This window comes from Cognatundibacterium squillarum (genome assembly GCF_014652435.1).
Lineage (GTDB): Bacteria > Pseudomonadota > Gammaproteobacteria > Burkholderiales > Burkholderiaceae_D > Undibacterium > Undibacterium squillarum.
Genome location: NZ_BMYU01000013.1, coordinates 1 through 57,671 on the forward strand (window position 1 = coordinate 1; position 57,671 = coordinate 57,671).

Sequence of the window (57,671 nt, forward strand, 5' to 3'; positions counted from 1 at the left end):
TGAAACTGATTTCCCCGATCGCTATGGAAGAAGGTCTGCGTTTCGCGATCCGTGAAGGCGGTCGTACCGTTGGTGCGGGCGTTGTAGCGAAAATTATCGAGTAATATCGGTTATAATGTGGCGATCTGTTCTGATCGCCACATCAAGTCAAGTTGTTTCTCAGGTACAGGGGTGTAGCTCAATTGGCAGAGCGACGGTCTCCAAAACCGTAGGCTGGGGGTTCGATTCCCTCCGCCCCTGCCACCGTCTAGCCTGCGGCGCATCGAAAGTTTAAACAGTATGTCTAGTCAATCCGTTGAAACGGTGAGTACCTCCAATGACAAAGTAAAAGTCATTCTGGCGGTTGTTGCTGTTGTAGCTGGTATCGTTGGATTTTATCTGCTGGCAGGTCAGTCTGGCTGGATTCGTGCAGCTGCGCTGGTTGCAGGTCTCATCGTCGGTGGTGGTCTGATCGCGATCTCTGATCTTGGTGCAGGCATCATTGAATTCGGTAAAGAATCTGTACGCGAAACTAAAAAAGTAGTCTGGCCTTCTCGCAAAGAGGCGGGGCAAATTACTGCAGTAGTTTTTGGTTTTGTGTTGATTATGGCAATTTTCCTCTGGGGAACTGATAAGATCCTGGAGATTTTGTTGTATGACGTAATCCTCGGATGGAAAAAATAATGAGCGAAAACATTCAGGAAAACGAACAAGGTGCAGCGCCAGAGGTGTCTGTGCCTAAAAGTGCTAAAAAATGGTATGCAGTGCATGCCTATTCCGGTATGGAAAAAAGTGTTCAGCGTGCCTTGGTAGAGCGCATCGAACGCGCTGAAATGCAGGATAAATTTGGCCGCATTCTTGTTCCTACGGAAGAAGTGATTGAAGTGCGCAACGGGCGTAAGGCTGTGACTGAGCGCCGACTGTTCCCTAGTTATGTTTTCGTCGAAATGGAAATGACCGACGATACATGGCACTTGGTTAAAAACACAAGCAAAGTTACCGGTTTTATCGGTGGTAAAGCGAATAAGCCGTCACCGATTCCTCAGCACGAAGTAGATAAGATTTTGCAGCAAATGCAGGATGGTGTTGAGAAGCCAAGACCAAAAGTGCTGTACGAGGTTGGTGAGATCGTTCGTATCAAAGAAGGTCCATTCACTGATTTCAACGGCATGATTGAAGAAGTGAATTACGAAAAATCAAAAATCCGCGTTACTGTGACGATTTTTGGCCGTGCAACTCCAGTTGAGCTGGAGTTTGCTCAGGTAGAGAAGGTCTGATTCAGGCTTGTCAGTGCCTGGCGTAAGCTGAAACTGACAACAGCGAGGAGCCCGGTTTCAATTGCTGAGAAACAGGGCGTTAATACTCAATTTAACAGGAGCCAACATGGCAAAGAAAATTATTGGCTTTATCAAGCTGCAAGTGCCAGCAGGTAAAGCAAACCCATCCCCTCCAATCGGTCCAGCTCTGGGTCAACGTGGTCTGAACATCATGGAGTTCTGCAAAGCATTCAATGCACAGACTCAAGGTATGGAACCAGGCATGCCGATTCCGGTTGTGATCACCGCATTTGCAGACAAGTCTTTCACTTTCGTGATGAAGACTCCACCTGCAACATACATGATCAAAAAAGCTGCTGGTATTACTAAAGGTTCTCCGAAGCCGCACACTGATAAAGTAGGTAAGATCACTCGTGCGCAAGCTGAAGAAATCGCAAAAGTAAAAGCAAAAGATCTGACTGCAGCTGATATGGAAGCGGCTATCCGTACTATCGCTGGTTCTGCCCGTTCTATGGGTATCACGGTGGAGGGACTGTAATGGCTAAGTTGACTAAAAAAGCAAAAGCGCTGGCAGGTAAAATTGATCGTACAAAATCTTACGGTTTCGACGATGCAATCGCTCTGATCAAAGAATGCGCAACTGCGAAATTCAATGAGTCTATCGATGTTGCAGTTCAACTGGGTGTAGATCCTAAGAAATCTGACCAGGTTGTCCGTGGCGCGGTTGTTCTGCCTGCGGGTACAGGTAAATCTGTACGCGTTGCTGTATTTGCACAAGGTGCAAAAGCTGAAGAAGCGAAAGCAGCTGGTGCAGATATCGTAGGTATGGAAGATCTGGCTGAACGCGTTAAAGCCGGCGACATGCCATTCGACGTTGTGATCGCTGCCCCTGATACAATGCGTATCGTTGGTACTCTGGGTCAGGTTCTGGGTCCACGTGGCCTGATGCCTAATCCAAAAGTTGGTACAGTAACTCCAGACGTTGCTACTGCAGTTAAAAATGCAAAAGCTGGTCAGGTTCAGTACCGTACTGACAAAGCAGGTATCATTCACTCCACTATCGGCCGTAAATCGTTTAACGACGCGGACCTGAAGGCTAACCTGGTTGCTCTGATCGATGCTCTGAACAAAGCAAAACCTGCGTCTTCTAAAGGTGTGTACCTGCGTAAAGTCTCCCTGTCTTCCACGATGGGTGCAGGCGTACGTGTAGATCACGCAAACCTGGCGTAAAAAATTAAGCCCTGGCCGGAATCCGGTCAGGCGAATCTTTGGGCTGAGTGCGATAAGCACTCAGAGTGTCAAAGACCGTTGGGCTGAAAAATCAGTTAATTTTTTGGCGGTATGCAAAAACCCAGCGCAGATGGTGTACCCGAACAAGTTTTGTAGTGATTACTGGTTCGCCAGTGAAACTCCTAACTTCGGACGCCGTGTTCGAAACGATAGGCGAGCGATGCAGCATTCCGCTGCATGGTTCAAATATCATTAATGGAGGTTGACCGTGAGTCTCAATCTGAATGACAAAAAGGCTGTCGTCGCTGAAGTCTCTGCAAAAGTTGCAACTGCACAGACTATCGTCGTAGCTGAATACCGTGGCATCCAGGTCGGTCATTTGACGCAACTGCGTGCTAGCGCACGTGCTCAGGGCGTTTACATGCGCGTGTTGAAAAACACACTCGCACGTCGCGCTGTTGAGGGTACTGCATTCGAAAGCCTCGCTTCTGAAATGACCGGTCCGCTGATCTATGCGATCTCGGATGATGCTGTTGCTGCTGCAAAAGTTGTAAACGACTTTGCAAAAAGCAATGACAAACTGGTTGTTAAAGCAGGTAACTATGCAGGCAAATCGCTGGATAAAGCTGGTGTTGTTGCACTGGCAAGCATCCCAAGCCGCGAAGTACTGTTGGCGCAAGTTGTGGGCATGATGCAGGCACCTGTATCTGCATTCGCACGCGCTCTGGCAGCTGTGGCAGCGAAGAAAGAAGCAGAAGCTGCTTAATTGCAGTTTTTGTTTTCGTCAAATACCGTATCAATGTAATTAATTAATTGGAGTTTCAAATGGCAATTAGCAAAGACGATATCCTGGAAGCCGTAGGCGCGATGTCCGTAATGGATCTGAACGACCTGGTAAAAGCTTTCGAAGAAAAATTCGGCGTTTCCGCAGCAGCAGTTGCAGCTGGTCCTGCAGCAGCTGGTCCTGCAGCAGCAGCTGAAGAACAAACAGAATTCAACGTAATTCTGACCGAAGCTGGCTCCAACAAAGTTGGCGTAATTAAAGCAGTTCGCGAAATCACTGGTCTGGGCTTGAAAGAAGCTAAAGACCTGGTTGACGGCGCACCTAAAGCAGTTAAAGAAGGCATCGCTAAAGCTGACGCTGAAGCTGCTAAGAAAAAACTGGAAGATGCTGGCGCGAAAGCAGAGCTCAAGTAATTCCGTTTTACGGCAGATCTCCGGATCTGCCTGTGTCGAAGCAGGAATCCTCTTGAAAGAGAGGGTTCCTCTTTGGCATCTTTGGCGTTTGTATTGTTTTGTTTGAACCATTAAAATTTTGATAAGCCTGAAGGGCTGAGACTTGAGGTTTTTTGTCGCTGCAAGACACAAGGCGTCAGGAATCCTGAATTCTCCATCCTTCCTTGTCACTCACGGAGTGTCCATGCACTACTCATTTACTGAGAAGAAGCGTATTCGTAAATCGTTTGCGAAACGCGCCAACGTTCACAACGTACCGTTCCTGCTGGCGACTCAAATCGAGTCCTACAAAAACTTCCTGCAAGAAGACAGAGCTTTTGCAGAAAGAAAAAATGAAGGTTTGCAGTCTGCCTTCACATCGATTTTCCCTATCGTTTCTCACAACGGCTTTGCTCGCCTGGAGTTCTTGTCCTATGTTCTGGGTGATCCGGCATTTGACGTTAAAGAATGTCAGTTGCGTGGCCTGACTTTTGCAGCGCCTCTGCGTGCAAAAGTACGTCTGGTTATTCTGGATAAAGAATCGCCGACCAAGCCAGTGATTAAAGAAATGAAAGAGCAGGAAGTCTACATGGGCGAATTGCCTTTGATGACGACCACCGGCTCGTTTGTGATTAACGGTACCGAACGCGTTATTGTTTCCCAGTTACACCGTTCTCCTGGCGTGTTCTTTGAACATGACCGTGGTAAGACACATTCATCAGGAAAGCTGCTGTTCTCGGCACGTATTATTCCCTACCGTGGATCCTGGCTGGATTTCGAGTTTGATCCGAAGGATATTCTGTACTTCCGTATCGACCGTCGTCGTAAGATGCCGGTAACGATTCTGCTTCGTGCTATTGGCATGAATAATGAGCAGATTCTGGCTAACTTCTTTAACTTCGATAATTTCAGTCTGCACAGCGAAGGTGCGGAAATGGAATTCGTCGCTGAGCGTCTGCGCGGTGAAGTTGCCCGTTTCGATATTACTGATAAGTCCGGTAAGGTTATCGTTGCGAAAGACAAGCGTATCAACGCTAAACACGTACGTGAAATTGAGGCAGGTGGAGTTAAGCACATTTCCGTACCGGAAGAGTATCTGCTCGGCCGCGTACTGGCGAAGAACATCGTCGACCCTGATACAGGCGAAGTTGTAGCAAGTGCTAACGATGAGCTGACAGAAGAATTGCTGAGCAGTCTGCGTCGTGCAGGCATTCGCGATATTCAGACACTGTACACAAATGATCTGGATCAGGGTGCATATATCTCCCAGACACTGCGTATGGACGATACAGCCGACCAGATGGCTGCCCGTGTTGCGATTTACCGCATGATGCGCCCAGGCGAACCGCCGACAGAAGAATCTGTTGAAGCGCTGTTCAATGGCTTGTTCTACAGTGAAGACCGTTACGATTTGTCTGCAGTCGGTCGTATGAAGTTCAACCGCCGTATCGGTCGTGATGAACTGACCGGCGCAATGACATTGTCCAACGAAGATATTCTGGCAGTGATCAAGATCCTGGTGGAACTGCGTAATGGTCGCGGCGAAGTCGACGATATCGACCATCTGGGTAACCGTCGTGTGCGTTGCGTTGGTGAGCTGGCTGAGAACCAGTTCCGTGCAGGTCTGGTACGTGTTGAACGTGCAGTGAAAGAGCGTCTGGGTCAGGCTGAATCTGACAATCTGATGCCTCACGATCTGATCAACTCCAAACCAATTTCTGCGGCAATCCGCGAATTCTTTGGTTCTTCGCAGTTGTCGCAGTTTATGGATCAGACTAACCCATTGTCTGAAATTACGCATAAACGTCGTATTTCCGCGCTGGGTCCTGGTGGTCTGACACGTGAACGTGCCGGCTTCGAAGTACGTGACGTTCATCCGACACACTACGGTCGCGTATGTCCGATTGAAACACCAGAAGGTCCGAACATTGGTCTGATCAACTCGCTGGCGTTGTATTCCCGTCTGAATGAGTATGGTTTCCTGGAAACACCATACCGTAAAGTGATCGACAAGAAGATTACCAATCAGATCGAATACCTGTCTGCGATTGAAGAAGGTCGTTATGTGATCGCTCAGGCGAATGCGACGATCGATGCAGAAGGTACGCTGATCGACGAACTGGTTTCTTCCCGTCAGGCTGGTGAAACGATTCTGGTTTCTCCGGAACGTGTTCAGTACATGGACGTTGCGACCGGTCAGGTGGTTTCTGTAGCGGCATCGCTGATTCCGTTCCTTGAACACGATGATGCGAACCGTGCGTTGATGGGTGCCAACATGCAACGTCAGGCAGTTCCTTGTCTGCGTCCTGAAAAAGCATTTGTCGGTACAGGTATCGAACGTACTGTTGCAGTTGACTCCGGTACAACCGTACAGGCATTGCGTGGCGGTAAAGTAGATTACGTTGATGCGGGCCGTATCGTGATTCGTGTTAATGATGAAGAAGCACAGGCTGGTGAAGTCGGTGTGGATATCTACAACCTGATCAAATACACACGTTCCAATCAGAACACCAACATCAACCAGCGTCCTATCGTAAAAGTCGGTGACGTGGTTGCGAAGGGTGACGTTCTGGCTGACGGCGCTTCGACCGATCTGGGCGAGCTGGCGCTGGGTCAGAATATGCTGGTCGCGTTTATGCCATGGAACGGCTACAACTTCGAGGATTCGATCCTGATTTCGGAAAAAGTGGTTTCGGATGACCGTTACACTTCTATCCATATCGAAGAACTGTCCGTTGTTGCACGTGATACTAAGCTGGGCCCTGAAGAAATTACCCGTGATATTTCCAACCTGGCTGAAAATCAGCTGGCACGTCTGGATGAATCCGGTATCGTTTATATCGGTGCAGAAGTTTCCGCCGGCGATACACTGGTTGGTAAAGTAACACCAAAAGGTGAAACTCAGCTGACACCGGAAGAAAAACTGCTGCGTGCAATTTTCGGTGAAAAGGCTTCTGACGTAAAAGATACATCTCTGCGCGTACCATCCGGTATGGTAGGTACTGTAATTGATGTTCAGGTATTCACCCGCGAAGGTATCCAGCGCGACAAACGTGCGCAGCAAATTATCGACGACGAACTGAAACGTTACCGTCTCGATCTGAATGACCAGCTGCGTATTGTGGAAGGCGATGCGTTTGAGCGTCTGGAGCGTATGCTCGAGAGCAAAATTGCTGACGGTGGCCCGAATAAGCTGGCTAAAGGCAGCAAGATCACTCGCGAATACCTGGCAAGCATCGATAAATATCAGTGGTTCGACATCCGTCTGGCGTCAGACGAAGCTGCGAACGCACTGGTTGCAATGAAAGATTCGATTGCTGAGAAGCGTCACCAGTTCGATCTGGCGTTCGAAGAAAAACGTACCAAACTGACACAGGGCGACGAATTGCCGCCGGGCGTACAGAAGATGGTGAAAGTTTACCTCGCGGTAAAACGCCGTCTGCAGCCAGGTGACAAGATGGCGGGTCGTCACGGTAATAAGGGTGTGGTTTCCCGCATCGTTCCGATCGAAGACATGCCATACATGGCTGATGGTACGCCGGCAGATATCGTTCTGAATCCGCTGGGTGTTCCATCCCGTATGAACGTGGGTCAGGTTCTGGAAGTGCATCTGGGCTGGGCGGCAAAAGGTCTGGGTCTGCGTATCGGCGAAATGCTGAAAGCAAAAGCACAGGCTGATGAGCTGCGTGGCTTCCTGGGCAAGATTTATAACGAGTCCGGCAAGAAAGAAGATCTGGAAGGCCTGACTGACGGTGAAGTGCTGGAACTGGCGAACAACCTGAAAAACGGTGTGCCGTTCGCAACACCGGTGTTCGACGGTGCGCATGAATCGGAAATCCGTCGTATGCTGAATCTGGCTTACCCTGATCACATTGCTGCCCATCTGGGTATGAATGAGACCAAAAACCAGGTCACACTGTACGATGGACGTACCGGTGAAGCATTTGAACGTCGCGTAACCGTCGGTTACATGCATGTTCTCAAGCTGCATCACTTAGTTGATGATAAAATGCATGCCCGCTCGACCGGTCCTTACTCTCTGGTCACGCAGCAACCACTCGGCGGTAAAGCGCAGTTTGGTGGTCAGCGTTTCGGTGAGATGGAGGTTTGGGCACTGGAAGCATACGGCGCATCTTATGTATTGCAAGAGATGCTGACCGTGAAGTCAGATGACGTGAACGGCCGTACTAAGGTTTATGAAAACCTGGTAAAAGGTGATCACGTGATCGATGCAGGTATGCCGGAATCGTTCAACGTTCTGGTCAAAGAGATTCGTTCTCTGGGTATCGATATCGATCTGGAACGTGACTGATCAGCGAATTCGCTGTGAGCGCTTGCTTACTGACAAGCGCTCACCAGTCGCTGAAGTAACAGAATTTGCAGTATCTCAGTAATTGACTATGCCCGAACGTGTTTCGGGCTTTAGTCGTTTAATTATCAGCAGTTTGGAAGTGGCTTTTCGTTCCCGGTATCCGCGGAACCCGCGTGCAGCATGCACCCCGGGCTCTCCCGCTGATGCGAACAGGGTCAGCGACGAATGCACACTTGCAGCATCTTCAGCCACCGGGCGCCACAGGCGCTTTAATGGAGTGACATCAATGAAAGCTCTGCTCGATTTATTCAAGCAAGTCCAGCCTAACGAACAGTTCGACGCGATCAAAATTGGTCTGGCGTCACCGGACAAAATCCGTTCCTGGTCGTATGGTGAGGTCAAAAAACCGGAAACCATCAACTACCGTACATTCAAACCGGAGCGTGACGGTCTGTTCTGCGCCAAAATTTTTGGCCCGATCAAAGACTACGAATGCCTGTGCGGTAAGTACAAGCGTCTGAAACACCGTGGTGTGATCTGTGAAAAATGCGGCGTTGAAGTAACGCTGGCAAAAGTACGTCGTGAGCGTATGGGCCATATTGAACTGGCTTCTCCGACTGCACACATCTGGTTCCTGAAATCCCTGCCATCCCGTCTGGGTATGGTTCTGGACATGACACTGCGCGATATCGAGCGCGTTCTGTACTTTGAAGCATATGTTGTGACCGATCCGGGCATGACGCCGCTGAAAAAATGCCAGATCATGTCGGAAGACGATTTCGCTGCAAAATACGAAGAATACGGTGATGAATTCACTGCGTTTATGGGTGCAGAAGGTATCCGTGAACTGCTGCGTTCTATCGACATCGACCGCGAAGTCGAAGCACTGCGTACTGAGCTGAAAGAGTCCAAGTCTGAAGCCAAGATCAAGAAATACGCAAAGCGTCTGAAAGTTCTGGAAGCATTCCAGCGTTCTGGCATCAAGCCTGACTGGATGATTATGGAAGTTCTGCCGGTACTGCCGCCGGAACTGCGTCCGCTGGTTCCGCTGGATGGTGGCCGTTTCGCGACTTCCGATCTGAACGATCTGTACCGCCGCGTGATTAACCGTAATAATCGTCTGAAGCGCCTGATGGAACTGCGCGCTCCGGAAATCATTACCCGCAACGAAAAACGTATGCTGCAGGAAGCGGTTGACTCCCTGCTGGATAACGGCCGTCGTGGTAAGGCGATGACAGGTGCGAACAAGCGTCCGCTGAAATCGCTGGCTGAAATGATCAAAGGTAAAGGCGGTCGTTTCCGTCAGAACTTGCTGGGTAAACGTGTTGACTACTCCGGCCGTTCCGTTATCGTGGTTGGTCCTCAGCTGAAACTGCATCAGTGCGGTCTGCCAAAACTGATGGCGCTGGAACTGTTCAAACCATTCATCTTCAATAAACTGGAACTGATGGGTCTGGCAACGACCATCAAAGCAGCGAAGAAACTGGTTGAACAACAAGAGCCAGTGGTCTGGGATATTCTGGAAGAAGTGATCCGCGAACATCCGATCATGCTGAACCGTGCGCCTACGCTGCACCGTCTGGGTATTCAGGCGTTTGAACCGGTTCTGATCGAAGGTAAAGCGATCCAGCTGCATCCGCTGGTCTGTGCTGCATTCAATGCGGACTTTGACGGTGACCAGATGGCGGTCCACGTTCCTCTGTCTGTCGAAGCACAGATGGAAGCACGTACACTGATGCTGGCATCGAACAACATTCTGTTCCCATCCAACGGCGAACCATCCATCGTTCCTTCTCAGGATATCGTTCTGGGTCTGTACTACGCGACCCGTGAACGTATCGCTGGTAAAGGCGAAGGCATGATGTTCCCTGACGTGTCCGAAGCGATCCGTGCATGGGAAAACAAAGAAGTTGAGCTGACCACACGTATTACTGTGCGTATCACGGAATATCCGAAAGATGCCGCAACCGGTGAATTCGTTAAAACGATCAAACGTTACGAAACCACCGTTGGCCGTGCCATCCTGTCGGAAATTCTGCCGAAAGGTCTGCCATTCAGCGTACTGAACCGTCCGCTGAAGAAAAAAGAAATCTCCCGTCTGATCGACACTTCCTTCCGTAAGTGCGGTCTGCGTGCAACAGTTGTGTTTGCTGACCAGCTGATGCAATCCGGTTTCCGCCTGGCGACCCGTGCAGGTATTTCTATCTGTATCGACGACATGCTGATTCCGCCGCAAAAAGTGGATCTGGTAGCAAAAGCTGAACAGGAAGTGAAACAGATCGAGCAGCAATATGCTTCCGGTCTGGTAACTGCCGGCGAACGCTACAACAAAGTGGTTGATATCTGGGGTAAAACCGGTGACGAAGTCGGTAAAGCGATGATGGAACAGCTGAAAGTTGAGCCAGTCGTGAAACGTGACGGCACCAACTCCACACAGGAATCCTTCAACTCGATTTACATGATGGCCGACTCCGGTGCGCGTGGTTCTGCAGCACAGATTCGTCAGCTGGCAGGTATGCGTGGTCTGATGGCAAAACCTGACGGCTCCATTATTGAAACACCGATTACCGCGAACTTCCGTGAAGGTCTGAACGTTCTGCAGTACTTTATTTCCACTCACGGTGCGCGTAAAGGTCTGGCAGATACGGCGCTGAAAACAGCGAACTCCGGTTACCTGACACGTCGTCTGGTTGACGTTACACAGGATCTGGTTGTTACCGAAGACGATTGCGGCACAAGCAATGGTTCCGCGATGAAAGCCATCGTTGAAGGCGGTGAAGTTAACGTTCCGCTGCGCGAACTGATTCTGGGTCGTGTGACTGCAAACGAAGTCGTGAATCCTGAAACACAGGAAACCCTGTTCCATCCTGGCACACTGCTGGATGAAGCTGCTGTCGAGAAGATCGAAGCACTGGGTATCGACGAAGTGAAAGTCCGCACACCACTGTCCTGCGAAACCCGTTATGGTCTGTGCGCGAAGTGCTACGGCCGTGATCTGGGCCGCGGTTCTCTGGTGAACTCCGGTGAAGCAGTCGGTGTTATCGCTGCGCAGTCGATCGGTGAACCGGGTACACAGCTGACCATGCGTACGTTCCACATTGGTGGTGCGGCGTCCCGTGCAGCGATTGCATCTTCCGTTGAAGCAAAATCCAACGGTACCGTGCGTTTCACAGCAACCATGCGTTATGTGACGAACGGCAAAGGCGATCAGATCGTGATTTCCCGTTCCGGTGAAGTGCTGATCACTGACGATCTGGGCCGTGAGCGTGAACGTCATAAAGTGCCTTACGGTGCGACACTGCTGGTGAAAGACGGTAACGTGATCAAAGCCGGTACACCACTGGCAACATGGGATCCGCTGACACGTCCGATCATCACTGAGTACACCGGTACTGTGAAGTTCGAAAACGTCGAAGAAGGCGTAACCGTTGCGAAACAGGTTGACGAGGTAACAGGTCTGTCCACACTGGTCGTTATCGATCCGAAACGCCGTGGCGCAGCAGGTAAATCTGTACGTCCGCAAGTGAAACTGCTGAACGAATTCGGTCAGGAAGTGAAAATTGCCGGTACAGAACACGCTGTAACGATCGGCTTCCAGGTTGGCGCGCTGATTACCGTGAAAGACGGTCAGCACGTTTCCGTGGGTGAAGTTCTGGCGCGTATCCCGACTGAATCGCAAAAAACCCGTGATATTACCGGTGGTCTCCCACGTGTTGCGGAACTGTTCGAAGCCCGTTCTCCGAAAGATGCCGGTATGCTGGCAGAGGTGACAGGTACGGTTGCGTTTGGTAAAGAAACCAAAGGTAAACAACGTCTGGAAATCACCGACATGGACGGTCAGAAACATGAGTTCCTGATCACCAAAGATAAACAGGTTCTGGTGCATGACGGCCAGGTGGTGAACAAGGGTGAAATGATTGTGGACGGCCCGGCTGATCCGCAAGACATCCTGCGCCTGCTGGGTATCGAAGCGCTGGCACGTTATATCGTTGACGAAGTGCAGGACGTTTACCGCTTGCAGGGCGTTAAGATCAATGACAAACACATCGAAGTGATCGTGCGTCAGATGCTGCGCCGTGTTGTGGTTGTGAACCCTGGCGATACGAACTACATCGTTGGTGAACAGGTTGAACGTTCTGAATTGCTGGATGAAAACGATCGCGTTAACAAGATCGACGGTATTCCTGCAACTTATGAAAACATCCTGCTGGGTATTACCAAAGCGTCTCTGTCGACAGATTCCTTCATCTCCGCAGCGTCGTTCCAGGAAACTACCCGTGTTCTGACCGAAGCAGCGATCATGGGCAAAAAAGACGGTCTGCGTGGTCTGAAAGAAAACGTCATTGTTGGTCGTCTGATCCCTGCAGGTACCGGTCTGGCATTCCACCGCGCCCGCAAGCTGAAAGAAGGCTGGGAAGCGGATGAGCGTCAGGCATTGCTGGAAGCTGAACGCGCATCAGTGGCTGTTGAAACTGCAGAGTTCGCAGCACCTGATATCGCAGAAGGCGGCGAAGCCTGATCTGGCAGTATGCTGATCTGAAAACGGCACCGGAGAATTTTCCGGTGCCGTTTTTTTATGGATTTTTACAAAAGTGAGAAACAGGAATAGCGCGTTTAGTGCGTGTATCGCGATTCACAGCATCTTTGCTGATGCAAACGCTGCGCGTAAGCTGCGGCATTCCTGAATATGATGATGAGCAATACAGGAAATTCGCAATTATTGAATGCACAGGCGATTGCCGGCTGGCGTGATGCCTTCGGCGTGCTGGCTGACGTGGAAGTGGTGCAGGAAACCGGTTCCACCAATACTGATCTGATGCAGCGACTCGCAACGCTGGAGCGCCCGCTGCTGCTGGTGGCAGAACGCCAGACCGCAGGTCGCGGTCGTGCCGGTCGCAGCTGGCTGTCGGTGCCGGGCGGAGTGCTGACTTTTTCGCTGGCGTGGAAACTGCCGCAGTCCGGTGCGCAACTAATGGGCTTGCCGCTGGTGATTGGTCTGGCAGTCGCCGAAACCCTGAAAGGGCTGGCGGTGCCGGTCGGGCTGAAATGGCCGAATGACATCTGGCGCGATGGCAAAAAAATGGGGGGTATCCTCGTCGAGTCCGCACCGGCAGCGGGTGGCGGCACATGGATAGTCGGGGGTATCGGTTTAAATCTGCTGGTGCCGGAAGCACTGGAAGCGACCCTCGGTGTGCAGGTGGCGGATGCGCCATGGCTGGCGCAAATGGACAGAAATCAGTTACTCGGCACCTTGCTGAATGCACTGGCGCGTTTGCTGGAACAGTTTGCGATCAGCGGTTTTGCCCCGTTTGCTGCACGCTGGAATGCCTTGCATGTGTTTGAAGGACAAATGGTGCAGATCCAGGATCAGGGCAAAGTCTTGATGGAAGGGCAGGCGCTGGGCGTCGATGAAGAAGGCTATCTGTTGCTGAACACGCCTGCCGGTGTGCGCAGGGTGGTCAGTGGCGATGTATCATTGCGCCCGGTTAAGGAATAGGAAATCAACATGCTGCTTTTGATTGATGCCGGTAACACCCGCGTGAAATGGGCGCTGCCCGATGAGCAGGCTGCGCCGGAAACGCGCCTGTCGGCATGGCTGCGCATGGAATCGCTGGCGCATGATGCACTCGATAGCGCGCTTGCTGAATGGCAGCATTTGCCGGTCAGCCGCGTGCTGATCTCGAATGTTGCCGGTGACGCTTTGCAGCAAGCGATAGAGCAGCGTCTGGCGCAGGCATTTCCGGCGCTTAAGTCCGTGCGTTTCCGTTCCGCTGCCTGCGTCGCCGGTATGGAAAATCATTACCGGTTTCCAGAGCGGCTGGGATCAGACCGTTTTGCCACCGCAATCGGCGCGCGTGCACTGTTTCCGCAGCAAGAGTTACTGATCGCCACTTGTGGCACTGCCACCACGGTGGATATCGTCAGCAGCGCCGGTCATTTTGAAGGCGGCATGATTTTGCCCGGCCTGAAACTGATGGCGGAATCGCTGGCAAAACAAACCGCGCAATTGCCGCAAGTCGCAGAAAGCATACAAGTCAGCCAGCCATTCGCGGATAATACCGATCAGGCCATTGTCAGCGGCTGCATTCATGCCCAGACCGGTGCGATTCTGCAAGCGCTACAGGCACGCGAACAGCAAACCGGCAAACCGGTGCGCTGCCTGATTTCCGGCGGGGCAGCGCCTTACCTGTTGCCGCATTTGCAGGGTCGCGCCGAAGCGATCCCGTCGCTGGTCTTGACGGGCTTGCGGGTCGTGGCACAATCCCATCCGGAACTCTTTCAACAATAATATTTATGTTGCGATTTTTATTTTGGGTACTGGTAGCAGCAAACGCTGGTCTGGCCGCTTTTCAGATGGGCTGGCTGGGTCACTGGACGCTCGACACCCGCGAGCCTGAGCGCCTGAAACAACAACACCATGTGAACCTGCTGAAACAGGTTGCGGCCAGCGCCGCTACTGCACCGGCTGCCGACGGTGCAGACGCGGATGCTGCTAAAACGGAAGGCGAAGGCGAGAAAAAAGCTGATGCCAAAGCTGATGCTAAATCGGACGCTAAACCGGACGCTAAACCGGACGCGAAGGCAGATGCTAAGCCCGAAGCCAAAGCCGAGAAAAAGCCTGAACCGATCGCCTGTATGGAAATCGGCAATTTTCAGCAAACTGATCTGGCAAAGGTGGAAGAGAAATTACGCACGCTTGGTCTCGGCGATCGCCAGAGCCGTGTGAACATTAATGAAACCGCGACCCACATGGTGTACATCCCGTCGCAGGGCAGCAAAGAAGGTGCGGATAAAAAAGTCGGCGAGCTGAAACGCATCGGCGTTGGCGATTACTTTGTGATTCAGGATCAGAGCGCGCTGAAATGGGGCATTTCGCTTGGCGTATTTAAAACCGAAGAAGCCGCCAAACAGCATTTAGCGCAGCTGAACAACAAAGGCGTGCGCACCGCCCGTATCATGCCGCGCGCCGTCAGCTCCACCCGTTTCGCCTTCCAGTTCCGTCAGGTCACCGCGGATGAACAGGCCAAATGGGAAAGCATCAAAGCCAGCCTGCCTGCCTTTGACACCCGCAGCTGTCAGGACAATAAAACCACCCGTCAGCAGTAAAATTTCAGCCTGATCTGCACGAAAGCCCGTTGCCAGCGCAACGGGCTTTTTTTACGGGCGTTACCAGCCACAGTTTGTATTGCCTGCCGCTGTGCCACCACGGTCTCGCCAGACCTCAGAAAGTGCCTCAAAACCCCTCAAATGCGGTGTTCAGCACAGCACCCCCGCTGTCGTCGGCAGAAAGTCCGGGCTTGCGGAAATGGGGAATGCGGATAACTGCACAGCGCCCGACTGCGGCACTGCCGCGATACCTGCAGTTTACGGACGGGCGGCGGCCGGTTCCTGTTCGTAGCGCCTGTCAAAGATCGCAAAATTTTGCAGCGGAAATACCGGATACGGATGCTGATGTATGTCTGTACGGAGGACTTTTGCGCGACGGAATTCACGGGTGATATGTTTGCCGCTGAGGAAGTTGCGTGAAACTTCGGTTCCCGGTTCAATTTGCTGCTGCGGGCCACACGCCGGTTCACTGGTATCCAGTCCGGTTACCCGCCACTCACCGCGTATCAGCGCAAAGCGGTACACCGACACATACACGCCGCAGGCACTGCGCGCATTCACCTGCAGCGAAAATCGCTGATTTCCGTGGCTTTCCACAATCTCAATATCGGTACGGGCGCTGGGATCAGAAAAATCGAAAGTGGCAGAGCGCAGAATTTCCTGCATACGCCCGTCATCGTGCAAATCCAGCACAAACAGCAGCGCCTGCCGCTCCGCCGGATTCTTACCATGCACAATCCCGGCGATGCGCTGGCGTTGCCTGCCCTCAGGCTGGCTGGCGTAGTGCAGCACGCTGTCCGGCAACAGTTGCGCAGCATAGTTTTGCAGCAGATGACCGGTATCCGCCGCCCCGCTGTGCGCAGCGCAACACCAGAGCAATGCTGACAGGCTTGTGCGCAGCAATGCGCGTTGCAGGAAAGGGAACACGGGCAACCTCACAAAAATCGTCAGAAAGTGAACAGATCAGGGCAGCACTTATCTTAACCGTTCCGCCAGCGCGGCAAGTGTTTCGATTGCTGAGGCAGGAAAAAATCCAACGGCAGCGCGTGCTCCGGATACCAGCTCCACAGATCTGAGGATGGCTCTGAAATCCACCCAAAAACACCTCAAATGCGGTGTTCAGCACAGCACCCCCGCTGTCGTCGGCAGAAAGTCCGGGCTTGCGGAAATGGCGGATGCGGATAGCGGCATAGTTGCGTGTGGGTTGCGCTGCTGCGGACGACAATGCCGGTGAAAACACAGTTGCAGTGCTGAACGAAAAAAAGCCCGGAACCAGTCCGGGCTTTTTTGTCAGGCACACAAAGAATGAAGGCAGGTGCTTATTCTTTGATGCCCCACTGATCCAGCATCCATGCGAAATTGAATGCGGTTTCTTTCAGCGCGTCGTAGCGGCCGGAAGCACCGCCGTGACCGGCGTCCATATTCATTTTCAGCAGCAGCGGATTGTTGTCCGTTTTCAGGGTACGCAGTTTGGCGACATATTTGGCCGGTTCCCAGTACATCACCTGACTATCGTTCAGACCGGTGGTGACCAGCATTGCCGGATAAGCTTTTTTCTCCAGATTGTCGTAAGGCGAATAGCTGCGCATGTAGTCGTACGCGGCTTTTTCGTTCGGATTACCCCATTCCAGATACTCACCTGTGGTCAGCGGCAGGCTGGCGTCCATCATGGTGTTCATCACGTCCACAAACGGTACGGCGGCGTGGACGGCTTTGAACAGATCCGGACGCATATTGGTGACGGCACCCATCAGCAAACCACCGGCGCTGCCGCCTTCAATGATCAGGCGGTCGCGGCTGGTCCAGCCGTTTTTGGTCAGATATTCGGCCACGTCGATGAAGTCATAGAACGTATTTTTCTTTTTCATCAGCATGCCGTCGTCATGCCAGTGTTCACCCATTTCAGTACCGCCACGGATGTGGGCCTGCACATAGATCACGCCGCGATCCAGCAGACTGAGTCTGGCCAGCGAGAACGATGGTTCCATCGAAATGCCGTAGCTGCCATAGGCGTACAGCAGCAGCGGTGCTTTGCCGTTCAGTTCCACGCCTTTTTTCATGACAGCCCAGGCCGGTACACGCACGCCATCGCGCGCTGTCACCCAGATGCGGCGGGCTTCGTAGCGGCTGGCGTCATAGCCACCCAGCACTTCCTGCTGCTTCAGGACTTTGCGCTGACCGCTTGCCAGATCAACTTCCATCACCGTGGATGGTGTGACCGGCGACTGGTAATTGATACGCATGGTGCCGGAGCGGTATTCCGGTGTGCCAGTGTTCATCGCCAGATAGACCTGATCGTCAAACGCGATGGTTTTCCAGCTCTTTTTCGCAAAATCGTAAATGCGGATGCGGTTCAGTGCCTGCGATTTTTCTGCCACAGCCAGATAGTGTTCAAACACTTCATAGCCGGTGATTAAGCCATCGTTCTGATGTTCTGCAATCGTGGTCCAGTGTGCTTCATCCGGTGTGGCAACCGGCGCAGACACCAAGCGGAAATTGCGTGCATTGCGGTTGGTGCGGATCAGGAACTGACCATTGTGCGAATCGGTATCGTAGCGGTGACCGGTTTGACGACCGAGAACGGAGCGCATTGCTGTCGTTGGTTTATCGGCCGGAATCGCCCAGTCTTCGGTGGTATCGGTACTTTGTGCATGCACGATCACAAATGCGCGGTCTTTGGTAGTGCCGACTTCCAGTGCGAATTGTTCTACCGGTTCGTAATACACTTGCTCAGGCTGGCTGCCCAGTTTCAGGCGGAATAAGCGGTCAGAACGTTTGGTGACCGGATCTTCCTGTGTATAAAACAGGGTTTGATTGTCTGCCGCCCAGGCCACGCTGGTCACGCGCTCAACTGAGTCGCTGAGCACTTTGCCACTGCGCAAATCTTTCACCTGCAGACGGAACTGGCGGTAGCCGGTGTAATCCACCCAGTAAGCAATCAGATTCGCATCCGGACTTATCTTCGTACCGCCCATGCCCATGAATTTCTGACCTTCTGCCAGCGCATTACCATCCAGCATAATTTCTTCTTTGGCATTTACATCATCCTGACCATTGGCAGCAGCAGGACGGCGGCAGAAAAACGGATACTGCTTACCGGCTTCAAACCGGTTGTAGTAATAGTAGTTGCCGCGACGTACCGGCACCGATAAGTCGGTTTCTTTCATGCGCGCACGGGTTTCCTGAAACAGCTTATCGGCCAGCGGTTTCACATGGGCAGTCATTGCATCGGTGTAAGCGTTTTCTGCTTTCAGATAGTCGATGACTTTCGGGTCTTCTTTTTTATGCAGCCAGCGGTAAGGATCGGTCACAGTTTCGCCGTGACGGACTTCCTGCCACTGACTGGTTGCAGCGACCGGCGGTTTAATGCTGTCGGTGTTGGAAGCGGCCATACTGACTCCTCCCTGCAGACTCATCAGGCTGACGAATCCTGCGATGGATAAATGTCGGATTTTCATATTTTTCTCGTGGAAAGGATTGGATCGCCGCCAGCGCGGCACTACAATGGACTGCTATTTGTACAACTAGTTCCGGCAATCCTGTGCCCGGAATCATGATCAGGAGAAATAAACATGCAAAAAGCACTGATGCTGCTGGCAGGCTGGCTGTTATCCGCCACTATGGCGCACGCTGACGACAATAAAGCCCAGTGCGATCTCGGCAAAGGCAGTTATATGACCGCCACCGTGATAAAAGGCCCGAAATTCACATCCGGCAAATTTCTGAAAGGCGTTGAACTGTCGCACACCCATCTGAAAGTGAAGCCGGATGGCAGCAACGATATTTACGATGTGGCGATTGATAATGTGTTCGCTCAGGGCTACGAAAAAAACAGTAAGCAAGTGCCGGAATCGCTGGCGCAAATCCGCACCGGCGACAAGCTCGCGCTGTGCGGTCAGCTGTACGACGATGGCAGCAAAGGCATCCACTGGGTACACACCAATTGCGGCGCAACCCCGACACCGCAAAAGCCGAACGGCTTTATCAAAATCATCGAAAGCGATGGCAGCAGCGATAATTTTGAAAACGTCACAACCTATTGCGATTTGTGGGGTAAGCAGCGCAAACGCTGATTTTCTTTTTGCCGGTACGCACTCAGAAAAGCAGGCGCAGGCCTGCTTTTTTATTGCCTTACTGCTGTATGTACATCGCCCGGCTGCGTTGAAAAATTCGGGAAAAATCCTTGTCAATTACCGAATTTCGGGAAAATAAGCTTGTTGCCTGACAGCGGCTTGACTAGCATGTGCTGACTTGTGGTCTTTATGTGATGTGTGATGTCAGATTCTCCTACCGAACGAGCTTTGCAATTGCTGGCCTTACTGGCACGCGCTGCGGAGCCCATGTCTGCCAGGGCGATGGCGGAAGCGCTGGAATTGCCGCTGAGTACGGCTTACCGCCATTTGCAGGTGTTAAAAAAATGGGACTGGGTGCAGGAACATGCACGCACCGGCCTGTATGAACCGGGGCCGATGTCGGTGCAGCTGGCGCATGGCTTTGATCAGCATTCGTGGTTAATGCAGGCAGCGCGGCCGGAGCTGGAAGCCTTGTCTGCGCGTACCGGTGAAAGTGCCGGTCTGCTGTGTTATCTGCACGGGCATATTGTGTGTCTGGATCTGGTTGAAAGTCAGCATGCGCTGCGCTGCAGCTTTGTGAAGGGCGTGGCACGATCCACGGTGCGCGGCGCATCGGCCAAAGCCTTGCTGGCACATTTGCCGGAAGCGCTGGTGCAGCCTTTGCTGGCAGAGGCGCTGGCTGAAAGCGGCAGTCTTGCAGCAGATGACAGCGTTGCGTCATTCATGAACGGTTTACAGCAAATCCGCGAACGCGGTTATGCCGTCAGCGAACATGAAGTGGATCAGGGTGTCTGGGGCGTCAGTGCGCCTGTGCTGCTGCCACGTGCGCAACTGATTGCGACGGTGTCGCTGATGGCGCCTTCGCAGCGCGCCGGTAAGCACATCACAGAATGGATACAACAGACTTGTCTCGCCGCTGACCGCATACGGCAGCGCTTACTTCACCGATAAGGAAACATCATGTCCGAAGTGTTTACTTTCCGCGCCGGAACGGTGCCTTTACTGATTTCCATGCCGCATGTCGGTACACAGATTGCCGCTGAAGTGCAGCAGCAATTATTGCCGGAAGCGACGGTGCTGGCAGATACCGACTGGCATTTGCCGTCGCTGTACAACATGGCAGAAGCGCTGGGTGCATCGCTGCTGGTCGCGCAGCAATCGCGCTATGTGATTGATTTAAACCGCGCACCGGATAATGCGAATCTGTATCCGGGACAAGATACAACAGGTTTGTGTCCGGTTGATACCTTTCATAAGCAAGCCCTGTATGCAGAAGGCAAACAGCCGGACGCGCAGGAAATTGATAGTCGTATCAACACTTACTGGCAACCGTATCATCAGCAACTGCAAAGCGAATTGCAACGTTTAAAACAGCAGTTCGGCACTGTGGTGCTATGGGACGCCCATTCGATTGCCTCCGTTGTGCCACGCTTTTTTGAAGGCAAACTGCCGGATCTGAATTTTGGTACGGCAGACGGAAAATCCTGCGATGCCGGATTATCCGCAGCGCTGTCCGGCGTGCTGCAAACTTCGGTGCACGCACAGCCATATTCGCATGTGTTTAACGGCCGCTTCAAAGGTGGTTATATCACCCGTCAGTATGGTCTGCCGCAGCAGAATATTCATGCGATACAACTGGAAATGGCGCAATGCGTGTATATGAACGAAGCCGCGCCGTTTGCTTATCTGCCGGAAAAAGCTGCGCAGGTACAACCCTTATTGCAGGAGTTGTTGCAGGCTTGTGTGAACTGGGCGCAGGCGCAACAGAAAGGCTGAGCTATGTCTGAAAAAAATACTTTATACGCAAAGCAGGCTTATCTGCTGCAGGGCTGGACGGAGAGCGTACGTTTGCACTGGGATGCAAACGGCACGCTGACGCAGCTGGAAACCGGTGTGGTGCAACAAGCCGGTGAAGCCAGTGCCGAACTGGTGCTGCCGGGTATTACCAATCTGCATTCGCATGCATTTCAGCGCGCGATGGCAGGGCTGACCGAAGTAGCGGGCGACAGCAAAGACAGTTTCTGGACCTGGCGGGAACTGATGTACCGCTATGCGCTGCAATTGCGTCCGGACCAGCTGGAAGCCATTGCTGCGCAACTGTATATGGAGTGCCTGCGTCACGGCTATACCGGTGTATGTGAATTCCACTATTTACATCGTGCACCTTCCGGTGACTGGTATAACAATCCGGCGGAAATGTCGGAACGCTTGCTGGCGGCGGCGGACAGCGCCGGTATCGCGATCACGATGCTGCCGGTGCTGTACAGTTATGCCGATTTTCTGGAGCAGCCTTTGCGCGAGGATCAGCGCCGCTTCCGTACCGACGAAGACAGCATTCTGGAGCTGATTACCCGGCTGGAGCGTTTCCGCTCCGCGCAAGTCGAAGTCGGCGTGGCACCGCATTCGTTGCGTGCCACCACCACTGCGCAGATAGGCCGTGTGCTGGCAGCCATGCCGGCGGATCGGCCGGTGCATATTCATATTGCGGAACAGATGCGCGAAGTGGATGCCTGTATCGCCGCTCACGGCAAGCGTCCGGTGGCTTTGCTGACCGGTGATCTGGCGATTGATAGTCGCTGGTGTCTGGTCCATGCAACGCATCTGGATGCATCAGAAGTGACGGCGATTGCGCAGTCCGGTGCGGTTGCCGGTATTTGCACCACCACGGAAGGTAATCTGGGCGATGGTTTCTTCCCGCTGCCGGAATATCTGGCACAGGGCGGACGCTTCGGTGTTGGTAGCGACAGTCATGTCTCGCAAAGTCCGGTGGAAGAGTTGCGCTGGCTGGAATACGGGCAGCGTCTGCGGTTGCAGGGCCGCAATATTGCGCACAGTGCCGAGCAGAAGCGGGTCGGCGATTTCCTGTGGCAACAGGCGCTGGCCGGTGGCGCACAAGCCAGTGGCCGCCGCACCGGCCAGTTACAGCCCGGTTATCAGGCGGATATCGTAGTGCTGGATACAGAACATCCGAATCTGGCCGATTTGCCGGTGCAGCAAGTGCTGAATACCTGGTTGCTGGCAGGTAATGATAATCTGGTGCGCGATGTGTATGCCGGCGGACACAAAGTGGTATCAGAGGGTCGCCATGTCCGTCAGGAGTTGATTCAGCGCAATTACCGTGATTGTATGCGCGCCTTACGCACTGCCTGAAGCTACCGGAGGGCTTATGCGGTAATCTGCATTCCTGATTACCGGTGCGTGCTGAAACTAAACGATTGTTTAATGGTCTCACAGCCTGTGATGTTGCATCACAGGCTGTTTTTTTGTGTCATAACAGCGAAAAAATGTATGAAGTTACTTTTTTTGCTATATTGCCTGACGCCGCAATCCCGGTGTGGTGTGCAGCAAACACGCTGCAGACTTCAAAATTTTTACAGAAAGAACTGGATACACCATGAAATTGAAACCCGTTTGCTTTGCACTTGCGCTGGCATTCAGCGCCGTTTCTGCAATGCCGGCTCTGGCTGCTGCGCCAAAAGCGTCTGCAGCTGCAGCGGCGACTGCCGCAACTTCCGTGGAAGGGATCACTGAATACCGTCTGGCGAATGGTTTGCGCGTGCTGCTGGCACCGGATGCATCCAAGCCGACTACCACAGTCAACATCACCTATCTCGTCGGTTCCCGCCACGAAAGCTACGGTGAAACCGGTATGGCTCACTTGCTGGAGCACATGGTGTTTAAAGGCACCAAAGCGCGCGGCAACATCATGCAGGAACTGAGCAAACGCGGTATGCAGTTCAACGGTACTACTTTCTACGACCGTACCAACTATTACGAAACTTTCCCGGCTTCTGACGACAATCTGCAATGGGCGCTGGAAATGGAAGCGGACCGTATGGTCAATTCCCGTATCGCCCGCAGCGATCTGGATACCGAGTTTTCCGTTGTGCGTAACGAAATGGAAATCGGTGAAAACAATGCTTTCCGCGTACTGTGGAAACAGCTGGCCGCCGTCACATTTGACTGGCATAACTACGGCCACAACACCATCGGCGCGAAAGCCGACGTGGAAGGTGTGAAGATCGAGAACCTGCAAGCGTTCTATCGCAAATACTATCAGCCGGATAATGCTGTGCTGATGGTGGCAGGTAAGTTCGATGTGAAGAAAACGCTGGAACTGATCGAAAAGAATTTCGGCAAACTGGCAAAACCGACTCGCCAGCTGGAAAAAACCTGGACCCGCGAAGCACCGCGTGACGGCGTACGTGAAGTGACTGTACGCCGCGTGACTGACCAGCAAATGGCAGCGGTGCTGTACCCGACTTCCGCAGGCAGCCATCCGGATGCAGCGGCGATTGCGGCGGTCAGCCATGTGATCGGTAATGCACCGAACGGCCGTCTGCATAAAAAACTGGTCGACAGCAAAATGGCAGTGGGCGTTGGCGAAATGCCGTTCAATCTGGCTGAGCCGGGCTATGCCATGTATCTGGCCGTGCTGAGCAAAGATCAGAGTATGGATCAGGCTAAAAAAGTGCTGATCGAAACGGTGGAAGGTTTTGCGAAACAACCAGTGACTGAAGAAGAACTGAAACTGGCAAAAACCTCGCTGCTGAACGATATTGAAAAAACCATCAATGATCCGCAAAAACTGTGCGTTGCGATGTCTGAATCGATCGCGCTGGGCGACTGGCGTATGTTCTTCATCGAACGTGACCGTATCGAAGCCCTGAAACTGGACGACGTACAACGCGTTGCGCTGAATTACTTTAAAGAAGATAACCGCAGCTTTGGTCAGTACATTCCGGTGGCAAAACCTGAACGCGCTGAAATTCCGGATACACCGGACGTGGCTAAACTGGTGGAAGGCTACAAAGGCCGTGCGGCTGTTGCTGCCGGTGAAACCTTCGATACCAGCACTGCTAACATCGACAAGCGTACTGAAAACACCAAACTGGCAAACGGCGCAAAAGTCAGCCTGCTGAGTAAGAAAAACCGTGGCGAAACCGTCAGCGGCGCAGTGACTCTGCATCTGGGTACTGAGCAAAGTCTGATGAATCAGTCCGTGAATATGGATGTCGCGATTGATATGCTGATGCGCGGTGCGGGCAAATACAGCCGTTCCGAGATCGCCAGCCGTCTGGAAGAACTGAAAGCCAAACTCAGTGTTTCCCACAGCGGTCAGAATGTGAATATTTCGTTTGAGACCGTGCGTGCAAATCTGCCGCAACTGATCGAACTGATGTCCGATGTGCTGCGTCGTCCGACTTTCCCGCAAGCTGAATTCGACACACTGCAAAAAGAAAATCTGGCAGCGATTGAAGCGCAGCGTAACGAGCCGCAAGCCGTTGCGATGAATGCACTGAAACGCCTGAGCAATACCGGTTATCAACCGGGCGATATCCGTTACGATTACTCGCTGGAAGAATCGCTGAAACTGTACAGCGTGGCTAAACTGGAAGATGCGAAAAACTTCTACCAGCAATTCCTCGGTGCAGATAATGCAGAATTCTCCATCGTTGGTGACTTCGATAACGCACAGGTGAAAGAAGCGCTGAACAAAGCCTTCGGCGACTGGAAAGCGAAACAAGCGTATCAGCGCGTTCCGCTGCTGAAAGCACAGGCAAAAGCCAGCAACGAAACTTTTGAAACACCGGATAAAGCGAATGCAATGTACCTGGCAGTGCTGCCACTGGCGATCAGCGACAATACTGCCGAAGTACCGGCACTGAAAGTAGCGAACCAGATCCTGGGTGAAGGCATTAAATCCCGTCTGTTTAACCGTCTGCGTCAGAAAGACGGTATCAGCTACGGCGCAGGCAGCCAGCTGGCAGTTAACTCGCAAGATCCGGCATCGCGCTTACTGGTGTACGCAATGTTTGCACCGCAAAATCTGGACAAGCTGAAAACCGGCGTGAAAGAAGAGCTGGAGCGCTTTGTGAAAGACGGTATCACTGCGGAAGAACTGGATGAAGCGAAAAAAGCGATCCAGCAGGAAACCAAAGTGATTCGTGCACAGGACAAAGTTCTGGCTAACTACCTGCGCAGCAATGCGAATCTGGGTCGTACCATGAAATGGCACGAAGAGCGTGACGGTAAGCTGCAGGCAGTAACACTGGATCAGGTGAATGCTGTGATCCGCAGCATGATCAAGCCTGAACTGCTGTCCCATGTGTACGCCGGTGATTTCGCCGGTGCTGCGAAAAAAGCGGCTGCACCGAAGTAATCTGCTGATGTTTTTGTTTTCAGGTGGCAGTCAGTCTGCCTGAAAACCTGAGGCACGCAGCAAAAGGTATCTTCTGATACCAGCCCAAACCGCCCGCCGGAGCCATCCGCCGGGCGGTTTGTTTTTGTCGTGTGAAACGGTAAATAAGGGGCCTGAGCAGCGTTCGTTATGCAGAGGTCCGCATGTTGGGTTTGCGGAGCCCCGCACTTTCTGCCGACGACCGCCGCATTGCTGTGCTGGAATCCGCAAATAAGCCAATTCAGGCGATATCAGGCCATTTCAGGCGGCATCAGACGATCTCTGGCTTAATCGGGAGGAAGTGGTTTTCAGGGAAGGATGTGCTGACGGAAGGTGTGAGATGCAAACTCACACGCTGTTACGACATCGCCGCCTGCGGCAGCGATGTCAGCGTCGGAATCAGGTACCGGTTTTTGGCTGGTCGTTGTTGTGATCTTCCGGCACGGCGACCGGTGCATCTTCCTCTTTCTTGCTGAAGAATTTACGTACAGCCATGCCCAGACCAATCACACCGGCAATCGCCAGTTTGGCAAATTTGGCGAGGAAGGCGGCGATGATTGCGAAGAAGCCGAGTTTTTTCGCGGCGACACCGGCAATCAGCGCAGCCAGTCCGTATTCCGCCACTTTGTCTGTCGCCGGATTAAAGTCAGCGTAGCGCTTGCCTTCGTTAAACTCCAGATTATTCAGCAAAGTTTGCGCGTAGGCTTTATCTGCGCCGATCTGGCTGGCGGAAGTAATCATATTCACGCTGATATAGCCTTCGCGTCCCAGTGCATAGGTGTTGTAGTTGACGCCCGGATCAGGATCTTCCCCCTGTTTTAATTTCGCAAGAACAGACCAGACCAGACGATGGCTGGCTGCGTCGTAATGCGGTGCTTCGGCCCAGCGATCCACCATAATCGCCGGAATACCCATTTTTTCGCGTTCTTTATTTTGTTCTTCCGTGCCTTCTTTCAGGCTTTTCAGCAAATCGTCGGCATTCCAGTTTTTCGCATCATCGTCTTTGATGTAACCGGATTTTTCCCATTTGGCGACCGCCATCCACTGGCCTTCGCGCGGGAAAATCAAACCCAGTGTGGTCGGGTCATTGTGATTACCCATGGCCTGCATAATGCGGCCGGCTTCCGGCATCGGAATATAAATCTGATTGGCGGGTAATTTCAGATCGGCCTGATCATTCATATGAATGACGGCAGGGCCTTCGGTTTTGACTTTCGACGCAGCATCGTAAGCAGCTTGCAGCGCTGCTGCGCGCGGATCTGCCGGTGCGGAAGACTGTTGTGCTGTTGCCGGTGCAGAAAGGCTGGCGCTGAGCAGCGCGGAAATGCTGAAAATACGCAGATAAGACATGGTTTTCCCTGAAAAAAAGACGCCGGTACATTGCCGGCGTCATGTCAACAATTTATAGGAACTCATTTCATCAATAGCCACGAGTGCGAACGCGGGGTGCCGGGATGCAGTGCGCGGCGTCGTTGCGCAGCACAGGCTGGTGCCTGTGCAAGCGACGCAACAAAGCAATGCGCCCGGCACCTCCGTTCCCGGAGGGTTTGCCTCATAGCGCACGCTGGACAGCGTTGGACGCGTTGTGAATAGCACCGCTATTCACTGCCTTGTCCGCCTTGCCAGCCTGCGCTATGAGTCAAACGCATCTCGCGGGTATTGATGTAATGAGTTCGTACACCATCTTTGTGCAGATTGCATAATATTTGCAATCTTTTTAAGATAAATTGTTGTTTCTTTATCAGGTGAATGTTGCACTGAAAAAGTTCAGGCTTTTTTCGCACTGCGCAGACGTTCTGCGGCGTAGCGCAGCATGGTGACGGTCGTTTCCCAGTCCACGCAGGCATCCGTGACTGAGCAACCGTATTTCAGCTGGCTCAGATCCGCCGGAATCGACTGATTACCGGCTGCCAGATTGGATTCAATCATGACGCCGACAATGTTCTGATTACCGTTCGCGATCTGATTGACCACATCCGCCATCACCAGCGGCTGCAGCTCCGGTTTTTTGTAGCTGTTCGCGTGCGAGCAATCGATCACGATATTCGGCGGCAGTTTGGCTTTCACCAGCGCCTGCTGCGCCATCGCCACGGAAACCGTGTCGTAATTCGGACGGTCACCACCGCCGCGCAACACCACGTGGCCATGCGGATTACCGCTGGTGCGGACGATGGACACACGGCCTTGCGCATTTAAACCGAGGAAAGAATGCGGATGTGATGCCGACAGAATCGCATTGATCGCGATGCCGATGTCACCGTCAGTACCGTTTTTAAAGCCAACCGGCGTGGATAAACCGGACGACATTTCGCGGTGGGTCTGGGATTCGGTAGTACGTGCGCCAATCGCTGTCCATGCAATCAGGTCGCCCAGGTATTGCGGGGAAATCGGGTCCAGCGCTTCCGTTGCCGTTGGCAGACCGAGTTCACAGACATCCAGCAGGAACTGACGTGCTTTTTCCATGCCTTCATCCACGCGGAAAGAATCATCCATATAAGGATCATTGATGAAGCCTTTCCAGCCGGTGGTGGTGCGTGGTTTTTCAAAATACACGCGCATGACCAGCACCATCACATCTTCCAGTTCTGCCTGCAGGGCTTTCAGACGGCGGGCGTAATCCAGACCGGCAACCGGATCATGAATCGAGCAAGGGCCGACCACGACAAACAGACGCGGATCTTTGCGTTCCAGAATGGCACGCAGTGTATTGCGGCTTTGTTCTACTACGCTGCCGGCAGTTTCGCTGAGCGGCAGTTTGGCGTGCAGTTCTTCAGGCGTCGGCATATTGTCGAACGCACTGACGTTAATGTTTTCCAGAATTTGTGTCATGTTAAATACAATCTTTAAAAATAAATGCAGTCAGTCCGGACTGCATATCAGCCGTGACCCGTGTTCGCAGTCAGCGCGGGATACGGATGAAATGAAGTCTGTGACTTCTGCGGTTCATCAGAGCATGTTTGCCGTGTCAGCCATGGATAATGGCTTCTGTGCTGCCTGACCCGGGTTCCGGGCTGCGCAGGGTGGAGCGAGGGGCTGGCCCTTACTGGCAGAGTGGCCGTTCAGTCTGTGGCGGGTAGTCACAGCTTACGGTTCTAATCCACATTATTGCCCGAATTCCTGATGCGGCGCAAAAAGCTGTGTAATCCACAACCCGGCAGCAGAAAGCGGTCACAGCTTTGTTGTAAAACCGTTGTTTACGCGGCGGTTCAGAGGCAACTGCTGCGGCACAAAATCCGCTGATCTGTTTTCCCTGTTTCGCTTTGCCTGTGGAACAATACCAGTTTTTTGCAGGAACTGCAGATGTTGAACCCTACACAGATCGCATTCTTCCGTGAGCATGGCTATCTGGTGCTGCCGGGTCTGGCAGACCAGACATTTTGCCGGCAGCTTATTGCAGATGCACAAGCGGCGCTGGCGGCCCACAGCGGCGAGATCGAATATGAAGCCGATACCCGCTACCCGGGCGCACCGGCATCGCGTGATGCGGAAGGTGGCATGACAGCACGACGTTTGCTGCAAGCGTATGCGCGCAGTCCGCAACTGGCGCAGTGGGCGACAGGGCCGCAGCTGGCAGCACCGCTGATCAGTCTGCTCGGTGAAGGCGCGGCATTGTCGCAGGCGCATCACAATTGCATGATGACCAAGCAGCCGCAGTATTCCACCGCCACCGGCTGGCACCGCGACAGCCGTTACTGGCAGTTTGCGCGCGCGGATCTGGTCTCTGCATGGCTTGCTTTAGGCAACGAAACAGTGGAAAACGGTTGTCTCTGGGTGATACCGGGAACACACAAACTGACGCTGCATGAAGGTCAGCTCGATGATTTGCAGTTTCTGAAAAAAGATCATCCGGACAATCAGGATTTACTGAAACAGGCCGTGGCCGTGCCGTTGCAGCAGGGTGATGTGCTGTTGTTCCACAGCCAGTTATTTCACGCCGCAGGAAATAACCAGACACAGCAAACGAAATTCTCGCTGGTGTTCACGTATCATGCCGCAGATAACCCGCCAGTGCCGGGCAGTCGTTCTGCCCGCCTGCCGGATATTCCGCTGACCCTGAACTGAATCTGTATGCTGCCTGCACGACTTATCTGCCTGCTGAGTTTCACCCTGCTGCATAAGGTGGCTGGCGCAGCATTGCAAACCGTGCCGTTGTGTCAGGGCTTATCGCTGGACATTCTGCCACCGGCGCAGCGTGCGCAGCAGCCGGCACCGGTTGTGCTGGTTGTGCACGGTGGTGGATGGATAGGCGGCAGCCGTCAGGATTATCCGGAATTGCTGCAATGGCTGAGTCAGCAAGGTTATGTTGCAGCGGCCGCCGAATACCGGCTGGCACCGGCTGCACGCTTTCCGGCGCAGATTGAAGATATGAAGTGCGTGCTGGGCTGGTTGCAGCAACATGCGGAGCAATACGGTGGCGATAGCAAACGCATGGCCGGTATCGGAATTTCTGCGGGAGCGCACTTGCTGGCCTTGTCGCAAACCACGCCCGGTCAGTGGGAAGCGCAAAAGAACGCTCCCTTGCGTTGCGCAGCATTGCACGGCGCGCCGCTGGATTTGCCCGCCTGGTGGCAAAGCGCTGATCCGGACAGGCAGGACTTAATGTCACCGCGTGTGATGCTGAAAGCGCTGACAGGTGCAGCGTACCCGCAGGCTGCATCCTTGTACCGGCAAGCCAGTCCGCAATGGCAGCTGGAACAAAGACGCGCTGCAGCGTCGCAAAACGCGAGGCTGCCTGCGCTGTTACTGATACACGGCGAGCAAGATCAGACCGTACCACTTCTGCAATCACAACGCTACGCCGCACGCTATCAGCAAGCCGGCGGGCGCGCAGAGCTCTATGCTTTGCCCGATACCGGACACATAGGATTCGGTACGCACGGGCGCAGCGTCGCAGAAAAGCTACGACAATTCCTGCAAAGCTGCACGAAATAAGCGCAGATATCCGTCATTCAGCCGATTTACGCACACTCTGTGACAGAATCAGTGCATTCTTTTTGCATCTGATTCCTATGCGTGCTGCGTTTTTGCGAAATTTGCAAGCTATACCCTTTGTGCGGTTTTTGGCCTTTATAAGCTTGCTTTGTATGGCATTTCCGACAGCAGCACTGGAATATCAGGTTTTCACGCAAGAAATGCCTAACGGTCGCTGTGCAGGTCCGATGCCCTCAGATAAGACCAGTAATTTGCTGGATTTCATCAGCTTAGCTGAACAAATTCAGTTGAAACGGGTGTGCGTGCCCTGGCCACGTGCGTTAAAGATGCTTGAGCAGGGAGAGGGCTTGATTTTCGGCATCAGTAAAAACAAAGAGCGTGAGAAAACCCTGCATTACTCACAACCCGTTGTGATGCGGTATATCTTTGTGGTGACCCGCGCAGATGCCCAGTTTCCGGCCAAGAATTTGCAGGACTTAAAAGGCAAGGTGATTGGTGTGCCACGCGGCGTCCAGTTCAGCGACGAATTCGAAATGATGCGTGATAAAGTATTTAAGCTGGAAAATGATCATCCCCAGCCTTTATCAAGAATTTATAAGTTGTTATTTAAAAGGATGGATGCGGCACTGTTTGCTAGTCCGGTTGCAAATCCTGTGTGGATCGAGCGTCGTTTGCAGGCGATACGTGATCAGCAGCCCGTTGATGCCGGTGGACTGGATGATGTCAAACTGGTCGCGTCGCCGGAACCACTGATGGCCGATACCCTGCATTTTGCGATTCGCGCTGATAAAGATCAGGGCATTATTGATCAGATTAATCACGGCTTAATGCGTGCCCGCAAAGCCGGCATTCTGGATGAGCCGCCGGGGAAATGAGTTATCGCCGGATACAAAAAAGCACGCTTTTCAGCGTGCTTTTTTAATTACGCATGGAATGCTGATCGGTATTTCAAAATATCAATAAAAATATTGATAATTAAAAATCAGATGCCGGTTTCCAGGGCGATCAATTCCTGTATTGTCTGGCGACGGCGTATCAGTTTTACCTGATCCTGCTCTACCAGAATTTCCGGCAGCAGCGGCCGCGAATTGTAATTTGAAGACATGCTGGCACCGTAAGCACCGGCATCGTGGAACACCAGTAGATCACCGATTTCTGCTGCCGGCAGATTTTGTGTCGTCACCACGCCGCCGTCTTCCTGCGTGAAGACGTCGCCGGATTCGCACAGCGGACCAGCCACCACGGTTGGTTGCAATGCGCCTGTGCGTTCCTGCCCGTCGCGGGTGCAGACGCTGATGCGATGATAACTGCCGTACATCGCCGGACGCGCCAGATCATTAAAGCCTGCATCCACCAGCGCGAAGAAATTATTGCCCGCCTGCTTTTGCGCACGCAATTCCGCCACCAGCAAACCGGATTCGGCCACCAGAAAACGGCCCGGTTCAATTTCCATACTGACCGCATGACCAAGATGCGCTTCGATTTCACGGCGGGCTGCCTGCCAGACCGTAAAATAGTGATCGGTATCGACTTCCGCTTCACCATCGCGGTAAGGAATCGACAAACCGCCACCGACGGAAATCGCTTTCAGATCTCGTCCCAGCGATTTAACTTGTGCCACCATCGCATCACCCACGGTTTGCAAATGGCTGTAATCCACGCCGGAACCTATGTGCATATGCAGGCCCTGCAGTTGCAAGCCATACTGATCAATAATTGCCAGTGCCTGATCCAGATGACTGTGCCAGATGCCGTGTTTGCTTTGCTCACCACCGGTATTGGTTTTACGGCTGTGGCCATGACCAAAACCGGGGTTAATACGCAGCCACACCGGATGGCCGGGTCTGGCTTTGCCGAGTTGTTCCAGCATTTGCGGGCTGCCGCAGTTAACCGGAATATTCAGTTCTGTCACGCGCTGTATCGCTGCCTGATCCAGCACGTCGGCGGTGAACACAATCGGTGCATGATCTGCTGATGCCAGCGGATCAAAACCCGCTGCCAGCGCACGCTCCACTTCGCCCAGCGACACGGAATCGACCAGTACGCCTTCTTCGCGCATTAATTGCAGAATGTGAATATTGCTGCAGGCTTTCTGCGCGAAGCGAATCACATCAAACGCACGCAGGCGTGCAATCTGTGCGCGGATCACGCTCGCGTCATATACCCAGTACGGTGTCTGATACTGATCGGCAAGGCTGGCCAGCTGGCTGGCGGAGAGGCGGGCTTTCATGGTTTTCCTTGAAATTCGAAGCAAGTGTTGTACGCTACTCTAACAATTTGCACCCGATGCTTGAATAGGATTTCATAAGTGATCAGGCTCTGATAATGTGTACTCATCGGGAAAAACGGTGATTTGCTTATGAATTCCAAAATCGATCAGTTTGATCAGAAAATTTTGTCTTTATTGCAGCAAGATGCCCGTATGTCACATGCGGAAATCGGGCGGCAGGTGCATCTGAGTCAGCCCGCCGTGTCAGAGCGCATACGCAGGCTGGAATCCAGTGGCGTGATTCGCGGTTACCGTGCAGAAGTCGATCCGAAAGCCTTCGGCTATCAGATGACGGCGATGATCCGGATTTCGACGCAGCAGGGCAGACCGTACACGCAATACGTGACGCAAAGTCCGGAAATTATTGATTGCTACACCGTGACCGGCGAAGATGGTTGTGTGATGAAAGTGCTGGCAACGGATGTGGAACATTTGCAGCGCCTGATCAATCAGCTGAATGCGTTTGGCTCGACATCGACCGCGATTGTGCTGACCACGCATGTGAACGGCAAAGTGATTACACCGCCTTCCGTTTAGGAGTTTTGATGAAACCAACTGCCCATGTCTTAGCATTCTGTCTGCTGAGTTGTATCAGTCTGGTTTCTTATGCAGACGAAGAAAAAGACGATGGTGTCACGCCTTACCGGCCTTCGGTATCGAATACCGCATTTTTACCGCAAACCGGACAGCTGGAACTGGAAACCGGTTTCACGCGCAGCCGCAGCGAAGGCTTGTACCGCGACAGTCTGCCGTATCTGCTGAAACTGGCATTCAACCCGCGCTGGGGCGTGCTGCTTGGTGGCGACGCGCATATTCGTCAGCAGAATGATGATGGCAGTACGCAACGCGGCATCGGCGATACCAGCATTACACTGAAATATGCGTATGCGCTGGATGACAAACGCGCGCTGGGTCTGGAATTCGGCAATAAACTCCCTACCGCAAAATTCGGACTGGGCAGCGGCAAAACCGATGTTGTGCTGAACGGTATCTGGAGTTACGACGATGGCAGCCGCGCGCTGGATATCAATCTGAATACCAGCCGTCTCGGCTTCGCAGAACCGGGCAGTTCGGCATGGCAAACCGGCTTGTCCGCGGCGGCATCATGGACTGTGATGGAGAAAACCGATCTGACCGCTGAACTCAGCACCGCCTACCGGCGCGGCACCGCCAGCCAGCATCAGTTGCTGATGGCGTTGTCGTACAGCCCGACTCCGAAAATGACGCTGGATATCGGCTTCACCCGCGGTCTGGCGGCTGGCAGTCCGGACTGGAGCGTATTTACCGGTATCGTGATACCGCTGGGGAAATTGTTCTGAGCTGCATCACGCCGGCCGGCGAAGCACAGCACAGTTTTCCGTAACACGGGTACAATGCGCTTGCCACATTGTCAGGATTATGGATCATGCTGAAGTCTCTGAATGCCCGTCATTTTCGCTTGTTTATCGTGTTTATTGCGCTCGCAGCCGGTGCCTTGCTGTGGGCACTGAATGTTGCACGTAATGCGCAACCGGTGATGCCACCAGTCAGTTTCACCAATCTGCAGGGTCAGAAAATCAGCAGCGAACAATTGCGTGGCAAGGTTGTGATGGTGAATTTCTGGGCCACCTCCTGCTCCACCTGCGTCGCGGAAATGCCGGACATGGTGCGCACCTATCAGAAATACCATGATAAAGGTCTGGAATTTATTGCGGTGGCAATGCAGTACGATCCGCCGAACTATGTACTGAATTTCACCGAAACCCGCCAGTTACCGTTTCAGGTCGCGCTGGATGTGGATGGCGGACTGGCCAAAGCCTTCGACGGTGTGCGCATGACACCCACCACTTTCGTGATCGACAAAAAAGGCAAAATCCTCAAGCGCTATATGGGGCAGCCATCGATGGAAGAGTTGCATAAAATTCTGGAAACCGCGCTGAAAGCCTGATCGCAGAGCATCCTTACAAAATGAACGAACGGAGCTTGTACGGCTCCGTTTTGTTTTTCAAACGTCGCTTCCTGCTTGCCTTGCTGAACTTGCCGGCCGTTGAACACATGGACGCGATCGCCGTTTTTCCTGCACTGGTGTCGGCTCAGAAAACCCAGCAAAAACGCGCCGGAAACATAGCTGCCGTCGCCGGATCGCCTGCACTTCGCAGAGCGGCTTATGCAGAACCCCGCATTAGCAATTTCCGGAAAGCCAGACTTTCTGCCGACGACCGCCACAGAGCTGTGCGAAAGTCCGCATTTCGGGCATTTTCAGGCGACTTCAGGCGATTTCGGGCAGGACGGAGGCGACAGTGACGCAGCTGCTTGAGTGTGGGAAGTGCGATGGTGATTACGTGACATCCGTGCTGAGCGAAGCTGGCAAATAAAAACCGCGCCGTAGCGCGGTTGAATCAGCCCTGCGTCATACAGCCGGGCTGCAGGATCTATCCTTGCAAGCGCCGCCATCAGCACTGGCCGACAGCAGCGCTGACGCCGATCAGTATTGCGTTGTGACTTTCACGCCGGAGAATCCGCTGGTGGCGTACAGACTGACGAATACATAACCAGCTGGCGGATTGTTGATCACAACCGATTCAGCATTGCCGGTTTTGTAGGAACCGTAGTTGTAGTAATCACGGGTTGCCCAGGTGCCCAGTGTGCTGACATACAGATCTGCATTGCCAGTACCGCCGGATGTCGTGATGGTCAGCTTCGGTGTGCCTGCAGGTACGTTGATGTACATGTAGACATAGTTACCGGCTGTGGCACTCAGATTGCTGCGGGTGCAGTTCTTGCCCAGTGCTTCAGCGCTGCCGGAACACTCTGGCAGGCTGCCGCCACCGGAAGTGACAGCCACGGATTTAGACACAGTTGCAGATGCACCGGCATTGTCTTTCACTGTCAGTGTCACGGTGTAGGTTCCTGCTGCCGCGTAGGTTTTGCTCGGATTCACTTCGGCAGAGGTCGTACCGTCACCGAAATTCCACAGACGTGAAGCGATTGTGCCATCGGCATCTGTAGACGCATCGGTGAATTTGTATGTCAGCCCGTTCGACGTCATGCTGAATGCAGCAACCGGTGGCTTGTTGGCGGTATCGTTTTTCACCGTCACAGTTTTGCTGACCGTGGTGGCTGCACCTGCATTGTCTGTGACTGTCAGTGTCACCGTATACGTACCTGCTGCAGCGTAGGTTTTGCTCGGGTTTGCTGCGGCGGACGTTGTGCCATCGCCAAAGTTCCAGCTGCGGGATGCGATGCTGCCGTCTGCATCGGTGGACGCATCAGTGAAGTTCACTGTCAGGCCGCTGGCTGTGCTGTTGAATGCAGCAACCGGTGGTTTGTTGGTCTGATCAGTACTGACACTCAGCGATTTTGTGACGCTGGCAACTGCACCGGCGTTATCGGTTACTTTCAGTGTGACCGTGTACGTACCGGCTTTGGTATAGGTTTTGGACGGATTAACAGCGGTAGACGTCGTGCCGTCACCAAAGTCCCACAGATACGAGGTAATCGAGCCATCACTGTCGGTAGATGCGTTGCTGAAGTTCGCTGTCAGTCCGCTGGCGCTGGCAGAGAAAGCAGTCACCGGTGGATTGTTGACTGGTGGCGTGCCACCGCATTGCGGCAGAGCCGGATTGTTCACGCATGGCAGCCAGTTAGCGAAGTCCGCATCTAAAGACGTACCGATGCTGTTCATATAACTGCTGTAGCTACTGAAATTTCCGGGACGGAAATAACCGAGCATAGACGAAACTTTGTCACGCTGTTTTTCAAACATATAGCGTGCTGCCAGATAACCCCAGTTGTAGATACGCGTCGAGTCGGGGCTATACACATTGGCGAAAATTTCACTCAGACGGTAGGTTTTCAGATCTGCCTGTTTTTTCGCATCCGCATAATCCAGTTTGCGGTAAGAGTAAGACATATACTCTGCGAAACCTTCTATCCACCAGATCGTTTTCGGTACCGACGTGGCAGCGTTGAAATCGCCATACAGATTGAAGCGCCCATCCAGATAGTGGATGTATTCATGCGTCAGATTCCAGATTTCAAATTTCGGCAGCATCCAGGTTGCCTGATATGCAATAAAGCGTGGCTGATTATTCGGATCTGCCGGATCGCCTTCCAGATACATACCACCATTATTATCTGTTCTGATACCGAACATCGAACCGGCATAACTCTGGTAGCTGTCGCGGTCTTTGTAAATCACCATTTCCAGCTGAGTGTTCTGGTCATTGGCTACCGGTGTATTGTTAGATTTAACGACCTTGTGGAAATAAGACTCTTCACCAGCAACAATATTACATGCTTCCTGTAACTGCGTCTGCGTCAGCGCCTGTGCCCGCAGTCGCAGGGTTGGTGAGCAGTTGTATTTGATCGGCAGAATCGCGGCATCCATTTTGCTCTGGAAATCGCAGAGGTTGTAGTAACTGCAATTCGCTTTATCGTAGTAATCGATCATTTCACCCAGACCGAGCCAGACCGGTGTTGTGATACCGCTGTTGGTGGTGCGGTCTAACATGGTTTTGACGCGGGTTTTGGTCAGATTTTTCAGTGCAGAGCCATCCGGATACTGGAGGAAACGTGCCATTTCCCGTCCGGTATTCGATACCAGATAACTGTTATCAGTGCCCAGTACGCTCCAGTTGGTATTCATGAAGTTGTACAGGGTGTCAATGATGGAGGTGTCAGACTGAACTAAAGTCTTGAAGTCATTGTTGTAGTGGCCACGGAACAGGACAGTGAGGGAATTATTGACTGCGGTACGCATCCAGCGATAGTTCAGGAAACTGCTGTTCAGTGTCAGCATGCGTTTTACCACACTGTTTAAATAACGCGCATTCAGACCGGCGCTGTCGACCAGCGTGACAAATTCACTCAGCACTTCGCCGTGGACATCGTTAATCAGTCCGAAATTTGCATTGGCGATATAAGCGTCCATTGCTGACTGAACAGCAGAGCGCAGATTGGCACCATACGTGCCAACGGCGGTTTCCGAGTATTGCACGTAGTAACCGGCACGCAGAAACAGAACCAGTTGCAGAATGCTGGAAGTATTGGTGCCATCGTAAGATGCAGCTGCATTGCGGAAGGCATTCGCGACCGTCACCATCTGACTCTCATTGAAAATCGATGCAGCCTGCGCACCCTTCACATTAAATAAACTATTAATACAAGTGGTCGCTGATGAGGTGATCTGGCTGACCAGTGCACTGCCACTGGCGGCCGCAAATGCGGCAGCGTCACATCCGGCCGCAGCAGCTGTATTCAATCCTTTGGCTGCAGCAGCTTTTTCTGCCTTCGACTGATTTGCTTTCAGCGCAGACGGACGGAAAAGACTGGCAGCCTGTTTATTGTTGTAGTCGAATTTCTCATTTGTTGATGGGCTGGACTGAACCGGTAGACGCTCAGCCGGACTGAGTTTTTTGTGCTGAATATGCGACCCGAAAGTCATGTTTTCTGCAGAGTCAGATTTGTAGATTTTCAGCATATCTTTGCTGTGTGTTTCATGCGCGAAGGCATCGGTACCACACAAGCTGAATACAGAAAATACCGCGGCTGACATGGTGAGCAGACGGGCTTCAGAAAAATTTTTGATGTTCAAAATTGTCTCCCTGAAATTGAACAGGCTTCAGTTGATTATGTTTATTGATAAGTAAATGTGTCAGGCAGTACATCTGTCCGGATGTCTTGCTTGCACATTTGTATATTAAAAATATTTTTTTAGTATATTTTCATTGCTTGTTACGGAATGTAACTAAGCGCTATGGGATTCATAGTGAATAAATTGAAACAATCTGAAACAACGTTTCTGAGTGGAAATCATTTGATGTGATCTTTGCAATAGTTCGTCATGGCAGCGTATTGGCCGAAAAATCGGGACATTGATTGCCGTCGTTTTCAGGTAAACGAATTTTTTATCTGGCCGGATGAAGTAAAGACTGTTGTCATTGTGCAGAACTCCGCATTAGCAATTTCCGGAAAGCCAGACTTTCTGCCGACGACCGCCACAGAGCTGTGCGAAAGTCCGCATTTGAGGGGTTTTCGGGCAGGTTTTTATGCTTCAGCAGCGATCACGCGACGTGCTTGTCAGGATCGGGGCGGGCGGGATGACGTGGCTGGTTGCGGCTGTGCCGCGCAGTGTGGAGTAGATATGAAGAAAAAACAGGCAGCCGCTGTGTTTTGTACAAGGGCTGCCTGCTTATATTGTCCGCCGCTGATTGCGACGGACAAACTGTGCGTGATGATCAGTGCTGCATCAGATCAGTATTGCGTCGATACTTTCACGCCGGAGAATTTACTGCTGCCATACAGGCTGACAAACACATAGCCTTCAGGCGGGTTGTTGATGGTGACAGAAGACGATGCTGCCAGATTTTTCTGCGGCAGATTGTCGGATGTCGGCCATGTACCATTGGTACTGATCAGCAGGTCGGCCGTTCCTTTGCCGCCGGACTTGGTGATCACCAGTTTCGGTGTGCCAGCCGGGACATACAGATACATGTACACAAACTCACCTTTTTTCGCGCTGAGGTTGCTGCGTGCACAGTTCTTGCCCAGCTGTTCTGCCGCGCCTGCACATTCCGGCAAGTCGGTCGTGCCGCCCTGATCGGTTACCGTGACGGATTTTGTAATGACGGAAGTTGCACCGCCATCGTCAGTCACGGTCAGCTTCACGGTGTACACGCCGGCTTTCGCATATTTCTTGGCCGGATTGACTGCTGTCGAGCTGGTGTTGTCACCGAAGTCCCAGACGCGTGAAACAATCTTGCCGTCCGCATCGCTGGAAGTGTCGGTAAATACTGCAATCAAACCATTCGCACTGCTGCTGAAACCGGCAACCGGTGCCTGATTACCGCCGTTATCCTTGCTGACTTTAAACGATTGTGCGGCACTGGTGGTGCTTGCACCTTTGTCGTCAGTCACTGTCAGGGTCACTTTATAAGTGCCTGCTGCGCTGTATGTTTTGCTCGGATTGATTTCGGCAGAACTGGTGTTGTCACCGAAGTCCCATTTACGCGTAACCACTTTACCGTCAGCGTCGCTGGATTTATCCGTGAATTTGACGGTCAGCCCGCTGACTGCGCCGCCAAAGTCGGCGACCGGTGCTTTGTTGGCTGCCTGCGTTACTGTGACGGTTTTGCTGATGCTGGTGGTCGCGTCTGCGTTGTCAGTCACTTTCACGGTCACGGTGTAAGTGCCTTCTTTCGCAAAGGTTTTGACCGGATTGGCATCGGTGGAATTGCTTCCGTCGCCAAAGCTCCAGCTGCGGGATTTAATACTGCCGTCCGGATCGCTGGATTTATCGGTGAATGTTACTTTCAGGCCGTCTGCAGCAAAGCTGAAGTCAGCAACCGGCGGTTTATTCGCGGTGGTCGATTTGACCGTGACATCCTGACTGATATTGCTGGTCGCATTCTTATCATCTGTCACTGTCAGTACCACTTTGTACGTACCGTCTTTTGTGTACGATTTCAGCGGACTGGTTTCCGTGGATACCGGTGTGTTGTCACCGAAATTCCACTGACGCGATTTTACGGTGCCATCAGCATCGGTGGATTTATCGGCGAACTGAACACTCAGGCCATTCACTTTGGCATCGAAAGCGGCTTTCGGCGGCAGGTTGCTATTATCGACAACCGGGCATTGCGGCAATGAAGGGTTATTGACACATGGCAGCCAGTTCGAGAAATCGCTGTCCAGCGAAGTGCCGATGCTGTTCATGTAGCTGTTGAAGCCTTTGTAATCGCCGGAGCGCAGCTGACCAAGAATACTGCTGACCCGGCCGCGCTGTTTCTCAAACATATAGCGTGCAGCCAGATAGCCCCAGTTGTAGACGCGGGTCTGACCGGAGTTATAGTCATTGGCGAAAACTTCACTCAGACGGAAAGATTTTAATCCGGCTTCTTTTTTCGCATCAGCGTAGTCGAGTTTGCGGTAAGAGTAGGACATGTACTCAGCGAAACCTTCAATCCACCAGATGGTTTTCGGCACGGAGATCGCATCATTGAAATCACCGAACATATTGAAGCGCCCGTCCAGATAGTGGATGTATTCGTGCGTCAGATTCCAGATTTCAAATTTCGGCAACATCCACTCTGCCTGATAGGCGATAAAGCGCGCCTGATTATTCACATCCGACGGATCACCTTCCAGATACATACCGCCGTTGTTGGTATCAATGCCGAACAGCGATCCTGCATAGGTGCCGTAATCTTTGCTGCTCTTGAAGATCACCATTTCCAGCTGTTTATTATTGTCTTTTGCCACCGGTACGTTGCCCGATTGCACTTGCTGGTGGAAATAACCTTCTTCACCACCGACGATACGGCAGGCTTCTTCCAGTTGTGCTTGTGTCAGTGCCTGTGCGCGCAGACGCAGGGTCGGTGAGCAACTGTGTTTGATCGGCAGAACCACGGTGTCCAGCTTGGTCTGGTAATCGCACATGTTGTAGTAGCTGCAGTTTTTCTTGTCGTAGAACTCGATCATCTCGCCCAGACCGACCCAGACGGACGCGGTTTTATCGCCGACATTACTGCGGTCCACCATCGCCTTGACGCGGCCTTTTGCCAGATTTTTGATCGCGCTGCCATCGGTGTATTGCAGGAAACGTCCGAGTTCCCGCGCGGCATTGGAGACCAGGAAATCATTGTCGGTACCGAGGACACTCCAGTTGGTATTCATGAAGTTATACAAGGTGTCGATGATCGATGTATCCGATTGCACCAGTTGTTTAAAGTCGTCATTCTGGTGGCCGCGGAATAACACGGTGAATGCATTGTTAACCGCGCTGCGCATCCACCATGAATTCATGAAGCTGTTGTTCAGTGTCAGCATACGTTTCACGACACTGTTCAGATAACGGGCATTCTGATTGGAGCTGTCTACCAGTGTAACCACTTCGGACAGAATCTCGCCGTGCGCATCGTTAATCGTGCCGAAATTCGCATTGTTAACAAAGGCATCCAGTGCACCCTGAATGGCGCTGACCAGATTCGCGCCGTAATTGCCAACGGCTTTATCGTAGAACTGCACATAGTAACCAGCACGCAGGAACAGCACCATTTGCGCAATATTGCTGCTGTTGGTGCCGTTGTATGAGGATGCTGCATTACGGAAAGCATTCGCGACCGTTACCATCTGGCTTTCTTTGAAGATCGCATTCGCCTGACTGCCGGAAACGCTGAATAAATCATTGATACAGTTAATATCCGAGCTTTTGATCAGGCTGACCAGTGCAGATCCCGATGCTGCTGCAAATTCACTGACATTACAGGCAGCGGCCATCGCTTTTTTATCTGTGGTTGCAGACGTGGCTTTCGCGATAGCGGAAGGACGCATCAGTGTGCGCGCCTGACTTTTGCTGTAATCGAATTTAGCAGTCACGGAAGAAGGTGCCTGCTTAGGAAGACGCTCCGCCGGACTCAGTTTGTGATGCTGGTGGTGCTGACCGAAAATCATTGATTCCGCTGAAGACGATTTGCGGATACTGTTTTTTTCAACTGCGTGATGTTCACCGGCAAAAGCGGAAGTGCTGCAGGCGGCGAATGCGGATGCCACAGCAAGAGAAATGCTGAGCATGCGCGTTTCAGGGAAGAAGCTTTTCGTAGGATTCAAAATTGTCTCACTAATCAATATTTAGTTATGAAAAAATGCAAATCGCTGTCGACCCTGAAAACAAGAGCCGGGTATTTCGCGAATGGCCTAAATATATTAGTGATGTTTTTGGTATGAATTTTTTGTGTTTGTAATGAGTTGTAATTTATTTAATGATCACTGTGAGTGAAAATTCCGAAAAAATGAGAATTTGAAACAACTTTCCGCGTGGAAATCTTGCCGAAAAGAATCGAATTTGTGCACGTTTTTGCCCGACCGGATTGATGGTCGCATCAACAATACGCGCCCGGTTGTGCCGCGTATTGCGTGCTGTTGTTATGCGGTTTTCGGCAATTCAGTTTTCCTGATCGCCAGACTTTCTGCCGACGACCGCCAGGGTGCTGTGCAAAAGTCCGCATTTGAGGGATTTTCGGGCTGTTTTAACCGTTCAGATGTCGTGTGCCGGATCCGCCGCAGGAGGGACTTTGCCGTCCAGAGCCGGCGTGCAGAAAACGTCTTTTGCAGACAAAAAACAAAACCGCGCCGTAGCGCGGTTTTTTTCTGGCCGGTGCAATATCAGCCGGCGATGTGGTTTGCGTGATTCAGCGGCGTGAAGCCGCGTTGTGAATCAGCGCTTGCGCACCACAACGCAGCCGATCGAGTAACCGGCACCGAACGAGCAGATCACGCCTTGCTGGCCGCTTTGCAGATCGTCCTGATATCTGTGGAAAGCGATAATCGAACCGGCGGAAGATGTGTTCGCGTATTCGTTCAGAATGGTCGGCGATTCTTCCGGTGTCGCGTCGCGACCCAGAATCAGGCGGGCGATCAGCAGGTTCATGTTCAGGTTCGCCTGATGCAGCCAGAAACGGCTGATATCGTTCACCGCCAGACCGGCTTGCTGCACGGTAGAGGTGATCACCTCCGCCGCCATCGGGCACACATCTTTAAACACTTTGCGGCCTTGCTGACGGAACAGTTTGTCCGGCTGACCAACACCGCTTTCATCGGCGCGGTTTAAGAAGCCGAAGTTATTGCGGATATTGTTGGAGAACTGGGTTTTCAGTTTCAGACCAACGATTTCGAATTGGTGCGCAGACGTTGCCAGATCAGCGCGTTCAATCAGGATGGCGGTACAGGCATCACCGAAAATGAAGTGGCTGTCGCGGTCGCGCCAGTTCAGGTGGCCGCTGGTGATTTCCGGATTCACGACCAGTACGGCGCGCGCCTGACCGGACTGAATCGCACCGACTGCGGCCTGAATACCGAAGGTGGCGGAAGAGCAGGCGACGTTCATATCGAAGCCGTAACCATCAATGCCGAGCGCATTCTGGATTTCAACGGCCATTGCAGGATAAGCGCGCTGCATATTCGACGCGGCGCACAGCACGGCATCCACGTCGGCTGCAGTTTTACCGGCGCGTTCCAGCGCCTGACGGGCAGCGACCACGGCCATTTCGCACATGATGGATTGTTCGTCGTCCGCACGTTCCGGAATGCGCGGCACCATGCGCTTCACATCCAGTACGCCTTCTTTGTTCATCACATAACGCGACTGAATGCCGGAAGCTTTTTCGATAAAAGCAGTGCTGGAACCTTCCAGCGCAGTCAGTTCACCGGCGGCAATCGCGGCGGCATTGTCGTGGTTGTACTGTTCCACATAGGCATTGAAACAGGCAACCAGTTCTTCATTGGAAACAGATTCAGCAGGCGTGTACAGACCGGTACCACTGATAACGACTTGATTCATTGCAGGCTTTCTGTAAAGAGCGGCTGGCAGTTTGCGCTGGCAAAACACCGTCAGTCGCCATAGTGTTGGCGGGGCGTAAAAACGCGACTTCGTCGCTTCATTTTACACAGAAGCGATGACAATTCCGGCGACGGATTACCGAAATAGAGTGCTTGTTCCAAAATGGTGCGCTTGTTGTGCTGAGGGATGGTGCTGCGGAAATCCTTTCTCCCGCAGCACGAGGCTGAACCGCTGGCCGGATCAGACCGCCATATAGCGGCCGGGGCGGTGGTTCAGGCTGATCGCCAGATTCAGGGCAAATGCACCGACCACAGAAGCCGCCAGCGCCTGCCAGCCGACCACGCGGATCGACGCGAGGACGATCAGGATATCCAGTCCCATTTGCAGCTTACCGGCGCGGATGCCACGGGTTTGCTGCAGATACAGCGCCAGAATATTGATGCCGCCGAGGCTGGCCTGATGGCGGAACAGTACGATAAAGCCGACACCCATCAGCAAGCCGCCGGTCAGCGCTACATAAAACATCGCCAGCGTGTTGTCCTGACTCAGGTGAATAATTTTCGGGTGCAGGCCGGACATCAGCGAGACCAGCCCGACAGAACAAAAGGTTTTGATCGTGAATGGCCAGCCCATGCGTTTGAAGGCCAGATAGTAGAACGGTAGATTGATGATGAAGAACACCGTGCCGAAGCTGTAGCCGCTCAGATAATGCGTCAGAAATGCCAGTCCGGCGGTGCCGCCGGTCAGCAGCCCGGCCTGATTGAATAAGGCCACGCCCAGTGAAACCAGCAGCGTTCCGGTCAGAATCGCCAGCACATCTTCAAACCAGCTGTGCGGGACGAATCGGCGTGTCAGTGCTTTGGATGCAGGAGCGGCAGAGCCGGAAGTAGTGTCGGACATGGCAGCGCATTCAGTAGGAAATCACCGGATTGTACGCAGAGCGCGGGTGCTTCCCGCGTCTGTTCGCTTCACAATATGCGCTGTCTTGCGTTGCATCAAGCCTTGCGGCACAGCCAGTGACTGTGCGCAAAGCAGGAATGGCATTTACAGCAATTTCTGCTGCCGGCTGGCGGCGGCTGTATCGGTGTCACCGGGCTTCGTATCCTGCGCTGCAGTTTCTGTATTCAGTGCGGAAACACTGGCTACGATTACAGGTGCGGAGACGGTTTCCTGTTCCGGTAAAGGATCATTCGCCGCTTCCTGTAACAATACCGGTTCCTGCACTACCCAGCCCTCGGGTGCGGCACTGACGGTAACGGGTTTTTCCGGCAGGAAGAAATCACGCGCACCATGACGGAAACGCTTCCACAGCAAGCCGAGCAAAGGGCCGCCCAGACCAAAGCTGGCACGGCGTGAACGCAGTGCCACCATCAGTGCCAGACTGAAACTGACGCCCAGATTGACCAGACCAATCAGCAGCACGCCGATAAAGCTGTACAGCATGGCTTGCCACGACACCGCGTATTCCAGTCCGGTCAGCGCGAATACAAAATTCGCACTGGAGAAAGTGATATGGCGGATATCCACCGGCAGGCCGAAGAATTGCCCGAACTGGCCGATCGAACCCAGCATAATCCCGAAAAAGAAATTACCGGCCAGTGCGCCCAGATGCTGGCCGATGTAATCCGTCATGCGCTGCAGGCGCTGCTCACCAAGCAAGCTGCGTAACCAGCCCAGCTGACGCAGGCGCGCCGGAATTTGCGCGTAACTGGCTTTGTTATCGTAATAGCCGGAAATCAGACCGGACAAAAACAGACACACACCGGCAATTGCCGCATGTGGTAAGGCCATGCTGTGCAGCGGATCAAGATCATGCAGTAAGTGTTCTGCTTTTTGCGGACTGACTAAATGGTCGCCGGTAAAGCCATACCACAGCCACGCAATGATCAGCGCAGTCGGCATCGCCAGCACAATATTCCCGGCAATCGCAATCAGTTGCGAGCGGATCACGCGCACGATCAGTTCGGTCAGTTCATCCAGCTTTTGCTTACCCTGATCTATGGTGCGGGCGATGACCGCTGCCGTCATCGCAGGCTGTTTGGTTGCAATCGTGAAATGCAGAATATGCACCAGCACAAAACCGGCAGAGTAATTCAGACTGAACAGCAGCGCATAACCGAAAGGTGCCAGTGCCATCGCACCGAACAGGATTTTGATCAGCGCCATGAAGCCGACGATAAAGCCTGCGCCCATTGCGGATTTCATCATCGCCAGCCATTCTTCGCGGGTGCTGGTGACATAGTGCTCACCGCTGCGACCAGCGCGTTCGGTCACCTGCAGCGATAATAATTCCGTATTGCTCTGTACCAGCTCGCGCACACTGTGCTGACGGTTATCCGCTCTGACCAGTTCTTTGAATAAAGGCACGGCCAGTGTGATGGTGTCGCGCAGTTCACGGCTGTCGAGCAATGCCAGCAGGGTGCGCAGGCGCTGCATACTTTGCGTCAGACGTAACAGCAAGCGGGTCAGACTGACAGAAACCCCGTTCTGCGCAGCTGTTTTGCGTATGCGCTGCACGATTTCATCGCACTGGGTCAGCAAAATCACAATGTGCTGACAGTCTTCACGCTGCAACTGCGGGTTGTGAAACCAGGCGCGGTAGGTTTCAGCGTAATTATTGATTTCATCGTTCTGGCGCAGGAACGGCGACTCGAATTTTTCAATGGCCGGATAATTGCGCACCAGTTCTGCTTCCAGACCAATGGTGGTAATACGGTATGACAACACTTGTACCGCATTCAGCACTTCATCGGTCATCAGCTTGTGGGTATGGCGCACTTTCGGTAAGCGCCCGCCCAGACTGCGGATCAGGTCGGCCCAGACATCATCGGCGACACCCTGCACCCACACATAATCATCATCGCGATTAAAAATCTGTCCGAATACATCTTTCAGATATTCATCATTGATCAGTGGCGGCAGTAAGCGGTTAAATACACGCGTTGCAGCGGCGCCCCAGAAACCATCGTTCAGTGTGATGCCGGTGTCGGTCAGCAAATGCACCAGTTTGCGGCGGCACACGATCTGGGTCAGGTAGCAGCGCAGCGCATGCCGCCATGCCGGACGCTGGCGCAGTAAAAAGCACAGCGCGCGCAGATTGTCGGTGGCGCGCTGAATGTCTCTGGCTTTCGCCGGACGGATGGTGTTGACCAGTGCCTGTAAATGCGTGATGTCACTGGTTTGTGGATTTTCATGCACAGCCTGTGCGATGCAGGACAAAATATGGTCAAAGGACATGAAAACTCCTTTCTGAAGAACGGATACCGTGCATACTTGTCACGGAGGAAATGACAGGTTTCCGTGTTGTAACTGATTTTGTCAGCCTTGTCATCTAATGCTGCACAAGGCTGCCGGTTTGTTGCGGACAACAGGCGCGTTTGCTGCGCATGTCTGGTTGAAAAAATGGATAGCGGACGTCCCGACTGGCGGGGCAAAAAGGCTGCTGGTCTCAGCGCCTGAGTATGTCTGATGCATTATAGCGATGCCGCCGTGCGGGCGAATCGCCAGCCATAGTCTGATGAATTTAGCCGGAATTAGTTCCTTTTTTTGGCAAAGTATTGAAAATTAAGACTGTTTACATGCAGAAACCATGCACGTCACAGAAATTTCGTCTACAGTATCGGCGTGTTTATTCTTAAGGGAAAGCGTTGAATAATTTGTTACTGGTCGTTGCGGCATTTGCTCTGGTGCTGCTGAACGGCTTTTTCGTGGCAGCGGAATTTGGTCTGGTGAAGCTGCGCCAGACACGGGTACGCAGTCTGGCGCGCAAAACAGGTCTGCGCGGCAAACTCTTACTGACCGTACACCGCCATCTCGACACTTACTTATCTGCCTGTCAGCTTGGTATCACGCTGGCATCGCTGGGGCTGGGCTGGATCGGTGAACCGGCGTTTGCACGTTTGCTGGAACCGCTGTTTGCACTGGCCGGTGTCACCTCACAGGAACTGATACACGCGGTTTCCTTCTTCTTCGCTTTCTTTGTCATTTCGTTTTTGCACATCGTGGTCGGTGAACTTGCGCCGAAATCGATGGCGATCCGCATGCCTGAACGGGTGTCTTTGTGGACCGCGCCACCGCTGTATGCGTTTTACTGGATCATGTTCCCGGCAATCTGGGTGCTGAATGCCAGCTCCAACAAAGTGTTGCACTGGCTGGGACTGGATGCAGTACACGGCAGCGATGCACATTATTCTCAGGAAGAGCTGCGCCTGATTCTGCGCGGTGGCCATGAAACCAATGCCGGCAGTGACGAGTGGAGCCTGATGGCGCAGGCGCTGGATTTCGGCGGACTGGAAGTCTCGGATCTGATGCGCCCTATCAATGAAGTGGTGGCGATGTATAAAGGCCAGTCACTGCAGGAAAACATGGAAACTGCTGCGCGTCACCGCTTCAGCCGCTATCCGTATTTTGATGAAGATGAAAAAACCGTACTCGGTATGCTGCATCTGAAAGATTTGTTTCTGGCACAACAGGCCGGTAAGCCACTGGACGATCTGAGTCGCCATTTACGTCAGGTCGAATATGTGCCGCCAACCATGCCGGCGCTGGAATTATTCCGCCGCTTCCGTAAAGGTGCGCCGCACTTTGCGATTGTCGGCCATAAAGGCAGCAATCCGGTGGGCTTTCTGACACTGGACAACCTGCTCAGTGCACTGGTTGGGCAGATCCGTGATGAATTCCGTCAGAATGAAAACGACTGGACGCTGCTGGACGATGGCACCTTGCTGGGCAAAGGCAGTCTGCCGCTGCATACGCTGGGGATGGCGCTGGGTTTTGAACTGGATGATGACGAAGTCGAATCCATCGGTGGCCTGATCATGGAAAAGCTCGGTGAAATTCCGTCGGAAGGTCAGAAGATTTCTTTTGACCGCTTCGATGCAGTGGTGAAAAAAATGAATGGTCCGCGCATCGTGCTGGTTCGGATTCATCCTAAAGAACCGTTAGCAGACCGGCATGAGCACTGAAAGACTGGTGGAACATCTGATCAAATGAACGATTAGTGCCGGTCAAAAAACTTGTCAGAAACGCAGCCAGCGGAAACGCTGTGCTGCGTTTTTTTATTGCCCTGCGGTAAAAAATTGCGCTGCCGACAGCATGAAAGCAGTCTGACAAACCACTCAGAAACCAGAAAACGGTGCTTTAAACAACGCCGGATACAACGCCGGAATGTGAAACATCATAAGCTGCGCCGATCACCGTGTTTCCTGTCACCAATTCAGCTATATTGATAGAAGGAAAATTCTGTGCAGCACTGAACTCACTTTTGGCGGGTAAAAGCATATGGCTGGAAAAGCAGCATCAGGACAATTCAAACTCAGTTTCTGGCTGACGCTGGTGTCATTTTGCGCATTTGCGATTGCATTCGGTTTGTATGTCAGGGCTGAGAAAGAGGTGGATGACGTCAACGATAACCGCTTCGTGTCGCATGAACTGACCGATGAACTGATCCGTACATCGGAAGACCTGACCCGCTTTGCCCGCGCCTATGTCATTACCGGTGACACAGTGTACCGCCAGTATTTCAATGAAGTGATGGAGGTACGGGAAGGCAAGCGTCCGCGTCTGCCGTTTGGCGAATATGCTTTTCATGATCTGACACCGACGCTGGAATCCGGCAGTCCGGCTGCCGTGACTACGCCAAGCAGACCCCTTTTGCAATTGCTGCGTGAAGCCGGTTTGTCAGATAAAGAATACGAATTATTACTGGTCGCCAAAACCAATTCCGACATTCTGGCAAAGCTGGAAAAACAAGCAATGAATATGGCGGAAAACCCGGGGCGGAATGTCGATCTGGGACGTGAACGTGCCATACGATTGCTATTCGATCAGGAGTACCGTGTCGCCAAACTGAATATTCTGGCACCGATTGCCGAAGCGCACCGGCTGATGTCTTTTCGACTTGATCTGAAACTCGAAGAAAGTAAAAAAACCGCAAATCACATTCTGATTGCTTTTCTTTTACTTGGCATGGTGACGCTGGGCTTGTTCTGGCGCGCCTATCGCCAGTTGCAGATTATCCTTGGCGGAAATGTGGTCGATCTTCAGCAATGTCTGGCGGCGCTTGGTCGTGGTCAGTTTGATACGCCGTCACATCAACCGGACGCATCGCCTCACAGCATCATGGCGGGTATACAGGCAACCCGTCAGCAACTGGCACGGATTGATCATGAATTACGTGCTGAACTGGAAAAAAGTCATCGCATCAATCAAATGTATCTGGCGCTGGCGCAGTGCAATCAGTCTATTCTGCGCATCGAAGAAAAAGACGACCTTTTCCCGCGTATTTGTCAGGACGCTGTCATTCTGGCCGGACTGAAAGTTGCGTGGGTAGCCTTATGTGATCCGGTCAAACAGGAAATGCAGATTGTCAGCGAAAGTATCAGCGGCGTTCTGACCGGAATTAACAAGATTCCCGAAGCGGTCGTTCAGCGCCAGTTTGATTTTTATTTTCCCCATTGCTGCCGTGGCGAGACAGTCTGGTATCCGGATATTCAAGATCCGGTACAGGCTGAAGGCTGGCGTTCCCTGGCACAACAATATCACTGTGGTGCGATTGCTGCCTTGCCTTTGCAGGTAAATCATCAGGCGATTGGCAGTTTTATTGTGTGTGCTGAAAATCCGGCGGCATTTGATGAAGTGGTACGTACCTTACTGACTGAATTTGTAGTCGATGTCGGCCATGTACTGAATCGTTTTGAACTGGAAAACGAACGTCAGCATTCACTGCAGATCGAAGAACTACGCGGCTTCCTGCTTGAAAAAGTGACCGCCAGCCTGACGCTGCATCACTTCCTTGAAGAAGCTGTCAACAAAATGGAAGCGATTTTGCCGCATTGCTACTGCACCGTGATGTTGCTGGATAAAGATGGTGAGACTTTACGCGCCGGCGCTATACCGAGTCTGCCAGTGTTTTATTCAGAAGCAATTGATGGTGTCAAAGTTGGTCCCGGGGTAGGCTCTTGTGGCAATGCGATTGCCACCGGTGAGCGCACGATTGCGGAAGACCTTGCAGTGCATCCGTTCTGGCGCGACTACTGGCCGCTGGCGCAGCGTGCCGGTTTGCGCTCCTGCTGGTCTGAGCCGATTGTCTCCACTTCCGGCAAAATCTACGGCGCGTTTGCTATTTATCACGCAGATCCGCGTGCGCCTTCCGCTTTCGATTTGCAATTGCTGGAAATGGCTGCCGGGCTGGCAGCACTCGCCATCGAACACCGTCAGTCACTTGATGCGCAACACAAGCTATCGCAGGCAGTGGAACAAAGTTCGAATGCGATTCTGATTACTGACAGTGACATACAGATTGAATACGCGAATGCCAGTTACCTGCAGAATACCGGTCGTCGCTTGCAGGACATTATCGGATCGCGTCCTAGCATACTGAGTTCCGGTAAAACACCGCCTGCAACCTATCAGGAAATGTGGGATCAGTTGCGTAAAGGCGAGAGCTGGAAAGGAGAACTGATTAACCGTTACACCGATGGCACGGAACATGTGGATCTGACCCATATTTCACCGATCCGCGATGCCAAAGGTCAAGTCACGCATTTCCTTGCGATTCAGGAAGATATCACAGATAAAAAACGTAACGATGAGCGCATTCGTTATCTCGCGCATTTTGATTTACTGACGGGATTACCAAACCGCAGCCTGCTGGAAGAACGCGCCCGTGCCGCAATTAATCACGCTGAGCGTAATCAGCGCCGTCTGGCGCTGCTTTTCCTCGATCTTGATCATTTTAAAGATGTGAACGATACCCTTGGTCACAGTATCGGCGACAGTCTGCTGGTGGAAGTGGCTAACCGCCTGCGTCAGAATCTGCGCGAAGAAGATGTGCTGTCGCGTCTGGGTGGCGATGAATTTATCGTGATGCTGACCGATGTTGATGAAAAATCTACGGAGCGCATTGCGCAGAAACTGATTTCGCTGGTCAGTACATCATTTGCTATTGGCGGATATGAATTGAATGTAACGCCATCAATCGGGATTGCAGTGTACCCGGAAGATGGTGCCGATCTGGAAACCTTGTTGCGCAATGCGGATGCGGCAATGTACCGCTCCAAAACTCAGGGCAGAAATACCTTCAGTTTCTTTACCCGCGAAATGCAGGAACGTTCAGCGCGCCACCTCGAACTGGTGAACGCGCTGCGGCACGCGCTGGCAGGGCAGCAGTTCGCCCTGCATTATCAGCCGCAAATCAGCCTGACCGGTCGCAAACTGGCTGGCGCAGAAGCCTTGTTGCGCTGGACGCATCCGGTGCTGGGTGTGGTGTCTCCTGCGGAATTTATTCCGGTGGCCGAGGAAAGCGGACTGATTCTGGAAATCGGTGAATGGGTATTACGTACCGCGTTGCAACAGCTGAAAGTCTGGCGTGATCATGGCTTATCGGATTTTTGTATGGCTGTGAATTTGTCTGCAGTACAGTTCAGAAATAAGGAATTGCCTTCACTGGTGCAGCGTTTATTGGAAGAGACCGGTGTGCCGCCGGATTGTCTGGAACTGGAACTGACCGAGAGTATGGCAATGCATGATCCGGCAGCGGCGATTGCGATGATGAATCAATTGCATGCGCAGGGTGTGCGATTGTCGATTGATGATTTCGGAACCGGCTATTCGTCACTCAGTTATCTGAAGAAGTTTAAAGTATACAAATTAAAAATCGATAAATCATTTGTGCATGATGTCAGCGAAGATCCGGAAGATGAAGCCATCATCAGCGCGGTGATCAGCATGGCGCATAAACTGGAAATGATTACGATTGCGGAAGGCGTGGAAACGCCCGATCAGCTCAGTTTTCTGCAAGGGCAGGGATGTGATGAAATTCAGGGATACTTTTTCTCGCGGCCTTTACCACCGGATGCCTTCATGCGCTGGGTGGAGCATGATCTGAAAACTTATCTGCAATAATCTTCGCTGTTTATACGGAAAATAAAAAAGCGCAGACCGGCAATGGTCTGCGCTATTTTTACGTAATACCTGATCAGGAAAAGCTTATGGCTGGCCAGTAAAAATGCCGGTTTCTTTTGCCGTCATCAGCGTATCGCTGTCGGCCGGTACCGCTTTCATACGGCCTGCAACTTCTTCCAGCGGTACGTAATTCACATTCGGAAATGCCAGTGCCACCATCATGCCGGACTGGCCTTCCGCCAGCGCACGTACCGCAGCAGCGCCGAAGCGCAGCGCGGAAACGCGGTCAAATGCACTCGGGCTGCCGCCGCGCAGTAAATGGCCCAGCACCACGGCGCGCGCTTCTTTACCGGTCAGCGTTTCCAGTTCAGCCGCCAGATGTGCCGCCACCCCGCCCAGCCTTTCCACATAACCCTGACCAGCAGCAGCCTGCACATGCAGCGCTTGTCCGGCAGCATGTGCGCCTTCTGCCACCATCACAATCGAATAATGGTGGCCTTGCTGGTCGCGTTCACGCAGAAAGGCAGCCAGTGCTGCCGTATCGTAAGGAATTTCCGGAATCAGAATTGCATGAGCACCGCTGGCTAAGCCGCTGTGCAGCGCAATCCAGCCTGCATAACGTCCCATCACTTCCACCACCATAATGCGCTGATGGCTGGCTGCGGTGCTGTGTAAGCGGTCCACGCATTCCGTCGCAAACGAAACCGCCGTATCAAAGCCAAATGTAGTAAAGGTTTTATCCAGATCGTTGTCGATGGTTTTCGGCACGCCGATCACGTTTAATCCCTGCTGATGCAGGGCATGGGCAATCGTCAGTGTTCCGTCGCCACCGATACAGATCAGCGCATCAATGCCGCGTGCGCGCAATGCCGCATGAATATCGGCGCTGCGGTCGGTTTCCTGCACGCTGCCGTCCGGCATGGTGGTCGGATAATGCAAAGGATTACCGTGATTGGTGGTGCCGAGGATGGTGCCGCCGGTGGCGCTGATGTGTTCAGTCATCGCCGGTGTCAGCGTGATAATGCCATCGGTGGGATAACGGTCAGGACGCAGTATGCCGTTAAAGCCCTCGCGTATGCCGTAGCATTCCCAGCCGAGACGGGTGGCAGACATCACCACTGCATGAATCACTGCATTCAGGCCGGGCGCGTCACCGCCGCCGGTACTGATTGCAATTTTACGGCGTGCTGTGGATTGAGCTGCTGACATAAATATTCTTCTTCAGAAAAAATTGAGCGGGATTTTCAGGTAGTGTACGCCATTCTCCGCGGCCGGTGGAAAATGTCCGGCGCGGATATTCACCTGCACCGATGGCAGTATCAGTTGCGGCATGTCCAGCGTTGCATCGCGCTGGCTGCGCATCACCACAAAGTCTTCTTCGCTGATACCGTCATGCACATGAATATTGCCGGCGCGCTGATCTGCCACCGTCGTGACGAGGCAAGGGCTGCGGCCGGAACCAGCCGGCGGGTAATCGTGGCACAGGAATAAGCGTGTCGCGGCAGGCAGTGCCAGCAGCTTGTGTACCGACTGATACAAAGCGCGTGCATCGCCGCCGGGGAAATCGCAGCGCGCTGTTCCCACATCCGGCATAAACATAGTGTCACCGACAAACACCGCATCACCGATCTGATACGCCATATCTGCAGGTGTGTGGCCGGGAACGGCAATTGCGGTGAAATGCAGCGCGCCCAGCGGCAGCGTTTCGCCATCGTGCAGCAAATGATCAAACTGTGAACCGTCGCACACAAAATCCGCTTCCAGATCAAAAGCTTTGCGGAAAACCTGTTGCACACCGGCGATACCGGCACCAATCACTGTCTTGCCGCCCGCCTGCTGTTGCAGGTAGACTGCCGCCGATAAATGATCGGCATGGGCATGGGTTTCCATAATCCAGTCCAGTGTCAGCTGATGTTCACGCAGCGCCGCCAGTACCTTGTCGGCATTCTGATGGCGGGTGCGGCCGGATTTCGGATCGTAATCCAGCACCGGATCAATCACCGCCGCACGGCCACCCGGCTGGTCAAACACCAGATGCGTGCCGGTGCCGGTGGCAGGATCAAAAAAGCTGAGGATCTGTGCATTCATCATTGCTTCCCGGTAAGTTGAATGACTATCATCATAGCAAGAAAGCGGCGGCAAACACTGTGACCGCCGTCACAGACCGCGCACAAAACCGGCATTAGGATGGCGGCTGCAAACGCAAGGAGACAACATGGCAATACTGATGGCGGCACTGACCGGCTTACTGATCGGCAGCGTGATGGGGCTGACCGGTGCCGGTGGCGGCATACTGGCCGTACCCGCGCTGGTGTACGGGCAGGGCTGGAGCATGCAACAGGCGATGCCGGTGGCTTTGCTGGCGGTAACTGCCGGTGCCGTGGCCGGTGCAGCTGAAGGCTTTTCCAAAGGATTAGTGCGTTACCGCGCCGCGATGCTGATGGCTGCGGCCGCGATGATTCCGACCTGGACCGGCGTCTGGCTGGCCGGACAATTGCCGCAATCCACGCTGATGCTGCTGTTTGCTGCGATCCTGATTGGCGTAGCGCTGCGCCTGTGGCGACAACTCAGTCAGCCTGCCTGCGACGAAGAGCAGCGTGCACTCGCCACCATCAACAGCGCAACCGGCCGCTTTGTCTGGAACTGGAAAACCGGCGGCCTGATGGCAGGCATCGGCAGTCTGGCCGGTCTGATGACGGGCTTACTCGGTGTTGGCGGCGGCTTCATCATCGTCCCTATGCTGCGCCACTTCACCAATCTGACCATCCACGGCGCGATTGCCACATCCTTATTTTTTATTGCGATGGTCGGCACACTCGGCGTCGGTTCCGCGCTGGCACACGGCGCCAGCCTGCCGCTGGCATTTTCCGGCGGCTTCGTCATCGCCACCATCGCCGGCATGCTGGCCGGCCGCCGCCTAGTCCACCACCTGCCCGCCCGCCGCGTACAACAAGGCTTCGCACTGATGTTAAGCCTCGTCGCCCTCAGCCTGTGCTGGCGTGCCTTTGGCTCCTGAACCTTCACCGTCATTGCGCAGACACTGAAAAAACGCTGAAAACACCTCAAATGCGGAGTTCAGCACAGCGATCCGGCGGTTGTCGGCAGAAAGTCTGGTTCTCCGGAAATGACGGATGCGGAGAGTTGCATAGTCGGTGAGCCTATTTCTGGTGATGGATGCCGATTCACTGTACAAGGGACAGCCGACTTTATTTTGCGTGAGCCAGATCCTGAGCAATCAGTAATTCTATTTGCTTCATTTTTTTCAGTTGATGCTTGTAATCTGCGATTTCAATGCGCTCGCAAACTGGTACAGAGTCTGATTGCACTCTGTCGAGTTCGATTTTGACGAGATAGGCGCCATCAACCAGAACTAAATAGATATCCTCGTCTTGCTCAGGAGTCCAGTTCAAGGTAAATGCGTGAGCGGTTGAGTGCCCTTGTTCTTCCAGTGCACTTTTCAGTCGTGAAGGTGATTGGAAGAATGTATTTGATTTCAGAAGTTGCTCGCGAATATCGAGTTCTGTTTTGCTTTTAATGAGCTTCATAAATGAATCCGGATGACTATCTGATAGTGCGAACGTGGAAAGTTTATTGTTGCGCCGACATATTTTTTCTTGCGATGAAGGATGCAAATCAAAAAGCGCGCTTTTTGAGCCGAGGCGATGCTTCATCCTGCCTGATATAGCAAAGATGAGAAATCAATTCCTCATGAATGGTAGGATGCATAACAGTCAGAATTGAAAGAGCATTCGATGAAATACTTGGTACAAATTTTCGCGATATTAGCATTGTCCGCTTGTGGCACGATGATCGCCAAAGTCGCTGATTTTGATCTTGAGGGAACACTCACTATACGAAATCAGTCTTCTGAACCGGTTGAAAAAATCGTACTGTCGAAAACCTTCAAAGATCCGAGGAAAATATCTCCGTACGCAGATCTGTTCTGTGACGGGCAGTTGATGAGTGCGAATTTCAGTATTAATTCTGACTTCATTCGCATGAATTTTTACAACAAATCAAATGGTCAAATAAAGCTCCGCTTCGATGAGGCGGAACTCAGGAGTAATTTCCAGCCAAAAGGGGTTAAGTTGAAAGTTTATAGCTCAGTCATTGCTGCTGACACACGTTACTCGGATACCGTGACTAAGGGCGTCGTAAAAAATGCGCCTGCGCTGATATTAGATTCTCATCAGAAAAGCACTATTTCAATGTCGCCCGATTTCTCCGGTGTTTTTCCAAATAAGAAAATATTCAATATCAGGCTTGATGAAAACGAACGTTACTATCTCGATAATTTAACACCATCAAATCTTGAGTTGAGCATTCCGATCGAGTATGAAGGGCGAAGTGAAATATTGATTTTAAATTTTTCACCGACTTCAATAAACTCGCGCCAGTCATACCGTTAATTCAGTATTCTTCCATTGCACTGCGAAATCGTATCAATCTATCGGACCTGATCCTGAACTATCGACAGCATAGTGGATGTCTGTAAGCTGAAGCTTCCGGAAGTTATCGCAAGCTTCCCGCCCTCATAGTCTGATCGGATGAGGGTGAACGCTGAGATGTACTTTTTGAAATTGAAAATCACGGATCGCCATCGTCAGTTTGAATAGCGCTTTGACATTGCACCTCTAAATCGCTGACATCAATACACCTTACCAGCACATACCGCTTGCTCAGCAAAAACCGGTTAGGCCGGCGCATCAGCGCTGACCAGTGCCAGTTCCGGCTGCCTTGCGGGTTGACCGTCACTTCCCACGCCTGATTTTTTTCGTAGTACAGCCGCCAGTTACGCGCCTGCGGGGTTTCATCGTCCCGCGGTTTGCAGATCACATGGAAGCTAAATTGCAAAGTATTTGCGCTGATTCGCTG

At 52.7% G+C, this 57,671-nt stretch carries 42 protein-coding genes and 1 tRNA gene (1 of these 43 running past the window's edge); 29 read left to right on the forward strand and 14 right to left on the reverse strand.

Going from position 1 to position 57,671, the window contains the following annotated elements; all coding sequences use genetic code 11:
- The 13 genes from IE092_RS17960 to IE092_RS18020 form a co-directional block, all read left to right on the forward strand.
- Positions 1-104, forward strand: a 104-nt coding sequence (locus IE092_RS17960) for an EF-Tu C-terminal domain-related protein (RefSeq protein WP_463322633.1), incomplete at its 5' end; no start/stop codon positions are given.
- Positions 105-167: 63 nt separating this feature from the next.
- Positions 168-243: transfer RNA gene (locus tag IE092_RS17965), tRNA-Trp, on the forward strand.
- A 36-nt stretch (positions 244-279) separates the two neighbouring features.
- Complete coding sequence (gene secE, locus IE092_RS17970; protein WP_189358976.1) at positions 280-663, forward strand: preprotein translocase subunit SecE; 384 nt, start codon at positions 280-282, stop codon at positions 661-663.
- A complete protein-coding gene (gene nusG / locus IE092_RS17975; RefSeq protein WP_189358978.1) occupies positions 663-1,256 on the forward strand; it encodes a transcription termination/antitermination protein NusG in 594 nt (197 codons plus the stop codon). Before secE ends, nusG begins: the two co-directional genes overlap by 1 nt.
- A 106-nt stretch (positions 1,257-1,362) precedes the next feature.
- Positions 1,363-1,794 (forward strand): 50S ribosomal protein L11, encoded by a 432-nt coding sequence (gene rplK / locus IE092_RS17980; protein WP_189358979.1) that lies wholly within the window; start codon positions 1,363-1,365, stop codon positions 1,792-1,794.
- On the forward strand, positions 1,794-2,486 hold the full coding sequence (gene rplA, locus IE092_RS17985; RefSeq protein WP_189358981.1) for a 50S ribosomal protein L1: 693 nt from the start codon (positions 1,794-1,796) through the stop codon (positions 2,484-2,486). Before rplK ends, rplA begins: the two co-directional genes overlap by 1 nt.
- A 268-nt stretch (positions 2,487-2,754) precedes the next feature.
- A complete protein-coding gene (gene rplJ / locus IE092_RS17990; protein WP_189358983.1) occupies positions 2,755-3,252 on the forward strand; it encodes a 50S ribosomal protein L10 in 498 nt (165 codons plus the stop codon).
- A 59-nt stretch (positions 3,253-3,311) separates the two neighbouring features.
- Positions 3,312-3,683, forward strand: a complete 372-nt coding sequence (gene rplL / locus IE092_RS17995; protein WP_189358985.1) for a 50S ribosomal protein L7/L12 — start codon at positions 3,312-3,314, stop codon at positions 3,681-3,683.
- A gap of 223 nt (positions 3,684-3,906) precedes the next feature.
- Positions 3,907-8,013 carry a DNA-directed RNA polymerase subunit beta gene (rpoB, locus tag IE092_RS18000; RefSeq protein ID WP_189358987.1) on the forward strand — a complete coding sequence of 1,369 codons (4,107 nt, stop codon included), beginning with the start codon at positions 3,907-3,909 and terminating at the stop codon, positions 8,011-8,013.
- Between the two features lie 286 nt (positions 8,014-8,299).
- Complete coding sequence (gene rpoC / locus IE092_RS18005) at positions 8,300-12,532, forward strand: DNA-directed RNA polymerase subunit beta' (protein WP_189358989.1); 4,233 nt, start codon at positions 8,300-8,302, stop codon at positions 12,530-12,532.
- Positions 12,533-12,700: 168 nt separating this feature from the next.
- On the forward strand, positions 12,701-13,510 hold the full coding sequence (locus tag IE092_RS18010) for a biotin--[acetyl-CoA-carboxylase] ligase (RefSeq protein ID WP_229793256.1): 810 nt from the start codon (positions 12,701-12,703) through the stop codon (positions 13,508-13,510).
- A gap of 9 nt (positions 13,511-13,519) precedes the next feature.
- Positions 13,520-14,302 (forward strand): type III pantothenate kinase, encoded by a 783-nt coding sequence (locus tag IE092_RS18015; RefSeq protein WP_189358991.1) that lies wholly within the window; start codon positions 13,520-13,522, stop codon positions 14,300-14,302.
- A gap of 5 nt (positions 14,303-14,307) precedes the next feature.
- Complete coding sequence (locus IE092_RS18020; protein ID WP_189358993.1) at positions 14,308-15,120, forward strand: SPOR domain-containing protein; 813 nt, start codon at positions 14,308-14,310, stop codon at positions 15,118-15,120.
- Positions 15,121-15,378: 258 nt separating this feature from the next.
- Here the strand turns inward: IE092_RS18020 and IE092_RS18025 are convergent, their stop codons facing one another.
- Positions 15,379-16,047, reverse strand: a complete 669-nt coding sequence (locus tag IE092_RS18025) for a hypothetical protein (protein ID WP_189358995.1) — start codon at positions 16,045-16,047, stop codon at positions 15,379-15,381.
- Between the two features lie 392 nt (positions 16,048-16,439).
- Entirely contained in the window at positions 16,440-18,578 is a 2,139-nt protein-coding gene (locus IE092_RS18030) for a S9 family peptidase (RefSeq protein ID WP_229793257.1), read from the reverse strand.
- A 114-nt stretch (positions 18,579-18,692) separates the two neighbouring features.
- Between IE092_RS18030 and IE092_RS18035 the strand changes: the two genes are divergently transcribed.
- The 5 genes from IE092_RS18035 (at position 18,693) to IE092_RS18055 (ending at position 25,356) form a co-directional block, all read left to right on the forward strand.
- On the forward strand, positions 18,693-19,193 hold the full coding sequence (locus tag IE092_RS18035; protein WP_189358996.1) for a hypothetical protein: 501 nt from the start codon (positions 18,693-18,695) through the stop codon (positions 19,191-19,193).
- A gap of 201 nt (positions 19,194-19,394) precedes the next feature.
- A complete protein-coding gene (locus IE092_RS18040) occupies positions 19,395-20,144 on the forward strand; it encodes an IclR family transcriptional regulator (protein ID WP_189358998.1) in 750 nt (249 codons plus the stop codon).
- Positions 20,145-20,153: 9 nt separating this feature from the next.
- Positions 20,154-20,969, forward strand: a complete 816-nt coding sequence (gene hutG, locus IE092_RS18045) for an N-formylglutamate deformylase (protein ID WP_189359000.1) — start codon at positions 20,154-20,156, stop codon at positions 20,967-20,969.
- Positions 20,970-20,972: 3 nt separating this feature from the next.
- On the forward strand, positions 20,973-22,343 hold the full coding sequence (locus tag IE092_RS18050) for a formimidoylglutamate deiminase (RefSeq protein WP_189359002.1): 1,371 nt from the start codon (positions 20,973-20,975) through the stop codon (positions 22,341-22,343).
- Positions 22,344-22,587: 244 nt separating this feature from the next.
- The gene (locus IE092_RS18055; protein ID WP_189359005.1) at positions 22,588-25,356 is read left to right on the forward strand and encodes a M16 family metallopeptidase; all 2,769 of its coding nucleotides are present in this window, start codon (positions 22,588-22,590) and stop codon (positions 25,354-25,356) included.
- Between the two features lie 417 nt (positions 25,357-25,773).
- Here IE092_RS18055 and IE092_RS18060 read toward each other — a convergent pair whose 3' ends face one another.
- Positions 25,774-26,724 (reverse strand): DUF2167 domain-containing protein, encoded by a 951-nt coding sequence (locus tag IE092_RS18060; RefSeq protein ID WP_189359007.1) that lies wholly within the window; start codon positions 26,722-26,724, stop codon positions 25,774-25,776.
- A 417-nt stretch (positions 26,725-27,141) separates the two neighbouring features.
- Entirely contained in the window at positions 27,142-28,203 is a 1,062-nt protein-coding gene (locus IE092_RS18065; protein ID WP_189359008.1) for a 3-deoxy-7-phosphoheptulonate synthase, read from the reverse strand.
- Positions 28,204-28,674: 471 nt separating this feature from the next.
- Here IE092_RS18065 and IE092_RS18070 point away from each other — a divergent pair, with 471 nt between their 5' ends.
- The 3 genes from IE092_RS18070 to IE092_RS18080 all read left to right on the forward strand — a co-directional run bounded on the left by IE092_RS18070 (position 28,675) and on the right by IE092_RS18080 (position 31,181).
- Positions 28,675-29,436: a phytanoyl-CoA dioxygenase family protein gene (locus IE092_RS18070; protein ID WP_189359010.1), complete on the forward strand. Its 762-nt coding sequence runs from the start codon at positions 28,675-28,677 to the stop codon at positions 29,434-29,436.
- Between the two features lie 6 nt (positions 29,437-29,442).
- Complete coding sequence (locus tag IE092_RS18075) at positions 29,443-30,306, forward strand: alpha/beta hydrolase (RefSeq protein WP_189359012.1); 864 nt, start codon at positions 29,443-29,445, stop codon at positions 30,304-30,306.
- A gap of 152 nt (positions 30,307-30,458) precedes the next feature.
- Positions 30,459-31,181, forward strand: a complete 723-nt coding sequence (locus IE092_RS18080; protein ID WP_189359015.1) for a substrate-binding periplasmic protein — start codon at positions 30,459-30,461, stop codon at positions 31,179-31,181.
- Positions 31,182-31,288: 107 nt separating this feature from the next.
- On the opposite strand, the gene lysA is transcribed toward IE092_RS18080, so the two are convergent.
- A complete protein-coding gene (gene lysA / locus IE092_RS18085; RefSeq protein WP_189359017.1) occupies positions 31,289-32,536 on the reverse strand; it encodes a diaminopimelate decarboxylase in 1,248 nt (415 codons plus the stop codon).
- Positions 32,537-32,665: 129 nt separating this feature from the next.
- Between lysA and IE092_RS18090 the strand changes: the two genes are divergently transcribed.
- From IE092_RS18090 to IE092_RS18100, 3 genes are all read left to right on the forward strand, one after another.
- Complete coding sequence (locus IE092_RS18090) at positions 32,666-33,112, forward strand: Lrp/AsnC family transcriptional regulator (RefSeq protein WP_189359019.1); 447 nt, start codon at positions 32,666-32,668, stop codon at positions 33,110-33,112.
- A gap of 8 nt (positions 33,113-33,120) precedes the next feature.
- On the forward strand, positions 33,121-33,894 hold the full coding sequence (locus tag IE092_RS18095; protein WP_229793258.1) for a transporter: 774 nt from the start codon (positions 33,121-33,123) through the stop codon (positions 33,892-33,894).
- An 86-nt stretch (positions 33,895-33,980) separates the two neighbouring features.
- Positions 33,981-34,502, forward strand: coding sequence for a TlpA disulfide reductase family protein (locus IE092_RS18100; RefSeq protein ID WP_189359021.1), 522 nt, complete (start codon positions 33,981-33,983; stop codon positions 34,500-34,502).
- A gap of 537 nt (positions 34,503-35,039) precedes the next feature.
- Here the strand turns inward: IE092_RS18100 and IE092_RS18915 are convergent.
- Both IE092_RS18915 and IE092_RS18120 read right to left on the reverse strand, forming a co-directional pair.
- Positions 35,040-38,150, reverse strand: a complete 3,111-nt coding sequence (locus tag IE092_RS18915; protein ID WP_229793259.1) for a collagenase — start codon at positions 38,148-38,150, stop codon at positions 35,040-35,042.
- Between the two features lie 659 nt (positions 38,151-38,809).
- Positions 38,810-42,127: a collagenase gene (locus IE092_RS18120; RefSeq protein ID WP_189359023.1), complete on the reverse strand. Its 3,318-nt coding sequence runs from the start codon at positions 42,125-42,127 to the stop codon at positions 38,810-38,812.
- Between the two features lie 226 nt (positions 42,128-42,353).
- Between IE092_RS18120 and IE092_RS18125 the strand changes: the two genes are divergently transcribed.
- A complete protein-coding gene (locus IE092_RS18125; RefSeq protein ID WP_189359025.1) occupies positions 42,354-42,743 on the forward strand; it encodes a hypothetical protein in 390 nt (129 codons plus the stop codon).
- A 27-nt stretch (positions 42,744-42,770) separates the two neighbouring features.
- Here IE092_RS18125 and IE092_RS18130 read toward each other — a convergent pair whose 3' ends face one another.
- The 3 genes from IE092_RS18130 to IE092_RS18140 all read right to left on the reverse strand — a co-directional run bounded on the left by IE092_RS18130 (position 42,771) and on the right by IE092_RS18140 (position 47,129).
- Positions 42,771-43,892, reverse strand: a complete 1,122-nt coding sequence (locus tag IE092_RS18130) for a beta-ketoacyl-ACP synthase III (RefSeq protein WP_189359027.1) — start codon at positions 43,890-43,892, stop codon at positions 42,771-42,773.
- 240 nt (positions 43,893-44,132) lie between these two features.
- Positions 44,133-44,792: a YitT family protein gene (locus tag IE092_RS18135; protein WP_189359029.1), complete on the reverse strand. Its 660-nt coding sequence runs from the start codon at positions 44,790-44,792 to the stop codon at positions 44,133-44,135.
- A gap of 144 nt (positions 44,793-44,936) precedes the next feature.
- Positions 44,937-47,129, reverse strand: coding sequence for a site-specific recombinase (locus IE092_RS18140; protein WP_189359031.1), 2,193 nt, complete (start codon positions 47,127-47,129; stop codon positions 44,937-44,939).
- Positions 47,130-47,539: 410 nt separating this feature from the next.
- On the opposite strand from IE092_RS18140, the gene IE092_RS18145 reads away from it, so the two are divergent.
- Positions 47,540-48,856, forward strand: coding sequence for a hemolysin family protein (locus tag IE092_RS18145; protein ID WP_189359032.1), 1,317 nt, complete (start codon positions 47,540-47,542; stop codon positions 48,854-48,856).
- 316 nt (positions 48,857-49,172) lie between these two features.
- Positions 49,173-52,796, forward strand: coding sequence for a sensor domain-containing phosphodiesterase (locus IE092_RS18150; protein WP_189359035.1), 3,624 nt, complete (start codon positions 49,173-49,175; stop codon positions 52,794-52,796).
- Between the two features lie 84 nt (positions 52,797-52,880).
- Here the strand turns inward: IE092_RS18150 and IE092_RS18155 are convergent, their stop codons facing one another.
- Together IE092_RS18155 and IE092_RS18160 are read right to left on the reverse strand one after the other, a co-directional pair.
- Positions 52,881-54,005, reverse strand: a complete 1,125-nt coding sequence (locus IE092_RS18155) for a 6-phosphofructokinase (RefSeq protein WP_189359038.1) — start codon at positions 54,003-54,005, stop codon at positions 52,881-52,883.
- A 12-nt stretch (positions 54,006-54,017) separates the two neighbouring features.
- A complete protein-coding gene (locus IE092_RS18160) occupies positions 54,018-54,884 on the reverse strand; it encodes an MBL fold metallo-hydrolase (protein WP_189359040.1) in 867 nt (288 codons plus the stop codon).
- A gap of 133 nt (positions 54,885-55,017) precedes the next feature.
- Between IE092_RS18160 and IE092_RS18165 the strand changes: the two genes are divergently transcribed.
- A complete protein-coding gene (locus tag IE092_RS18165) occupies positions 55,018-55,812 on the forward strand; it encodes a sulfite exporter TauE/SafE family protein (RefSeq protein WP_189359105.1) in 795 nt (264 codons plus the stop codon).
- Positions 55,813-56,002: 190 nt separating this feature from the next.
- On the opposite strand, the gene IE092_RS18170 is transcribed toward IE092_RS18165, so the two are convergent.
- Positions 56,003-56,467 (reverse strand): hypothetical protein, encoded by a 465-nt coding sequence (locus IE092_RS18170; RefSeq protein WP_229793260.1) that lies wholly within the window; start codon positions 56,465-56,467, stop codon positions 56,003-56,005.
- Between the two features lie 81 nt (positions 56,468-56,548).
- On the opposite strand from IE092_RS18170, the gene IE092_RS18175 reads away from it, so the two are divergent.
- Positions 56,549-57,205, forward strand: a complete 657-nt coding sequence (locus tag IE092_RS18175; protein ID WP_189359043.1) for a hypothetical protein — start codon at positions 56,549-56,551, stop codon at positions 57,203-57,205.
- Positions 57,206-57,383: 178 nt separating this feature from the next.
- On the opposite strand, the gene IE092_RS18180 is transcribed toward IE092_RS18175, so the two are convergent.
- Positions 57,384-57,671: the 3' portion of a hypothetical protein gene (locus IE092_RS18180; RefSeq protein WP_189359045.1), read on the reverse strand. Its footprint extends 267 nt past the window's final position; the window shows 288 of its 555 coding nt (coding positions 268-555); its start codon lies off the right edge, out of view; it ends in the stop codon at positions 57,384-57,386.

Excerpts from the sequence above, each read along its gene's own strand:
- IE092_RS18070 (WP_189359010.1), top strand. The coding sequence starts at position 28,675 with ATGTTGAACCCTACACAGATCGCATTCTTCCGTGAGCATGGCTATCTG.
- IE092_RS18030 (WP_229793257.1), bottom strand. The coding sequence starts at position 18,578 with ATGAAAATCCGACATTTATCCATCGCAGGATTCGTCAGCCTGATGAGT.
- rplK (WP_189358979.1), top strand. The coding sequence starts at position 1,363 with ATGGCAAAGAAAATTATTGGCTTTATCAAGCTGCAAGTGCCAGCAGGT.
- IE092_RS18050 (WP_189359002.1), top strand. The coding sequence starts at position 20,973 with ATGTCTGAAAAAAATACTTTATACGCAAAGCAGGCTTATCTGCTGCAG.
- IE092_RS18160 (WP_189359040.1), bottom strand. The coding sequence starts at position 54,884 with ATGAATGCACAGATCCTCAGCTTTTTTGATCCTGCCACCGGCACCGGC.
- IE092_RS18155 (WP_189359038.1), bottom strand. The coding sequence starts at position 54,005 with ATGTCAGCAGCTCAATCCACAGCACGCCGTAAAATTGCAATCAGTACC.
- IE092_RS18150 (WP_189359035.1), top strand. The coding sequence starts at position 49,173 with ATGGCTGGAAAAGCAGCATCAGGACAATTCAAACTCAGTTTCTGGCTG.
- rplL (WP_189358985.1), top strand. The coding sequence starts at position 3,312 with ATGGCAATTAGCAAAGACGATATCCTGGAAGCCGTAGGCGCGATGTCC.
- IE092_RS18120 (WP_189359023.1), bottom strand. The coding sequence starts at position 42,127 with ATGCTCAGCATTTCTCTTGCTGTGGCATCCGCATTCGCCGCCTGCAGC.
- IE092_RS18130 (WP_189359027.1), bottom strand. The coding sequence starts at position 43,892 with ATGAATCAAGTCGTTATCAGTGGTACCGGTCTGTACACGCCTGCTGAA.
- IE092_RS18020 (WP_189358993.1), top strand. The coding sequence starts at position 14,308 with ATGTTGCGATTTTTATTTTGGGTACTGGTAGCAGCAAACGCTGGTCTG.
- IE092_RS18010 (WP_229793256.1), top strand. The coding sequence starts at position 12,701 with ATGATGATGAGCAATACAGGAAATTCGCAATTATTGAATGCACAGGCG.
- rpoC (WP_189358989.1), top strand. The coding sequence starts at position 8,300 with ATGAAAGCTCTGCTCGATTTATTCAAGCAAGTCCAGCCTAACGAACAG.
- IE092_RS18080 (WP_189359015.1), top strand. The coding sequence starts at position 30,459 with ATGGCATTTCCGACAGCAGCACTGGAATATCAGGTTTTCACGCAAGAA.
- IE092_RS18065 (WP_189359008.1), bottom strand. The coding sequence starts at position 28,203 with ATGACACAAATTCTGGAAAACATTAACGTCAGTGCGTTCGACAATATG.
- rplA (WP_189358981.1), top strand. The coding sequence starts at position 1,794 with ATGGCTAAGTTGACTAAAAAAGCAAAAGCGCTGGCAGGTAAAATTGAT.
- IE092_RS18090 (WP_189359019.1), top strand. The coding sequence starts at position 32,666 with ATGAATTCCAAAATCGATCAGTTTGATCAGAAAATTTTGTCTTTATTG.
- IE092_RS18135 (WP_189359029.1), bottom strand. The coding sequence starts at position 44,792 with ATGTCCGACACTACTTCCGGCTCTGCCGCTCCTGCATCCAAAGCACTG.
- IE092_RS18040 (WP_189358998.1), top strand. The coding sequence starts at position 19,395 with ATGTCAGATTCTCCTACCGAACGAGCTTTGCAATTGCTGGCCTTACTG.
- IE092_RS18035 (WP_189358996.1), top strand. The coding sequence starts at position 18,693 with ATGCAAAAAGCACTGATGCTGCTGGCAGGCTGGCTGTTATCCGCCACT.
- IE092_RS18015 (WP_189358991.1), top strand. The coding sequence starts at position 13,520 with ATGCTGCTTTTGATTGATGCCGGTAACACCCGCGTGAAATGGGCGCTG.
- hutG (WP_189359000.1), top strand. The coding sequence starts at position 20,154 with ATGTCCGAAGTGTTTACTTTCCGCGCCGGAACGGTGCCTTTACTGATT.
- IE092_RS18055 (WP_189359005.1), top strand. The coding sequence starts at position 22,588 with ATGAAATTGAAACCCGTTTGCTTTGCACTTGCGCTGGCATTCAGCGCC.
- rpoB (WP_189358987.1), top strand. The coding sequence starts at position 3,907 with ATGCACTACTCATTTACTGAGAAGAAGCGTATTCGTAAATCGTTTGCG.
- lysA (WP_189359017.1), bottom strand. The coding sequence starts at position 32,536 with ATGAAAGCCCGCCTCTCCGCCAGCCAGCTGGCCAGCCTTGCCGATCAG.
- IE092_RS18060 (WP_189359007.1), bottom strand. The coding sequence starts at position 26,724 with ATGTCTTATCTGCGTATTTTCAGCATTTCCGCGCTGCTCAGCGCCAGC.
- nusG (WP_189358978.1), top strand. The coding sequence starts at position 663 with ATGAGCGAAAACATTCAGGAAAACGAACAAGGTGCAGCGCCAGAGGTG.
- IE092_RS18100 (WP_189359021.1), top strand. The coding sequence starts at position 33,981 with ATGCTGAAGTCTCTGAATGCCCGTCATTTTCGCTTGTTTATCGTGTTT.
- IE092_RS18170 (WP_229793260.1), bottom strand. The coding sequence starts at position 56,467 with ATGAAGCATCGCCTCGGCTCAAAAAGCGCGCTTTTTGATTTGCATCCT.
- IE092_RS18175 (WP_189359043.1), top strand. The coding sequence starts at position 56,549 with ATGAAATACTTGGTACAAATTTTCGCGATATTAGCATTGTCCGCTTGT.
- IE092_RS18095 (WP_229793258.1), top strand. The coding sequence starts at position 33,121 with ATGAAACCAACTGCCCATGTCTTAGCATTCTGTCTGCTGAGTTGTATC.
- IE092_RS18140 (WP_189359031.1), bottom strand. The coding sequence starts at position 47,129 with ATGTCCTTTGACCATATTTTGTCCTGCATCGCACAGGCTGTGCATGAA.
- IE092_RS18075 (WP_189359012.1), top strand. The coding sequence starts at position 29,443 with ATGCTGCCTGCACGACTTATCTGCCTGCTGAGTTTCACCCTGCTGCAT.
- secE (WP_189358976.1), top strand. The coding sequence starts at position 280 with ATGTCTAGTCAATCCGTTGAAACGGTGAGTACCTCCAATGACAAAGTA.